The 55,909-nt window shown below is 68.7% G+C and carries 51 protein-coding genes and 2 tRNA genes (1 of these 53 running past the window's edge); 22 read left to right on the top strand and 31 right to left on the bottom strand.

Going from position 1 to position 55,909, the window contains the following annotated elements; translation table 11 throughout:
- Positions 1-128, bottom strand: partial view of a hypothetical protein gene (locus tag FJV46_RS05615; protein ID WP_140995575.1) — the 5' end (the start) only. 799 nt of this gene lie to the left of the window's left edge; the window shows 128 of its 927 coding nt (coding positions 1-128); its start codon is at positions 126-128; its stop codon lies beyond the left edge, outside the window.
- A gap of 130 nt (positions 129-258) precedes the next feature.
- Here FJV46_RS05615 and FJV46_RS05610 point away from each other — a divergent pair, with 130 nt between their 5' ends.
- Positions 259-801: a peptidylprolyl isomerase gene (locus tag FJV46_RS05610; protein ID WP_087029097.1), complete on the top strand. Its 543-nt coding sequence runs from the start codon at positions 259-261 to the stop codon at positions 799-801.
- A 4-nt stretch (positions 802-805) separates the two neighbouring features.
- On the top strand, positions 806-1,678 hold the full coding sequence (locus FJV46_RS05605) for a rhomboid family intramembrane serine protease (protein WP_087029099.1): 873 nt from the start codon (positions 806-808) through the stop codon (positions 1,676-1,678).
- 233 nt (positions 1,679-1,911) lie between these two features.
- Here FJV46_RS05605 and FJV46_RS05600 read toward each other — a convergent pair whose 3' ends face one another.
- On the bottom strand, positions 1,912-2,160 hold the full coding sequence (locus FJV46_RS05600) for a cell division protein CrgA (RefSeq protein ID WP_087029101.1): 249 nt from the start codon (positions 2,158-2,160) through the stop codon (positions 1,912-1,914).
- Positions 2,161-2,480: 320 nt separating this feature from the next.
- Here FJV46_RS05600 and FJV46_RS05595 point away from each other — a divergent pair, with 320 nt between their 5' ends.
- Entirely contained in the window at positions 2,481-3,125 is a 645-nt protein-coding gene (locus FJV46_RS05595; protein ID WP_087029399.1) for an aminodeoxychorismate/anthranilate synthase component II, read from the top strand.
- 30 nt (positions 3,126-3,155) lie between these two features.
- Here FJV46_RS05595 and pknB read toward each other — a convergent pair whose 3' ends face one another.
- From pknB to FJV46_RS05560, 7 genes are read right to left on the bottom strand one after another with little or no spacing between them, the layout of a single operon-like run.
- Positions 3,156-5,135: a Stk1 family PASTA domain-containing Ser/Thr kinase gene (pknB, locus tag FJV46_RS05590; RefSeq protein WP_087029103.1), complete on the bottom strand. Its 1,980-nt coding sequence runs from the start codon at positions 5,133-5,135 to the stop codon at positions 3,156-3,158.
- A 37-nt stretch (positions 5,136-5,172) separates the two neighbouring features.
- Positions 5,173-6,942 (bottom strand): protein kinase domain-containing protein, encoded by a 1,770-nt coding sequence (locus FJV46_RS05585; RefSeq protein ID WP_087029105.1) that lies wholly within the window; start codon positions 6,940-6,942, stop codon positions 5,173-5,175.
- A complete protein-coding gene (locus FJV46_RS05580; RefSeq protein ID WP_087029106.1) occupies positions 6,939-8,381 on the bottom strand; it encodes a peptidoglycan D,D-transpeptidase FtsI family protein in 1,443 nt (480 codons plus the stop codon). Before FJV46_RS05580 ends, FJV46_RS05585 begins: the two co-directional genes overlap by 4 nt.
- Entirely contained in the window at positions 8,378-9,808 is a 1,431-nt protein-coding gene (locus FJV46_RS05575) for an FtsW/RodA/SpoVE family cell cycle protein (RefSeq protein ID WP_087029108.1), read from the bottom strand. Before FJV46_RS05575 ends, FJV46_RS05580 begins: the two co-directional genes overlap by 4 nt.
- Positions 9,801-11,438 (bottom strand): PP2C family protein-serine/threonine phosphatase, encoded by a 1,638-nt coding sequence (locus FJV46_RS05570; RefSeq protein ID WP_087029400.1) that lies wholly within the window; start codon positions 11,436-11,438, stop codon positions 9,801-9,803. The genes FJV46_RS05575 and FJV46_RS05570 overlap by 8 nt, the downstream gene beginning before the upstream one ends.
- A gap of 44 nt (positions 11,439-11,482) precedes the next feature.
- The gene (locus FJV46_RS05565) at positions 11,483-11,971 is read right to left on the bottom strand and encodes an FHA domain-containing protein FhaB/FipA (protein ID WP_087029111.1); all 489 of its coding nucleotides are present in this window, start codon (positions 11,969-11,971) and stop codon (positions 11,483-11,485) included.
- Positions 11,968-12,708, bottom strand: a complete 741-nt coding sequence (locus FJV46_RS05560; protein WP_087029112.1) for an FHA domain-containing protein — start codon at positions 12,706-12,708, stop codon at positions 11,968-11,970. Before FJV46_RS05560 ends, FJV46_RS05565 begins: the two co-directional genes overlap by 4 nt.
- A 316-nt stretch (positions 12,709-13,024) precedes the next feature.
- Between FJV46_RS05560 and FJV46_RS05555 the strand changes: the two genes are divergently transcribed.
- A tRNA-Leu gene (locus tag FJV46_RS05555) sits at positions 13,025-13,107 on the top strand.
- Between the two features lie 132 nt (positions 13,108-13,239).
- Here FJV46_RS05555 and FJV46_RS05550 read toward each other — a convergent pair.
- From FJV46_RS05550 to FJV46_RS05535, 4 genes are all read right to left on the bottom strand, one after another.
- Positions 13,240-16,662, bottom strand: coding sequence for an error-prone DNA polymerase (locus FJV46_RS05550; protein WP_087029114.1), 3,423 nt, complete (start codon positions 16,660-16,662; stop codon positions 13,240-13,242).
- A gap of 110 nt (positions 16,663-16,772) precedes the next feature.
- The gene (locus FJV46_RS05545; RefSeq protein WP_232008536.1) at positions 16,773-18,389 is read right to left on the bottom strand and encodes a DNA polymerase Y family protein; all 1,617 of its coding nucleotides are present in this window, start codon (positions 18,387-18,389) and stop codon (positions 16,773-16,775) included.
- Positions 18,386-19,195: a DnaE2-dependent mutagenesis accessory factor ImuA' gene (gene imuA', locus FJV46_RS05540; RefSeq protein WP_126130537.1), complete on the bottom strand. Its 810-nt coding sequence runs from the start codon at positions 19,193-19,195 to the stop codon at positions 18,386-18,388. Before imuA' ends, FJV46_RS05545 begins: the two co-directional genes overlap by 4 nt.
- Before the next feature lie 350 nt (positions 19,196-19,545).
- Complete coding sequence (locus FJV46_RS05535) at positions 19,546-19,938, bottom strand: DUF5997 family protein (protein ID WP_087029118.1); 393 nt, start codon at positions 19,936-19,938, stop codon at positions 19,546-19,548.
- A 69-nt stretch (positions 19,939-20,007) separates the two neighbouring features.
- Here FJV46_RS05535 and FJV46_RS05530 point away from each other — a divergent pair, with 69 nt between their 5' ends.
- Together FJV46_RS05530 and FJV46_RS05525 are read left to right on the top strand one after the other, a co-directional pair.
- On the top strand, positions 20,008-20,763 hold the full coding sequence (locus tag FJV46_RS05530; protein WP_087029120.1) for a LysR substrate-binding domain-containing protein: 756 nt from the start codon (positions 20,008-20,010) through the stop codon (positions 20,761-20,763).
- Between the two features lie 84 nt (positions 20,764-20,847).
- Positions 20,848-22,524, top strand: coding sequence for an FAD-binding dehydrogenase (locus FJV46_RS05525; protein WP_087029122.1), 1,677 nt, complete (start codon positions 20,848-20,850; stop codon positions 22,522-22,524).
- A gap of 64 nt (positions 22,525-22,588) precedes the next feature.
- On the opposite strand, the gene FJV46_RS05520 is transcribed toward FJV46_RS05525, so the two are convergent.
- Positions 22,589-23,989, bottom strand: a complete 1,401-nt coding sequence (locus FJV46_RS05520; RefSeq protein WP_087029124.1) for a GntP family permease — start codon at positions 23,987-23,989, stop codon at positions 22,589-22,591.
- A gap of 39 nt (positions 23,990-24,028) precedes the next feature.
- Positions 24,029-24,547, bottom strand: a complete 519-nt coding sequence (locus FJV46_RS05515; RefSeq protein ID WP_197715703.1) for a gluconokinase — start codon at positions 24,545-24,547, stop codon at positions 24,029-24,031.
- Between the two features lie 165 nt (positions 24,548-24,712).
- Here FJV46_RS05515 and FJV46_RS05510 point away from each other — a divergent pair, with 165 nt between their 5' ends.
- Positions 24,713-25,432, top strand: a complete 720-nt coding sequence (locus FJV46_RS05510; RefSeq protein WP_087029126.1) for a FadR/GntR family transcriptional regulator — start codon at positions 24,713-24,715, stop codon at positions 25,430-25,432.
- A gap of 87 nt (positions 25,433-25,519) precedes the next feature.
- On the opposite strand, the gene FJV46_RS05505 is transcribed toward FJV46_RS05510, so the two are convergent.
- Positions 25,520-26,254, bottom strand: a complete 735-nt coding sequence (locus FJV46_RS05505) for a GAF and ANTAR domain-containing protein (protein ID WP_087029127.1) — start codon at positions 26,252-26,254, stop codon at positions 25,520-25,522.
- A 252-nt stretch (positions 26,255-26,506) separates the two neighbouring features.
- Complete coding sequence (locus tag FJV46_RS05500; protein WP_087029129.1) at positions 26,507-27,001, bottom strand: Dps family protein; 495 nt, start codon at positions 26,999-27,001, stop codon at positions 26,507-26,509.
- A 207-nt stretch (positions 27,002-27,208) separates the two neighbouring features.
- Here FJV46_RS05500 and FJV46_RS05495 point away from each other — a divergent pair, with 207 nt between their 5' ends.
- Positions 27,209-27,757 carry an SRPBCC family protein gene (locus tag FJV46_RS05495; protein ID WP_087029131.1) on the top strand — a complete coding sequence of 183 codons (549 nt, stop codon included), beginning with the start codon at positions 27,209-27,211 and terminating at the stop codon, positions 27,755-27,757.
- Positions 27,758-27,811: 54 nt separating this feature from the next.
- On the opposite strand, the gene pstS is transcribed toward FJV46_RS05495, so the two are convergent.
- The 5 genes from pstS to FJV46_RS05470 all read right to left on the bottom strand — a co-directional run bounded on the left by pstS (position 27,812) and on the right by FJV46_RS05470 (position 30,982).
- Positions 27,812-28,921: a phosphate ABC transporter substrate-binding protein PstS gene (pstS, locus tag FJV46_RS05490; protein WP_232008537.1), complete on the bottom strand. Its 1,110-nt coding sequence runs from the start codon at positions 28,919-28,921 to the stop codon at positions 27,812-27,814.
- Between the two features lie 63 nt (positions 28,922-28,984).
- On the bottom strand, positions 28,985-29,200 hold the full coding sequence (locus FJV46_RS05485) for a hypothetical protein (protein ID WP_087029135.1): 216 nt from the start codon (positions 29,198-29,200) through the stop codon (positions 28,985-28,987).
- 142 nt (positions 29,201-29,342) lie between these two features.
- Positions 29,343-30,140: an SDR family oxidoreductase gene (locus FJV46_RS05480; RefSeq protein ID WP_087029137.1), complete on the bottom strand. Its 798-nt coding sequence runs from the start codon at positions 30,138-30,140 to the stop codon at positions 29,343-29,345.
- A gap of 105 nt (positions 30,141-30,245) precedes the next feature.
- A complete protein-coding gene (locus FJV46_RS05475) occupies positions 30,246-30,707 on the bottom strand; it encodes an Hsp20/alpha crystallin family protein (protein ID WP_087029139.1) in 462 nt (153 codons plus the stop codon).
- A 201-nt stretch (positions 30,708-30,908) separates the two neighbouring features.
- Positions 30,909-30,982: transfer RNA gene (locus FJV46_RS05470), tRNA-Val, on the bottom strand.
- Positions 30,983-31,153: 171 nt separating this feature from the next.
- On the opposite strand from FJV46_RS05470, the gene FJV46_RS05465 reads away from it, so the two are divergent.
- The 5 genes from FJV46_RS05465 to FJV46_RS05445 all read left to right on the top strand — a co-directional run bounded on the left by FJV46_RS05465 (position 31,154) and on the right by FJV46_RS05445 (position 34,974).
- Positions 31,154-31,405: a DUF2630 family protein gene (locus FJV46_RS05465; protein WP_087029140.1), complete on the top strand. Its 252-nt coding sequence runs from the start codon at positions 31,154-31,156 to the stop codon at positions 31,403-31,405.
- Positions 31,405-32,073: a haloacid dehalogenase type II gene (locus tag FJV46_RS05460; protein WP_087029142.1), complete on the top strand. Its 669-nt coding sequence runs from the start codon at positions 31,405-31,407 to the stop codon at positions 32,071-32,073. Before FJV46_RS05465 ends, FJV46_RS05460 begins: the two co-directional genes overlap by 1 nt.
- Positions 32,074-32,137: 64 nt before the next feature.
- Positions 32,138-32,746: a flavodoxin family protein gene (locus FJV46_RS05455; RefSeq protein ID WP_087029145.1), complete on the top strand. Its 609-nt coding sequence runs from the start codon at positions 32,138-32,140 to the stop codon at positions 32,744-32,746.
- A 202-nt stretch (positions 32,747-32,948) separates the two neighbouring features.
- Complete coding sequence (locus FJV46_RS05450; protein WP_087029405.1) at positions 32,949-34,283, top strand: TrkH family potassium uptake protein; 1,335 nt, start codon at positions 32,949-32,951, stop codon at positions 34,281-34,283.
- A gap of 7 nt (positions 34,284-34,290) precedes the next feature.
- Entirely contained in the window at positions 34,291-34,974 is a 684-nt protein-coding gene (locus FJV46_RS05445; protein ID WP_087029147.1) for a potassium channel family protein, read from the top strand.
- Between the two features lie 15 nt (positions 34,975-34,989).
- Here the strand turns inward: FJV46_RS05445 and FJV46_RS15545 are convergent, their stop codons facing one another.
- Positions 34,990-36,741, bottom strand: coding sequence for an ATP-binding cassette domain-containing protein (locus FJV46_RS15545; protein ID WP_232008538.1), 1,752 nt, complete (start codon positions 36,739-36,741; stop codon positions 34,990-34,992).
- Entirely contained in the window at positions 36,738-37,385 is a 648-nt protein-coding gene (locus tag FJV46_RS05430; protein ID WP_087029151.1) for a TetR/AcrR family transcriptional regulator, read from the bottom strand. The genes FJV46_RS15545 and FJV46_RS05430 overlap by 4 nt, the downstream gene beginning before the upstream one ends.
- Before the next feature lie 143 nt (positions 37,386-37,528).
- Between FJV46_RS05430 and nhaA the strand changes: the two genes are divergently transcribed.
- Positions 37,529-38,947 (top strand): Na+/H+ antiporter NhaA, encoded by a 1,419-nt coding sequence (gene nhaA / locus FJV46_RS05425; RefSeq protein WP_087029153.1) that lies wholly within the window; start codon positions 37,529-37,531, stop codon positions 38,945-38,947.
- 57 nt (positions 38,948-39,004) lie between these two features.
- Here the strand turns inward: nhaA and FJV46_RS05420 are convergent, their stop codons facing one another.
- Both FJV46_RS05420 and ku read right to left on the bottom strand, forming a co-directional pair.
- The gene (locus tag FJV46_RS05420) at positions 39,005-39,259 is read right to left on the bottom strand and encodes a hypothetical protein (RefSeq protein ID WP_087029155.1); all 255 of its coding nucleotides are present in this window, start codon (positions 39,257-39,259) and stop codon (positions 39,005-39,007) included.
- Positions 39,259-40,095 (bottom strand): non-homologous end joining protein Ku, encoded by an 837-nt coding sequence (gene ku / locus FJV46_RS05415; RefSeq protein WP_087029157.1) that lies wholly within the window; start codon positions 40,093-40,095, stop codon positions 39,259-39,261. The genes FJV46_RS05420 and ku overlap by 1 nt, the downstream gene beginning before the upstream one ends.
- Before the next feature lie 69 nt (positions 40,096-40,164).
- Here ku and FJV46_RS05410 point away from each other — a divergent pair, with 69 nt between their 5' ends.
- The 4 genes from FJV46_RS05410 to FJV46_RS05395 all read left to right on the top strand — a co-directional run bounded on the left by FJV46_RS05410 (position 40,165) and on the right by FJV46_RS05395 (position 46,156).
- The gene (locus FJV46_RS05410; protein ID WP_087029159.1) at positions 40,165-40,653 is read left to right on the top strand and encodes an SRPBCC domain-containing protein; all 489 of its coding nucleotides are present in this window, start codon (positions 40,165-40,167) and stop codon (positions 40,651-40,653) included.
- Positions 40,654-40,736: 83 nt separating this feature from the next.
- Positions 40,737-43,229 (top strand): ATP-dependent DNA ligase, encoded by a 2,493-nt coding sequence (locus tag FJV46_RS05405; protein ID WP_087029160.1) that lies wholly within the window; start codon positions 40,737-40,739, stop codon positions 43,227-43,229.
- A gap of 43 nt (positions 43,230-43,272) precedes the next feature.
- The gene (locus tag FJV46_RS05400; RefSeq protein WP_087029162.1) at positions 43,273-45,657 is read left to right on the top strand and encodes a phosphoketolase family protein; all 2,385 of its coding nucleotides are present in this window, start codon (positions 43,273-43,275) and stop codon (positions 45,655-45,657) included.
- Between the two features lie 34 nt (positions 45,658-45,691).
- A complete protein-coding gene (locus tag FJV46_RS05395; protein WP_087029164.1) occupies positions 45,692-46,156 on the top strand; it encodes an SRPBCC family protein in 465 nt (154 codons plus the stop codon).
- 70 nt (positions 46,157-46,226) lie between these two features.
- Here the strand turns inward: FJV46_RS05395 and FJV46_RS05390 are convergent, their stop codons facing one another.
- On the bottom strand, positions 46,227-46,928 hold the full coding sequence (locus FJV46_RS05390) for a FadR/GntR family transcriptional regulator (protein ID WP_087029165.1): 702 nt from the start codon (positions 46,926-46,928) through the stop codon (positions 46,227-46,229).
- 143 nt (positions 46,929-47,071) lie between these two features.
- On the opposite strand from FJV46_RS05390, the gene FJV46_RS05385 reads away from it, so the two are divergent.
- Genes FJV46_RS05385 through FJV46_RS05375 form a run of 3 tightly spaced genes read left to right on the top strand, consistent with a single transcriptional unit; the run spans position 47,072 to position 51,229 of the window.
- Positions 47,072-48,436: an SLC13 family permease gene (locus FJV46_RS05385; RefSeq protein ID WP_087029167.1), complete on the top strand. Its 1,365-nt coding sequence runs from the start codon at positions 47,072-47,074 to the stop codon at positions 48,434-48,436.
- A gap of 43 nt (positions 48,437-48,479) precedes the next feature.
- The gene (locus FJV46_RS05380) at positions 48,480-49,724 is read left to right on the top strand and encodes a CaiB/BaiF CoA transferase family protein (RefSeq protein ID WP_087029169.1); all 1,245 of its coding nucleotides are present in this window, start codon (positions 48,480-48,482) and stop codon (positions 49,722-49,724) included.
- Positions 49,721-51,229, top strand: a complete 1,509-nt coding sequence (locus tag FJV46_RS05375; RefSeq protein WP_087029172.1) for a carboxyl transferase domain-containing protein — start codon at positions 49,721-49,723, stop codon at positions 51,227-51,229. The genes FJV46_RS05380 and FJV46_RS05375 overlap by 4 nt, the downstream gene beginning before the upstream one ends.
- A gap of 11 nt (positions 51,230-51,240) precedes the next feature.
- On the opposite strand, the gene FJV46_RS05370 is transcribed toward FJV46_RS05375, so the two are convergent.
- Positions 51,241-52,350: a GTP pyrophosphokinase gene (locus FJV46_RS05370; protein WP_087029174.1), complete on the bottom strand. Its 1,110-nt coding sequence runs from the start codon at positions 52,348-52,350 to the stop codon at positions 51,241-51,243.
- 152 nt (positions 52,351-52,502) lie between these two features.
- Between FJV46_RS05370 and FJV46_RS05365 the strand changes: the two genes are divergently transcribed.
- The gene (locus FJV46_RS05365; protein WP_087029407.1) at positions 52,503-53,357 is read left to right on the top strand and encodes an alpha/beta hydrolase family protein; all 855 of its coding nucleotides are present in this window, start codon (positions 52,503-52,505) and stop codon (positions 53,355-53,357) included.
- Here FJV46_RS05365 and FJV46_RS05360 read toward each other — a convergent pair.
- Genes FJV46_RS05360 through FJV46_RS05350 form a run of 3 tightly spaced genes read right to left on the bottom strand, consistent with a single transcriptional unit; the run spans position 53,350 to position 55,761 of the window.
- Entirely contained in the window at positions 53,350-54,147 is a 798-nt protein-coding gene (locus FJV46_RS05360; RefSeq protein ID WP_087029176.1) for an isocitrate lyase/PEP mutase family protein, read from the bottom strand. The genes FJV46_RS05365 and FJV46_RS05360 overlap by 8 nt on opposite strands.
- Positions 54,140-54,775: an alpha/beta hydrolase gene (locus FJV46_RS05355; RefSeq protein ID WP_087029177.1), complete on the bottom strand. Its 636-nt coding sequence runs from the start codon at positions 54,773-54,775 to the stop codon at positions 54,140-54,142. The genes FJV46_RS05360 and FJV46_RS05355 overlap by 8 nt, the downstream gene beginning before the upstream one ends.
- Positions 54,772-55,761, bottom strand: coding sequence for a ring-cleaving dioxygenase (locus tag FJV46_RS05350; protein WP_087029179.1), 990 nt, complete (start codon positions 55,759-55,761; stop codon positions 54,772-54,774). Before FJV46_RS05350 ends, FJV46_RS05355 begins: the two co-directional genes overlap by 4 nt.
- Positions 55,762-55,909 lie beyond the last annotated feature (148 nt).

Genomic DNA, 55,909 nt, shown 5'->3' with positions numbered 1-55,909 from the left:
GCGTCGACGTGGGGGGCGGCCCATTCACGCGCTGCCACGACGCCGGCGGCCACGTTCTCCTCGAGCTCGTGGGTGACGCGATCGTTCTTCTTCACAAAAACCTCCAGGGGATGGTTACTCGTTTTCATCAGCCTACGTTGCATGGCCCATGGCGTGCTATCCGGAGCTGTCGTGAGCCCGTTCCGGGGGTGCGTTTCACTGAGCGCGGAATGCTCCTCCCCCAGCTTATTGTCAGCACCCGCGTGGAAGAATGGCGCCATGAGTGCTATTCCGACAGCAAAAGCGACCATCCATACCAACCAGGGCGACATCGAGGTGAACCTCTTCGGGAACCATGCTCCGAAGACAGTGAAGAACTTCGTCGGTCTCGCGACCGGTGAGATCGCCTGGACGCATCCGCAGACGGGCGAGGAGAGCAACGCGCCGCTGTACAGCGGCACGATCTTCCACCGGATCATCAAGGACTTCATGATCCAGGGCGGCGATCCGCTCGGCCAGGGGATCGGCGGGCCTGGCTACAAGTTCGACGACGAGATCAACCCGGACCTCACCTTCAACGAGCCCTACAAGCTGGCCATGGCCAACGCCGGCCTGCAGGGTGGCCGCGGTACCAACGGATCGCAGTTCTTCATCACCTCGGTGCCCACGACCTGGCTCCAGGGCAAGCACACCATCTTCGGTGACGTCACCGACGAGAAGTCCCGCACAGTGGTGGACAACCTCAACGCGATCGCCACCGACATGAGGGACAAGCCCCTCGAGGACGTCGTCATCGAGAGCATCACCGTGGAACAGCTCTAACCGAATGTCCTTCGGAGTTCCCGCACCGGACGCCGGCAGCCAGCAGGCGCCCGTCTGCCCCCGACACCCTGACCGCGTCAGCTACGTGCGCTGTCAGCGGTGCGGGCGGCCGGCGTGTGCCGAGTGCCAGAGGACAGCGGCTGTCGGCTTCCAGTGCGTGGACTGCGTCCGTGAACAGGCCGCCAATGCTCCTGTCCAGCGGACCGCCTTCGGTGGTGTGGCGCGCGGGGGTTCACCCGTCGTCACGTACACCCTCATCGGGATCTGCGCGGTGGTGTTCCTGCTGCAACTCGTCGTTCCCGGTCTGACCAGGGCCTTCTCCTACGCGCCCGTCTACACTGCGGGAGCCGGCGGTATCATCCCGGCAGAGCCCTGGCGCATGGTGACCGCAGCCTTCCTGCATTCGCCGTCGTCGTTCCTGCACATCGCCTTCAACATGTATGCGCTGTACATCCTGGGGAAGGTGCTGGAGCCGGCCATGGGGCGCGCGCGATTCCTGGCGCTCTACCTTGTGTCCGCCGTCGGCGGCTCCGTCGGCGTGTTGTTGCTGAGCAACTTCCAGCAGTCCGTGGTGGGCGCCTCCGGGGCCGTCTTCGGGCTGTTCGGGGCGCTGTTCATCATCCAGCGCAAGCGCGGCGGTGACGTACGGCAGATCGTCGTGCTGGTCGGCATCAACGCGGTGCTCGGTTTCGTGGTGCCGGGTATCGCCTGGCAGGCGCACCTCGGTGGGCTCCTGACGGGCGCTGCCTGTGCCGCAGTGATCGCCTATGCGCCGAGGGGCGCGCGTCAGACGCAGCTCCAGTGGGCCGGACTGGCAGGCGTCGTCGTGCTGCTGGGGCTCCTGACCTTCGTCGGGGTCTCGCTGCTGCCGGTGTGATGCGGATCCACAGGAGGGGCCGGTGCAACTTGAACTGCACCGGCCCCTCCTGCGTTGTCCACAGCACTTATCCACAGCGGGGATAACTTACACACATGTAATTCCACACCTGTGGATAAGGCTGGCCCGGATTTTCGGGCTACTCACCAGATCATCAACATTCTTGTGAACACCTGTGGATAACTTCTTGCACAGGATGTGTACAGCGGATCCGGATGCTCGGGATGACCCGGTCAGCGCCAGCGAGTCGTCATCAGGAAGCCGACGATGGCGATCCCGAAGCCGACGAGGATGTTCCAGGAACCCCACGCAGCCACGGGCAAAGTGGACATCGAGACGTAGAAGGTGATGATCCAGAGCAGACCGATGATCATGAGGCCGAACATGACGTACCTGTACCAGGCCGGGTTGGGCTTCGGCTGCGAGGACCTCGCTGCAGGCGCTGCGGAGTGGGCTCTCTTGCGGGGCTTCGACTCGGGCACGGATTCTCCTCGACGGGGCGCTGCCGCGGATCGGCTGCGCCGGTGGTTGTGCCGGCCGCGCCGGGAGGTCCTGATCCGCAGGCTGCCCTGGGGAGGAACACCACCCGGTGGCCCGCTACTTCCGTCGATTCTAGCCAAGAGGTGTGGGAATCCGGTCCATCACCAACATCCTCACGCGGAGGCGGGCGATGCTCTCACCGGCGCACGGGCGCACGGGCGCACAGGCGCGTATCATTGCTTACCCGGCGATGGATCCCTGCCGCCGCGGGATCCCGCAGTTCTACCCGCTCACCGATTCGACGATTGGTTCCCCGCAGCTCATGGCCGACACCGCCCGCATCCTCGTCGTGGACAACTACGACAGCTTCGTCTACACACTGGTCGGTTACCTGCAGGAGCTGGGAGCCGAGACCACAGTGGTCAGGAACGACGACGTCACCCTTGCCGAGGCGCAGGAGATGGCCGCTTCGCGTGATGGCGTCCTCATCTCGCCGGGCCCGGGCACACCGGCGGAAGCCGGGGTCTGCGTGGACCTCATCTCGTGGTGCGGAACGAATGCCAAGCCCATGCTCGGTGTGTGCCTCGGCCACCAGGCTCTCGCCGAGGCCTACGGAGGGACGGTGACGCACGCACCCGAGCTGATGCACGGCAAGACCAGCCTGGTGGAGCATGACGGCACCAGCGTCTTCGCCGGCCTTCCCTCACCCGTCACGGCTACCCGCTACCACTCGCTGGCTGCTGTCAGCGATGACGTCCCGGCTGAGCTCACCGTCACGGCCCGGACGGCCAGCGGGATCATCATGGGCCTCGAACACCGGACCGCACCCCTGTGCGGCGTGCAGTTCCACCCCGAGTCGGTCCTGACCGAGGGCGGGTACCGGATGCTCGGGAACTGGCTCGAATCTCTCGGGCTGGAAGGCGCTGCCGCGAAGGCCACCGGACTCAGCCCACTCATTGCGCGCTGACGAACGCTCCCCTCGGATCGGTCCCGCGGGTCAGGCCCCGTCCTCGGTGGGGCGAGCGTTCTGTTCGTCACCCGATCCTTCGGTCGGCTGATCGCCGGGGGTGTCGGAGGGGGCATCGGACGGCGTTTCCGGTGCGGGTGCGGGTGCGGGGGCTTTCGCCACCGTGATCGTGATCCGGGTTCCCTGTGCCACCTCGGACCGGGCGGGCTCCGACTGTGCCGTGACGATCCCCGGAGCCACCACGCTGTTCTCCACCTCCTCGATGACGGACGGTAACTGAACCGCGGGGTCGGCGAGCAGGGCCTGCGCCTGGTCGACCGTCAGATCGGTGAGCAACGGGACGGTCACCCTGCCGTTGCTCAGCACGAGGTCCACCGAACTGCCGACGGGTACGGTCTCGCCGGCGCGCGGGTTGGTGGTGATCACCCTCCCACCGGAGACATCGGCGCTGCTCTCCTCCGTGACGTCACCGCCCTTCAACCCGAGCTCCTCGAGGGCGTCGCGGGCAGACGATTCGGTCAGACCGGCAAGGGTGTCCGGCAGGACGACGTTGGCGGGGCCGCGCGACACCGTGATGGTCACCCGCGAATCGGGGGCCACCGAGGCACCCCCGGCCGGGTCAGAGCTGATCACGTTGCCGGCGTCGACCGTCGCGTTGAAGGCTTCGTCCGAGGACGCCGTCAGGCCCGTGTCCTCGATGGCGTCCTCGGCCTCCGCCTCGGACAGACCGACGACCTCGGGGGCCGTCACCGACGCCACTTCGGGTGTCTCCGGCCGGGCGGTGAGGGTGGTCAGCACCACGTAGCCACCCACCAGCACGAGAAGTACCGCCACGCAGAAGACCGTGATCCACCCGGCCCTGGAGGATCCCCTCCGCTGGTCCTGCCGAGGGTCCGTCTCCTCGCGGGGCCCGAGGACATCCGGGCGTCCATCACGGCTCGCGGCATGCTCGGTTCCGGAGCCGGCACGGACGCCGCCGTCGTCAGGTCCGATGGCCGAGACCCGGTCCATCATGCGCGTCTCGGGATCCGGGGAGTGGATGGCCGACCCTGCGGCTGCCCCTGCCACCACGCCTGCCCGTCCGAGCCCTCCTGCGCGGGTGCGGGGTGACGCGACGTCCATCGCTTCGGTGGCAGCACCCGCGGCGTCGGACAGGACGATCCCCCGACCGGCGTCGAGCAGGGCCGACCGGAAGGATGCCGCATCCTGGAAGCGCTCCTCCCGGTCCTTCCGCAGCGCCCGCGCGAGGACGGAATCGAGAGCAGCGGTCACCCGGGGATTCAGGCTGCTCGCAGTCGGTGGCTCCTCCCTGACGTGCTGGTACGCCACCGAGACGGGGCTGTCCCCGACGAACGGAGGCCTACCGGTGAGGAGTTCGAACAGCAGGCAGCCCGCGGAGTACAGGTCGCTGCGCGCGTCCACGGTCTCCCCGCGTGCCTGTTCGGGCGAGAGGTACTGTGCCGTCCCGAGGACGGCCTGCGTCTGCGTCATGGTGGCCTGGGAATCGGCCATGGCACGCGCGATACCGAAATCCATGACCTTCACCGTGTGCTCGGGAGTGATCATCACGTTGGCAGGCTTGATGTCACGGTGGACTATCCCGGCCTTATGGCTGTACTCGAGGGCGCCGAGGACGCCGGCCAGATAGGTGACGCTGTCCTCGGGGGTGAGGTCGCCCGCTTTCACGTGATCGCGGAGGGTGCGCCCCGCGACGTACTCCATGACGATGAAAGGGACGCGGACCTCGTGTTGCGGCCGGTCCGGGATCTCCTCCTCACCCGTGTCGTAGACCGCGACGATGTTCGGGTTGTTGAGCCCGGCAACGGCCTGTGCCTCCCGCCGGAAACGGGACTGGAACAACGGATCCCTCGCGAGGTCCTGGCGCAGCACCTTGATCGCAACCGAGCGGCCCAGCCGCAGGTCGCGGCCGAGGTGCACGTCCGCCATCCCCCCGCGACCGATGAGTTCGAGGACCTCGTACCGGCCGTCGAGGACGCGGTGCCCGGTCATCCCGCCGCGCCCGCCCGCCGATGGACCGCCACGCCGGTCATGGGCTGTCGGTCTCGGCCGGGGTCGAGGCCGGTGGTGCCGACGACGGCGGGGCCTGGGTGGGAGGTGGCCCGGACGAGACCACGTAGTCGACCTGCGTTCCGACGAGCAGGACGGCTCCCGCTCCGGGGTCCAGCCGGATGACCGTGCCGGCAGGCTGTTCGGACTGCTCCGATCCCACGTTCCGCGGCTGCAGGCCGAGCTCCACGAGAATGGTCTCCACCTCCGCGGCGGGACGGCCCTGCAGGCCGCCGGGAAGGGTGACCTCCTCGACTGGTTCGGGTCCGCGTGAGACCGTCAGGGTGATGGTTGCGGGCGGGGTCTGAGCGCCGCTCGGATTGATGTCGAGGACGATCCCTTCGTCCTGCTCCGCAAACTGCCGCTCGACGTTCACTCCGAAACCGAGCGAGATGAGTCGCTGTGTGGCGTCCTGCTCGGAGCGGCCGAGGTACTCGCTCGGGGAGATGATGACGTCGTCGTCCGCCTCGGTGGTGCTCGGTGCGGCGCTGGTCGGTTCGCTGGACGGCGACTCCGAAGGAGTCGGGGACCGGGACGGCTCGGTGCTGGCGGAGGCGCTGGTCTGCACCGGGACGTTGTCCGAGCTGTCCCCGGCCAGGAGTGGCTGCAGGATCAGGAAGGCGATGGCACCCAGCGCGAGCAGGAGCAGCACGATGAGCGGAATCAGCCAGGGGCTCCGGCGATCCTCCTCGCGATACGGCTGGGCGGACTCGGGTGCGTCGAGATCCTCTTCCGACCAGTCCCGCGATGCAGCGATTCCCGAGGCAGCACCTGCCGCCGCGGGCGCGGCCACGGTGGGGAGGGCCGAGGTGGTAGGAGCCGGGACCGCCGTCGTCGCCTGGGTGTCCTGGCGTGGCACGGCGGCCGTGGCCGTGTCCGCGCCGGACGCGAAGGCGAGCATGCCGGGAACAGCCGCCTCGGCGGCTCGGACGTTGCCGGCGCGGATGGCATCGACCGCAGTCGCCAGCGATTCGGCGTCCCGGGGCCTGTCCGAGGGATCCTTGGCGAGCATCGAGCCGATCAGCGCACGAACCGGACGCGGGATGGACTCGGGCAGGGGAGGCGGGGCGTCGTTGACCTGCGCCAAGGCGATCGCGATCTGTGATTCGCCCGAGAAGGGCCGGCGCCCGGCCAGCAGCTCGTACCCGATGACGCCGAGAGCGTAGATGTCGGAGGAACCGGTGGCCGGCTGTCCCGTGGCCTGCTCGGGAGCGAGGTACTGCGCCGTTCCCATGACCTGGCCCGTCGCTGTCAACGGCACCTGGTCGGCCAGGCGTGCGATCCCGAAGTCGGTGATCTTCACCCTGCCGTCCGGCATCACGAGGATGTTGCCCGGCTTCACGTCGCGGTGCACGAGACCCTGGCGGTGTGCGACAGCGAGGGCCGTGGCCGTCTGTCCGACGATGGACAGGGTGCGATCCGGGGAGAGGACCTGCTCCTTCTCGATCACGGCGGACAGCGGCTGTCCGGGGACGAGCTCCATCACGAGGTAGGCCGAACCGCCCTCCTCGCCGTAGTCGAAGACGTTCGCGATGCCCTCGTGGTTCAGCAGCGCCGTATGGCGTGCCTCGGCGCGGAAGCGGTTGAGGAACGCGGGATCACCCGAGTACTCCTCCTTGAGGATCTTGATGGCGACGACTCGGCCCAGGATCCGGTCGCGGGCCTTCCACACCTCTCCCATGCCGCCGATCGCAACACGTTCGGTCAGTTCGAACCTGCCGCCCAGCGTGATGCCTGAAGTGGGCCTCATCTGTTCAACACCGCCTCTATGAGTCTCTTGGCACTGGGTGAGGTCAATTGCTGACCCGTGGGAATGTCCACGTTCTCCATCACGATCGATAGGGCTACCTGCGGATCCTCCGCGGGAGCGAAGCCGGTGAACCAGGCGTTGTCACCGGTCTCGGTCACTTCCGCCGTGCCCGTCTTGCCGGCGACACGCACTCCGGGAATCTGCGCGCCGGCGGCGGTGCCGTTGTCCACCACGTTGACCATCCAGTCGGTGAGCTGGTTGGCCGTCGCCTCGCTCACGGACCGGCGCAGCAGCTCAGGCTGCGGAGCGTCGATCAGCTCGAGGTCCGGCGCACGGACGGACTTGATGAGCTGCGGCTGCATGAGTTCGCCGTCATTGGCGATCGCGGACGCGACCATGGCCATCTGGAGGGGCGTGACGCGGGTGTCGAACTGCCCGACGGCGGACTGGGCCAGCTCCGTCTCGGAGAGGTCGGACGGGAACACGCTCGCGGTGACGTCCGTGGGGATGGACAGCTGCTCGCCGAACCCGAAGCGTGCGGCCTGCTCCTGGATGGCCTCCTCACCGAGATCGATGGCGATCTGAGCGAAGGGAGTGTTGCAGGACTGTTCCAGGGCGAACTCGAGGTCCGCCGTCGCCCTGCTCGCACAGTTGCCGGTGACGTAGTTGGGGAGGGCGTAGTCGATCCCGGGGAATTCCAGTGCCGGCGGATTGGGGATCTCCGATTCGGCGTCGTACTCGCCCGATTCCAGTGCTGCCGCGGCATCCACGAGCTTGAAGACGGAGCCGGGCGAGACGAGCGACTGCGTCGCCGGATTCGTGTAGATGGACAGGCCGGGCTGCTCCGACAGGGCTGCCGCGTTCTCCAGGATGACGCTGGTGTCATGGACGGCGAGCAGGTTCGGGTCGAAGGAGGGCTTCGAGACCATGGCGAGGATGTTGCCCGTTGACGGCTCCATCACCACGATCGATCCGCGCTGTCCGTCCGGGATGAGGTCCCACGCCAGCCGCTGGATCTCCGGATCGATGGTCAGCTCCACCGACGCGCCCTGCGTGCCGACCCCGGAGAACAACTGCACCACGCGGTCGTAGAAGAGCGAACTGCTGGTCCCCGAGAGGATGGCCGACTCCGCGGTCTCGAGCTGCGTGGTTCCCAGCGAGAGGGAGTAGTAGCCCGTGAGGTGCGCATACAGTTCGGGGTCGTTGTAGACGCGCTGGAAGTTGAACTGGTCGTTCGAAGGCACGGATTCGGCGATCGCACGACCGTCGACGAGGATCGCCCCGCGCTGCCTCCCGAAGTCCTGGTAGAGCTGGCGGCTGTTCCAGTCGTTCTCCTTCAGCTCCTGCGCCTGGAAGAACTGCACGTACGTGAGGGAACCGAGGACGAGGGCGAACATGCTGATGGCCACGACCCATGCGCTGCGGATGGCTTGATTCATGGTGTTGCCTCCTGGGCGGGCTTCTTCTTCAGCCGCTTGCCGTTCATGCCGAGGGGCGCCGGGAACGAATCCTTCATCAGCGGGCTGGGCGCCGGCCGGCGGGCGGTCTCGGAGATGAGGAGCAGCAGTCCCACGATCAGCCAGTTGGCCAGGAGGGACGACCCTCCCGCGGACATGAAAGGCGTGGTGAGGCCGGTGAGCGGGATGAGCCGCGTGATTCCCCCGATCACCACGAAGCACTGGAGCGCGATGGTGAAGGAGAGTCCGCAGGCGAGCAGTTTGCCGAAACCGTCCTTGGTGCCGAGGGCGGCACGGATCCCGCGGGAGACCAGGAGCACATAGAGCATCACGATCGCGACGACACCGATCAGGCCCAGCTCCTCCCCGAGCGCCGCGATGATCATGTCGCTGTTGGCGTAGGTGACGAGGTCCGGCCGACCGGCACCGAGGCCGGTTCCGATGAGGCCTCCGTTCGCCAGACCGAACAGGCCCTGCACCACCTGGGCGCTGCCGCCGGGTGCCCGTCCGTACACCTCGGGGGCGAAGGCGTTGATCCAGGAGTCGAAGCGGAGTGCCACGTGGCTGAACAGTTCGAGCGCCACGAACACACCGACGCCGATGAGGGCCAGGCCGATCAGGACCCAGCTGACGCGACTGGTGGCGACATAGATCATGACCATGAACAGGCCGAAGAAGAGGATCGAGGACCCGAGATCCCGCTGGAAGATCAGGACGCCGATACTCACGAGCCATGCCGCGGCCATCGGAGCGAGGTCCCTGAAGCGGGGGAGCTGGAGCGGCCCGATCTTCTTCCCTGCGAGCAGGATGAGGTCGCGGTTGGTCGACAGGTATCCCGCGAAGAAGATGGCGAGGGTGATCTTCGCGATCTCGCCGGGCTGGAAGGTGCCGAACCCCACCGAGATCCAGATCCGGGCCCCGTTGATCTCGAGACCCACCGGGGCGGGCATGAGGGGCAGCAGGAGGAGGATCGCGCTGACGATCAGCGAGATGTAGGTGAAGCGGCGCAGGATGCGGTGGTCGCGGAGCAGGATCAGCAGGACGGCTGCGGACCCGATCGCGACGGCGGTCCAGAGGACCTGCTGCGGCGCGACGGGCGCGAAGTCGGGGTTGACCCGGAGCGCGGAGAGGTCGAGGCGGTGGATCATCGCCAGGCCGATCCCGTTGAGCGCGATGACGATGGGAAGTATCACCGGATCCGCATACTTGGCTCGGAACCGCAGGATCACGTGGATGAACAGCCCCATCACCGCGAGCGTGACGGCCTGCGACCAGAAGTATTCCCCGAAGGGTTCCTCGCGGTCGATCCCTGCGAGATAGTTGGCCCCCACCGCGACGCCCAGGGCCAGGAGAAGCAGGAAGAACTCGACGGTGCGGCGGGACCGCGGCACGGTCAGGACGTCACTCATTTTCTGCACCTCCGCAGTCGGGGGAAAGGGGAGCCGCGACCGCGGACCTCGAGGTGGTGGGCTCGGGTGATGCGTCCGAGGAATTGCTCGGGGCTGCCGATGCCCGGGAGCTCGACGACGCGCTCGAGGATGCTGTCGGCGAGGCGCTCGGCGACCGGCTCGGTGAGGGCGTGGCGCCACCGGATCTGGACCCCGTCGGTTCCACGGACGGCGCGGACGCGGAACCGCTTCTGCCCGTGCCATCGGCCCCGGAGGGCGTGGGGGACGCCGTCGGGGAAGCGGTGACCGGGCGCGTGCCCGGACCGCAGGGCACCGCCCGCAGTTCGCTCCGCAGATCACCCACGATGCGTTCGGCCTCCTCCAGGCTGGCGGCCGGCAGGGTGCTGGCGAGCTGTGAGCGCTGGTACTGCGGCAGGTTGGACACCGGGATGTCCGTGGTCTCGTACAGCTCACTGAGGCTGATGGGGCCGATACGCTGGGGAACCCCCGTGAACACGGCGACCCTGTTGTCCGCCTCGGCGACGTAGTAGCGCGTCTGCGTCCAGGTGTACCCGATCCCCAGGACGGCCACGAGGATCAGCGTCATGAGGGAGAGGAAGGTCGGAACGAGCCAGCGCCGCGCGCGTGCTGCAGGCTCCTCCTCCGTTTCCTCCGCCGTATCGCTCTCCGCCCGGTGGGTGAGGACCATGGCGGCACGGCGCTCCGTGGAGCGCTGCGTCACGATCGGTATCTGCCCGGTCTCGGTGGCGAGGGCAGCCGATCCGACCAGGACGTGAGGTCTGGTCAGGAGGTCCCTGCGGATCACGTCCGCACGGATGGCCGTTCCCGGCAGATCGCCGTTGCGGTCGATCTCGCGCGAAGCCGTGGAAGGATCCTGGGCGATATCACGCTCACCCGCCGCCTGCCGGGCCGGCGGGATCGACACGGGCGGCGCGGCGTCGTCGTCATCCGCTTCGATGACCTCCACGACGGCAATGGTGATGTTGTCGGGGGAACCACCTGCGAGTGTGAGCTCGACGAGCGTATTGACGCAGTCGCGGACGGTCGAAGCCTCGCGGACCACCTGCTCCACCATGCGGTCGTTGAGAACAGCGTTCAACCCGTCCGAGCAGAGGAGCCAGCGTTCTCCGGGTGCGGCCTCGAATGCCTCGAGGTCGAGTTCAGGGCTCGCATCGACGTCACCGAGGACACGCATGAGGACGTTCTTGTGCGGATGCACCTCGGCTTCCTCAGGTCGCAGGCGACCTTCGTCGATGAGGCGCTGGACGAAGGTGTGGTCGGTGGTGATCTGTTCGAAGACGTCGTTCTTGAGCCGGTAGGCGCGGGAATCGCCGATGTGCGCCAACTGCAGGGTCGAGCCTTCGAGCAGGAGGGCCGTGACCGTGGTGCCCATACCGGCCAGTTGCGGATTCGTCGCGACGAGTTCGGAGAGCAGTGAATTGGCGGTCTGGATCTCGTCCGCCAGGTGCGTCCCGGCGGCGCCGTCGTGTCCGTCGTGGTCGAGGTGCACGAGATCCAGCACGGTCGAGGCGGACGCGACGTTGCCGCCCGCATGACCACCCATGCCGTCCGCGACGACGGCCAGGAATCTGCCCGCATACGCGGAATCGTCGTTCTTCGCGCGAACCATGCCCACGTCCGAGCGGGCGGCGAACCTCAGGGCGAGCCGCACGCCTACGGCCTCAATTCGATGACCGTCTTACCGATCCGGATGGGGACGCCGGGCTCGACGGGCAGGGCACGCGTGAGTTGGTTGCCCGCGAGGAAGGTTCCATTGGTCGATCCGAGGTCCTCGATGAACCAGCGGCTGCCCTGGGGGAACAGGCGCGCGTGTCGGCCCGACGCGTAGTCGTCCTCGAGTACGAGGGTGGCCTCCTGGGCACGCCCCAGCAGAATGGGACTGGCCGCGAGATCGAGGGTCGTGCCACTGAGCGGCCCCTCCGTCACCACGAGTCGGCGCGCAGGGGTCCGCACGGGCGCGGGCTCCTCGACCAGATCGGGGTTACGGCGAATCTCCCGCGCAGTGGGCGCACCCACTTTGTTCCGGCGTCCGACCACCAGGTCGCGCCGCAGGGCGCCGACCGTGCTGAGGACGAGGATCCACAGGAGGATCAGGAACCCGAATCGAAGCAGGGTGACAGTGAGTTCTCCGGCCTCGCTCATCGGGGCCCACCCCCGCCGGGCGTCGCGACGAGATGGAAGGTCAGTCGTGAACGACCCATCGTGATGGTCGAGCCGTCCGTGAGCTCCACCTGGCCGTGGACGCGCTGGCCGTTGACGTAGCTGCCGTTGGTGGACCCGAGGTCGACGGCGACCACACGGCCGTCCTGGGCACGGATCTCGAGGTGCCGCCTGGACACGCCCGTGTCATCGATGAGGATGTCCGCCTCGGACGAGCGTCCGAGGATGACCGACCCTGCGTTGATGGTGTACCGACGGCCGTCGATATCGAGCACGGGCTGGTAGCTCGTCGGCTGGCGGCGCGGTGCGGCCGGGGCCTGCGGTCCGGGCGGACGCCCTGAGGCGGCCTGCTTCTCGATCGAGGAATCGATCTCGAAGACTCCGGGTTTCAGGTCGGGATCGTGTTCGAAGGAGACGCGGACCGGGCCCTGCAAGGTGTACTGCTGACTGTTGACGTGGGCGATGACCACGTCGCACAGCTCCTCGGCGAGGGCCGAACCCCACTCCTGGGCGCGATCGAAATCGGAGTCCGAGAGCCGGGCGGTGAAGACGTTGGGTGCGAGGGTGCGTCCCTGGGCCAGGACGAGCGATCGGTTGTCCAGTTCCTTGCGCAGGGCACTGGCGATCTCGAGGGGCTGCACCTGGGAACGGGATCCTGTGGCGAAGGCGCCGCGAACGAGTTTCTCGAGTCCGCGCTCCACATTGTCGAGAATTCCCACCGGTCCACCTCCTCACGTCCACGTTTCCGTCCGAAGCCCGTCAGCGAGTGCTGCGGGGTGCTACCCGGTCCTGTTGACGGCAGGGTCCAGCCGGGCATGTTCTCCCGATACTACTGGGATGCCCCAACAATGATCCCCATCAGCCCCGCCGGGGTGATTACTTTGTCCTAACGATCGCCGTGCCCGGACCGGGCCGGCAGCGGGGCGGATCGGCATGGGAGCGGGCCTGTTTAGGTGATCCGGGCCGGGCTCGGCTATGCTTGTCTCTGCTGTTCACAACACCTGCGCCTGGCGCACGGAGTTGGAATCTCGAATTGCGCGAGTGGCGGAACGGCAGACGCGCTGGCTTCAGGTGCCAGTATCCGAAAGGGTGTGGGGGTTCAAATCCCCCCTCGCGCACACGGCAGTACATCACCAGGAAGGGCCTCCGCTCAGCGGGGGCCCTTCCTGCGTGAGGCGTCGTCCTCCTGCTGCCGCTCCGCGGACCTGCCGGTGGCAGGATTCCGTGCCGGGGCTCCGCCTGCACCCCCGTCAGCGGAAGTCGCGGGATTTGGTGGTCGCCCTGAGCTGCAGCACCTCGATGCGGTCCGCGACGATGTTGACGATCCCCTCGGACGACCGCTCGAGGACGCCGCGCACGATCACACTGCTCGCTTCACGCGCGACCCTGCGATGCCGTTGCCAGACGCCGACCGAGCAGATGACGTTGACCAGGCCCGTCTCGTCCTCGAGGTTCATGAAGGTGATGCCGCTCGCCGTCGCCGGCCGTTGCCGGTGCGTCACGACCCCTGCCACCTCCACCCGCCGTCCCGACTCCGACGTCTTCAGCTCGACCGCCGTCACGGCGCCCCGCCGCTTCAACCGGCTCCTGACATGGCGCACCGGATGGTCGTCCGGCGTGATTCCCGTGGACCAGAGATCGGAGCCGACCTTGTCGATGTCCGAGAGGTCGGGCATCAGCGGTGGCTGGATGTAGACAGCCGTGCCCTTGATCTGTCCCTCGCGCTCGGTGGAGGCAGGCCCGGCGTTCCAGAGGGCTTCGCGGCGGGTCAGGCCCATCGAATCGAAGGCACCCGACGCAGCGAGGGCTTCCAGCTGCCCCGCGTTAGCCCCCGTGCGGCGCGCGAGGTCCGGCATGTCCTCGTAGGGTCCGTTGAGCTCCCTCTCGGCGACGATCTTCTCCGCCAGCTTCACCCCGAGGGTCTCCACGCTCGTGAGCCCCAGTCGCACCGCGTAGTGACCGTCGCGGCGGTGCGGCGTGGAGTCGAAGGGTGTCTCGCGATCGAAGTAGCCGACCGGGGGCTGCTCGTCCTCCGCGCAGCAGTCCATGCCCGTGGTGTTCTCCCGTGGATCCGCAGCCGGCTCGTACCCCTCCAGCGGTTCGAGGTCGGCGTGGACACCCGAGTGGAGGATGTCCGGGCGCAGCACGACGGCTCCGTGCCTCCGCGCATCGGCCACGAGCGTCTGGGGAGAGTAGAAGCCCATGGGCTGTGCACGCAGGAGGGCCGCGAGGAATGCTCCCGGGTAGTGAAGCCGCAGCCACGCGCTCACGTAGACCAGCAGCGCGAAACTGATCGAATGGCTCTCCGCGAAGCCGAAGTTCGCGAACGCATGGATCTTGTTGTAGATGGTGTCCGCCACGGCACCGGTGATCCCGTTGGACTCCATCCCCTCGTACAGCGTGGCCTTGAGCGAGTCGATCCTCTCCTCGCCGCGCTTGGATCCCATGGCCCGGCGCAGCAGATCCGCGTCCGCTCCGGTGCACCCTCCCACCACCATGGCCATCTGCATGAGCTGCTCCTGGAAGAGCGGCACGCCGAGTGTCCTCTCGAGGACGGGTTTGAGGGCGGGGTGGATGTACCGGACCTCTTCCTCGCCCATCTTCCGCTTGATGTACGGATGCACGGCGCCACCCTGGATGGGGCCGGGCCGTACGAGGGCCACCTCGATCACCAGGTCGTAGAACTGGCGCGGCAACAGACGCGGGAGCATCCCCATCTGCGCACGGCTCTCCACCTGGAACACGCCCACCGAGTCGGCGAAACACAGCATGTCGTACACACCCTGTTCCTCCTTGGGGATGGTGTGCAGCTCCCACTTCTCCCCGAAGTGCTGCTCGACGAGATCGAAGTTGTACTGGATCGCGGCGAGGATTCCGAGCCCCAGCAGATCGAACTTCACCAGCCCCATCCAGGCGCAGTCGTCCTTGTCCCACTGCAGGACCGTCCTGCCCTCCATCCGTCCATGTTCGATCGGGCATACTTCTCCCACCGGCCGATCGGTCAGGACCATGCCGCCGGAATGGATACCCATGTGGCGCGGGAACCTGAGGACCTCCTGGGCCAGGCTCACCACCGACTCCGGGATGTCGTGGTCGTCGCTCGAGACGAGACCGCCCCACCGCTCGATCTGCTTGGACCAGGCATCCTGCTGGCCCGGACTGTGCCCCAGCGCCTTCGCCATGTCGCGGACGGCGAACTTGGGCCGGTAGGTGATGACGTTGGCCACCTGTGCGGCATTGAACCGTCCGTACTTCCGATAGACGTACTGGATGACCTCCTCGCGGCGGTCCGAATCGAAATCGACGTCGATGTCCGGCTCCTCGTCACGCATGCTCGAGAGGAACCGTTCGAAGGGGAGCCGGTACTTGATGGAGTCCACGGCCGTGATCTCGAGCAGGTAGCAGACCGCTGAATTGGCCGCTGATCCTCGTCCCTGGCAGAGGATCCCGTTGCGCCGTGCGTAGTGCACGAGGTCGTGGACGATCAGGAAGTACCCGGGGAAGTTCTTGTCCTCGATGACCTCGAGCTCACGCTCGATCCGTTCCCGGACGTCGGTACGGCTCCCGTAGAGCTTGTCGGCCCCCTTCCATACGAGCTCGCGCAGGTAGCTCATCTGCGTGTGACCTTCCGGGAGGTCAATGTTCGGCAGGCCGGGCTTCACGCTGCGAAGCGTGAAGGCGAGATCGGCCGCGATGTCCACGGTGCGTTCCACTGCTCCGGGGTAAGCCCTGAAGCGTCGACCCATCTCGGCGCCGCTCCGCAGATGGGCGGCGCCGGCGGCCGGCAGCCAGCCGTCCATCTGGTCCAGGCTCCGCCGGGCACGGACCGCGGCGAGGGCGGAGGCCAGCCGGTGCTGGCCAGGGGTGGCGTAGTGCACGTTGTTGGTCGCCACGGTGGGGAGCTTCAGCCGTGCGGCCATCGAGGTGAGGGCGTCGTTGTGTGCGGTGTCCAGCGGGTTGCCCTGGTCGGTCAGCTCGACAGCGACCGAGTCCTTCCCGAACAGGTCGACGAGCATGCGGAGTTCGGTCTCGGCTGCGGCTTCCCCGCCGGCGACGAGAGCCGAGCGGACCGTTCCCTTTCGGCATCCGGTGAGGACCATCCACTCACCCGCGGCATGCGCGGCGAGGCTCTCCAGCCGGTAACAGGGTTTCCCCTTCTCTGCGTCGACGGCGAGCTGGGCTTCCGTGATGGCTGTGGAGAGGCGATGGTAGCCGGCGGATCCCCGGGCGAGGACCAGAAGGTGCTGTCCTTCGGGGTCGGCCTCCCCGTTCTGGGGTCTCGACAGATCAAGGGAGAGTTCCGTCCCGTAGAGGGTGGAGAAGCCGGGGTACTTCTCTGCCGCCTCGGCGAAGTGGACGGCCCCGTACAGGCCGTCGTGATCGGTCAGGGCCATCCCCGAGAGTCCCAGCCGCTGTGCCTCCTCGGCGAGGTGCTCAGGGCTCGATGCGCCGTCGAGGAAGCTGAAGTTGGAATGGACGTGCAGTTCCGCGTAGGGCACCACAGGGCCCTCGGGTGCCGAGACCTCCGCAGGAGCCGTGTAGGGCTGGCGTTTCCGGGACCAGGCCGGGCTGTCTCCACCATCGGCGCCGAGGGGTGGCGCTCCCGGCCTGGTGGTGTCCGAGAGGTTCCGCTCGAAGTCCGACCACGGGATGGGTGGGTTGTTCCAGCCCATGGCACACGCACCGCCCTCTCCTGCTTGTCGTCCTGTTTGTCGTCCTGCTGCGCCGCAGCGCTCCTGCTGGGTTCCCTGTTTCCTGTTCCCGCCCCCTGTTCCCGGACCCGTCAGTCGTACCTGGCCTCGATCCACCACCGGTGGTCCTCGATCAGCAGCAGCCAGGCCGATCCGGAGTGGTCCACCAGCTGGAAACGGTTGAGCACCCGGCCGGACGGATCCCACCAGCGCTCGTTGATGGGCCACGGACCCGCCCAGGAGTGCACGGGTTGCGGGGTGCCGTCGCGCTCGGCACTGAAGAAGGCGGGGTCTGCACTCACGAGGCCGCGGGCATCCACATCCACGGTGTTGCCCCGGGAATCGACGACGGCGGCGGCGACGGGCTCGGCGAACACGGTGGCGGGAGCCGGGCCGGGAAGACGCCCGGGCCAGGGCTGGTCCCGGTCCTTCACCGGGGTCTTCGCGGCCTGCTGCGGGGAGACCTCCGCGTCTCCCCAGGGGATGAAGACGCGTCGGTCCGCGAGGAGCCGTCCACCTGCCACGACCGCCGTGAGGACGGCTCCGTGACCCAGCATGCTCTGCACGCGGGCCAGTCCGTGGTGGATGCCCTCGTCCGGTCCGGTGCCCCAGAGTCCGTCCGCGTGGTCACTGAGGTTCTCCACGATCTCGGGCACCACGTGGACGCGCGAGACACCCGAGGTGAGTCCGTGGTCGGAGGCGTTGGTGCCCTGGAGCTGCCAGCGCACGCGGTCCACGACGTCGTCGGCGTCGAACCAGCGCGGATGCTGCCAGCGCCGTTCGGAGGACTCCCCGGATTCGGTGTGCAGCGAGACGTGCAGCGCCGTGCACACGAGTCCGGCCTCACGCAGGGTGTCGACGAATTCCCCGGCCCGGGAGCGGAAGGCGAAAGCGAGCTGGTCGATCCGCGCGAGCGGTGGTTCGAAGTCGACGGCGGCGTCGAGGTGGGGCGGAGGGGTGCGCGCCACGACGTTGCGGTGGTCGAGGCCACTGGCCTGGCGGTGTGCGAGGGCACCTTCGATCCCGAAGCGGTTGCGGACGTCGGAGGCCCTGAGTGCCGCGAAGTCCCCGAGCGAGCGGATCCCGAGGCGTTTGAGCAGCACGGTGAGCTTGGGCTGCTCGAGGATTTCCAGGGGGTAGCTGCCGAGGAACCAGGCCGATTCCCCCGGGGGGATGACGACGAGCTGCGGGACGTCGTCATCCAGCTGGTCCGTGGCCCGGGCCGCCTGCTCGGCGGCGAAGGGGCCGTCGGCGATCCCGATCCGCACGTCGGTCAGGCCGATCGCTGCGAGGGTCTGGAACACGACGCCGGCCGCTGCGGCCTCACTGCCGTAGTACCGCGTGGGTCCCTTGACCCTGATGGCGCAGAGACCGGGGCGGATGACCTGGACACCGGGCATGATGGTCTCCACCGCTGCCGTCACGGGCTCGAAGGTGCGGTCATCGAGGGACGGGTCGTAGGGGAGGCAGACGAGTCCCGTACTGCGGGCCTGTGCCTCCCTGACCCGCAGTCCCCGCTTCACGCCGTCCTGGCGGGCCGCAGGGGAACACGCGAAGACCTCGCCACGGTCCACGAGGGCGAGGGCGGAGTCCGCAGGCAGGGCGTGTTCACGCAGCGCTGCGGTGATGGGCCAGTCGGGACACCAGAACATGAGGGTCCGGGTGGCGGCGGCCGTGCTGGTGGGAAGGGTGGGCAGGGTCGCCGTCACGAGGACCTCACCAGCTGGGGTTCGAAGAGGGCGCTGCTCCCGATGTCGTGTGGTGCGGGAGGCGTGTGCGGGGCGGACAGCGGGGAGCCGTCCGCCGGGACACCCTGCAGATCGGCCAGTCCCACATAGGCATGCCGCAATCGGCCCGAGGGCTGGGTTGCGGTGATCTTCATGCGGCGCGCCCTCAGGTGGCCCGTCCCCGAGCCCAGGCCCTCCCAGGCACTCTCGGCCACCCCGAGCGTGGAGTCGCTCTGCTTCCAGGCACCGAGGGTGATCAGCGCGGCACCACGTTGACGGAGCCGGGCCTTGAGCCGGGCCCACTCGGTGGGGGCGAGGTGCTCCGGGGCGCGGGTCAGGACGATCGAGACGACGTCCACGAGGGCAGCCGTGACAGTGAGCCACTGCGAACCGGGATCCGGGACCAGGATCAGGCGCTCGAGGTTGATCCCCAGACCCTGGGCAGCCTCGACGCTGAAGTCCGGCATGCCGATGACGCTGCACCAGGCGCCTGTTGCAGAGGGGCCGGCGAGCAGCGCCATGGCGAGGGTGGCGGAATTGCGGACGGCGTAGGAGCCGCCGGACTGGATGCCTCCACCGGGCAGGATCCGCGCGAGGGCCGGGACGGTGGGCAGCAGGCGGGAGTCGAGTCTGGCGGCCTGCATGCTGTTGATGCGTGCCTGGAGCCCACGGGTGAGATCTGCTGCGGGAGCTCCCGAACGACCGGCGGGAAACGGGCGTGACGATCCCTCGAGGTCGGGAGAGGGCTCATCCCATTCGAGGGCATGGCCGGCAGCTGGAGGCGTCACTCGTCAATATTCGAATACGTGTTCGATTAAGTCAATCGGCGCGCCTCCGCTGAAATGCGCATCCCTTATGGTAGGCGCGAACCATCACGGAATCCGGTCGGGTCCCGTGGTCCCCGTGAAGGGCAGCAGCGTTCCAGCTGAGGACTCGATGGTAGGAAGGGCCTCTGACGGTTCAGGGGTCGCCGTAGAGCACGTGCCGGGAACAGCATCGGATCAGCACCGGGTCAGTACCGGGTCAGCGCCGGATCACGGCACGTGGGACGGATGCCGTGAGGTCCAGGACAGGCATCAGGGCGCCAACGCGTCAGGCGCTCGGACGCCGGGCGTCAGGAGCGGAAAGGCCAGGGCGATCAGGCGTCGGAGGCCTTGCGGGCGGCGTCGCGTTCCTTCACGCGTGCCGCTTCCGCACGGACGGCAGCCTGCGTGGACCGCTCAGCGACCAGCCAGGCCGGCGGCTCCTGCAGCAGGGCGGTGATCTGCTCGCTCGTCAGGGGATCGGTGAGACCGCCACGGGCGAGTCCGCCGATCGAGATACCGAGTTTCTGTGCGACGACGGGGCGGGGGTGCGGACCGGTGCGCCGCAGCTCGGCGAGCCACTCCGGCGGTGTCTGCTGGAGGTCGTTGAACTCCGCGCGCGTCAGCTCCGTCTCCTGGAAGTCCTGGGGAGCGGCGGGTAGGTAGATTCCCAGCTTCTTGGCCGCGGTGGCGGGCTTCAGGGTCTGGGGCGTCTTCGCGGGAGTCATGCATCCAGCTTAACGGGCGCGGCGCGTCGGCCATGATCGGGCGCTCCGGCCACGCGCTACTGTGATCACGTGCCCACCGACCAGTCCAGAAGCCTCTCCGTCGGCTTCGTCCCGGGCGTCACGCCCGGCAAGTGGGCGGCCCGGTGGCGGGAACGGCAGCCGGGCGTACCCCTCGAACTGCACCAGCGTGACGACGCCCTCACGGCACTGCGGGACGGGACCGACGACGTCGTGTTCGTCCGTCTGCCCGTCGATCGCGACGGCATCCATCTGGTCCCGCTGTACGAGGAGCAGCCCGTCGCCGTGATGTCGCGGGAGGACGAACTGTCCCTGTACGAGGAGATCCCCGACGGGGAACTCGACGGACTGACGCTGCTCGACATCGCCGAGTGCGGGGGGCCCAGGATGGCCGTGGAGGTCGCAGCCTCCGGCGCGGGTGTCGTGATCCTGCCGATGTCCCTCGCCCGCCTCCATGCACGCAGGGATGCGGTGCACCGGCCGGTGGAGGGCTTCACCGCCACGACCATCGGCATTGCGTGGCGTGTGGAGGACGAGTCCGACGACGTCGAGGAGTTCATCGGCATCGTTCGCGGGCGAACAGCACGGAGTTCCCGCCAGCCGTCGCAGCGCGAGGCGCCGAAGAAGTCCTCGGCTCAGAAGGCTGCGGAGAAGAAGGCCGCTGCGAACACGGCGACGGGCAAGGGAATCACCGGGAAGAAGGCTGCGGGTGCGGGCCGGAAGGGCGGGGCCGCGCAGAAGAGTGGCGGAAAACCGTCGCCGAAGAGGCCGTCCGGTCCGGCAGGTTCCCGGGGGAAGCGCCGCTGACACCAGCCCGTCGGTGCGGAGGTGCATGATGGACCTGCACCGGGAGACCGGCACTCGACGAAACGGCACCGGAAGAACGGCACCATGGACGCAGACGTCATCATCATCGGCGCGGGACTCGCCGGACTGGTCGCGAGCAACGAGCTGGTCCGCGCAGGCCGCAGGGTCGCCATCGTGGAGCAGGAGAACGCCAGGAACCTCGGTGGACAGGCGTTCTGGTCCTTCGGCGGCATCTTCCTGGTCGACACCCCCATGCAGCGCCGCCTCGGCGTGAAGGATTCCTTCGACCTCGCCTGGCAGGACTGGCAGGGCTCGGCGGCCTGGGACAGGCTCGACGGCGACCTGCCGGAGGACGAATGGGCCGCCCGGTGGGGCCGTGCATACGTGGAGTTCGCGGCTGGTGAGAAACGCCCGTGGCTGCAGGAGCAGGGTGTGAGGTTCACGCCCCTCGTGGGGTGGGCCGAGCGCGGCAGCGGGACCGCAGCGGGGCACGGCAATTCCGTGCCCCGGTTCCACGTGCCCTGGGGCACCGGTACCGGGATCTCGGAGCCCTTCGCGGACAAGGCCCGGGCCGCGGCAGAGGCGGGGTCGGTCACGTTCCACTTCCGGCACCGGGTGGACGGCCTGATCTTCGACGGCGATGCGGTCGTCGGGGTGCACGGGTCCGTCCTGGCTCCCGATGATGCCGCACGGGGTGTGGCCTCGAACCGAGATCGGGTGGCGGATTTCGAAGGGCGTGCCCAGGCCGTGGTGATCGCGAGCGGCGGGATCGGCGGGAACCATGAGCGGGTGCGTGAGTGGTGGCCCCAACGGCTCGGCACGCCGCCGTCGAGCATGATCACGGGCGTTCCGCAGCACGTGGACGGGAGGATGCTCGATATCGCGGCCGAGGCCGGTGCCCGCCTCGTCAACCGTGACCGCATGTGGCACTACACGGAGGGTGTGCAGAACTGGGACCCGGTCTGGCCCCAGCACGGCATCAGGATCCTCCCCGGCCCGTCCTCGATGTGGTTCGACGCCCTGGGCCGCCGGCTGCCCGTACCCGGGCTGCCGGGGTACGACACCCTCGGGACGCTGAAGCTCCTCCGCACCACGCCCGACATCGCGCAGTACGACCACTCCTGGTTCATCCTGACGCAGAAGATGATCGAGAAGGAGTTCGCCCTGTCCGGATCCGAGCAGAACCCGGACCTGACGGACCGGGACCTGGGACTGCTGGTCCGGAGCCGGCTCGGCAGGGGAGCCCCGCCCCCCGTGGAGGCGTTCAAGCGCAACGGAGCCGACTTCGTGGTGGCGGCGAGCCTCGGCGAACTGGTCGCGGGGATGAACGCCCTGACGGACACGCCGCTGCTGGACGTCGGGACGATCGAACGGCAGATCCGGCAGCGTGACGCGGAGTTGGACAATCCCTACTCGAAGGACACCCAGGTGCTGGGCATCCACAATTCACGCCGGTTCCTCGGCGATCGCCTGACGAGGACGGCGCGTCCCCACAAGATCCTCGACCCCCGGGCCGGACCCCTGATCGCCGTCAGGCTGCACGTCATCACACGGAAGTCCCTCGGAGGTATCCAGACGGACCTCTCCGGGAAGGTGTTCGGCGCCGGGGGCAGGCCGATCCCGGGTCTGTATGCCGCCGGTGAGGCTGCCGGCTTCGGTGGGGGCGGCGCCCACGGCTACAACGCGCTCGAGGGGACGTTCCTCGGCGGATGCATCTTCTCCGGTCGCGCCGTCGGACGCTCGATCGCGGACCTGCTCTAGCCTCACCCGAGCGTCGGAGGGCCCGTTCCGGTGCGGATCGGACCCTCCGACGACGGCGCGCCGGTCAGAGGAGGGACGCCAGCGCGAACACGACCGCGGCGATGGCGAACCCCATGACGCCGATGGTCGTCTCCATGACGGTCCATGTCTTCAGGGTGGTCTTGACGTCCATGTTGAGGAACCGGCCCACGAGCCAGAACCCGGAGTCGTTGACGTGGCTCGCCACCACCGAGCCACCGGCCACCGCGACCACGAGGGCTGCAAGCTGGAGCGCGTTGTAGTCGCCGGCGAGGATCGCGGGTGAGATGAGACCCGACGCCGTGGTCAGGGCCACGGTCGCGGAACCCTGCGCGATCCGCAGGATGGCCGCGATGAGGAACCCGGCGAGGATCAGCGGGATACCGAGGTCGCCGAGCACGTCCGCGAGGGCATCACCGATGCCGCTCGTGCGCAGGACCCCACCGAACATGCCGCCCGCACCGGTGATCAGGATGACCGAGCAGACGGGACCGAGTGCGGCCTCGAGCGTGCTCTCGAGCACTGTCTTGTCGATGCCACGGCGGCGGCCGAGGACGTAGGAGGCCACCAGCAGCGAGATGAGCAGGGCCACCGGGGTCTCACCGAGGGTCCGGAGGACCTGGAACCAGGTCTGGTCGGTGAGCGTCTCGTCGAAGGCGCCCGACCGGGCCGCGGTGTTGAGGCCCGTATTGAGGAAGATCAGCACGAGTGGGAGCAGCAGGATGCCGACGACGGTGCCGAACTTCGGGGGGTTCGCCTCGGCGTGCTCGTCCGCCGTGCCGAGGAGCTCAGGAACGGGGAGCACGAATTTCCTGCCGACCCACAGTCCGTAGAGGTACGAGGTGACGTACCAGGTGGGGATCGCTGCGATGAGGCCCACCAGGATGACGACGCCGACATTGGCGTTGAAGAACTCCGACGCCGCGACCGGGCCGGGGTGCGGGGGGACGAAGATGTGCATGACGGAGAACGCGCCGGCAGCCGGCAGGCCGTAGCGCAGCACACCGCCGCCGAGTCGGCGTGCGACGGAGAAGACGATGGGCAGCATGACCACGAGCCCGGCATCGAAGAAGATGGGGAAGCCGAAGATCAGCGAGGCGACACCGAGGGCCAGGGGTGCACGGTTCTCGCCGAAGACCCTGATGAGGTAGTCGGCCAGCACTTTCGCGCCGCCGCTGGTCTCGACGAGACGGCCGAGCATCGCACCGAGTCCGACGAGGAGGGCGACGGCCCCGAGGGTCGAGCCGAAGCTCCCCACCAGCACTGTCACGATCTGGGACGTGGGGATGCCGGTCGCGAACGCCGTCGCCAGGCTCACGAGGATGAGCGAGACGAAGGCGTGCAGGCGGAGCTTGATGATGAGGAACAGCAGGACGAGGATCGCTGCTGCCGCGATCAGCAGGAGCGGCCCGGCGGTGAGGCTCTGGGTCCATCCTTCTATAGGCATGTTTTCTCCGTTGAAAGGGGTTGGGAAGGGAGGAGAGGGCTAGCCTGCGCGCAGGCCGAGCTGGTCGATCACGCGGGACACGACGTCGTGCGGGGTTCCGGTGTTCTCGATCATGACGCCCTGCTCGTCCGGGCCGAGCGGCTCGAGCGTGCTGATCTGCGAGGGCAGCAGCGATTCCGGCATGAAGTGCCCACTGCGTGTCTTCATGCGTTCGAGGATGAGGTCGGTGTCACCGAGCAGGTGGACGAAGTCCACCCGACCTTCGGCCTGGGTGAGGACGTCGCGGTACGAGCGCCGCAGCGCCGAGCACGTGACGACGGTGCTGCGACCGGCCTGCGCCTGCTCGGTCAGCCAGGTGCGCATGGACTCCAGCCACGGCCAGCGGTCCTCGTCGGTCAGCGCGGTCCCGGCGGTCATCTTCTCGATGTTCGCCGGCGGGTGGAAGTCGTCCGCTTCGGCGAACACCCACCCCAGGGTCTCGGTGAGCTGCGTGGCAATGGTGGTCTTGCCGGATCCGGAGATACCCATCACGACCACGTGACGCGAACCTGTATCCATGCTGACTCCTTCGTCGGTACCTGGGGGAAGACACTCGCGATCGAAGCAAAGGTAACACCACTTGGCCCGTAAAGGTAATACCTTTACCGATGCAGTCGGGCGGCCCTACAGTAAGGGCACCGGTGGATCCATCGGTGGATCGATCGGCGGGCACCGAGGAGGGTGATGGCGGCGGAACCGGTTCCCCCAGGCGCCGAGACGGAGACCGCCGCGGTGTTCCATACCCGCATGCTCACCGCCCTCGGACAGGACATCATCGACGGCGTGCTGCCCGAGGGGACCCGGCTCACCATCGAGGGGCTGCAGGAGCAGTTCGGTGTTTCGCGCACGGTGGTGCGGGACTGCATGCGGGTCCTGGAGTCACTCCGGCTGATCGTGCCGAAGCGTCGCGTGGGGCTGGTCGTCCAGGGCCCCGGGCGCTGGAACGTCTACGACGCCCGCGTCATCCGATGGCGGCTCAACGGGCCCGGGCGCGCAGACCAGTTCCACTCGCTCACCCAGCTCCGGCGCGCCGTCGAACCCGTGGCCGCCGCACTCGCCGCCACCCATGCATCACCGGCCCAGCGCGCCCGTATCCTGGAGCTCGGTCATGAGCTGCGACGGCTGGGTGAGGGTGGGAAGCTCGGGGAGTTCCTCGAGGTGGACATCGAATTCCACACCCTCGTCCTGGAGGCGAGCGGCAACGAGATGTTCGTCGCCCTCCGTGGCGTGATCGCGGAGGTCCTCTCGGGCAGGACTCATCAGGGACTCATGCCCCACAACCCGAGGGAACACGCACTGCTCACCCACGAGCAGGTCGCGACGTCGATCAGCGAAGCGGATCCCCAGCGGGCCGAGGCTGCCATGGCCTCCCTCCTGGCCGAGGTCAGCAGCGCGATCAGCTGACCTCCGGCGAGGAGCGAGGCACGGTGACGCGCGCGGCCAGGATGGCGACAGCGGGTTCCCCTGTACTCCTCTGACCGGGGCGACGCCCTACGGGTCGAAGTGCGTCTCCGGCTCCACCTGGCCGATCGACGCCACGACCGACGCGGCGATGTCACGGACCTTCGTGTTGCGGCTGCTGGAGACCGACTTCAGGATGGTGAAGGCCTCCGCCTGCGTGCATCGGTTCTGGGCCATGATGATGCCGATCGCGATGTCGATGGCGGTCCGCGATTCCATGGCCGATCTGAGGTCCGACACGGAGTCGCTGCGCTGGGTGAGACGCACCGAGAGCATCAGGGCCTGGGAGGTCTGCGCCACGAAGGCCTCGGCTGCGGAGATGTCCTCGGGGGTGAACCCGCCCGGCTCCGCCGAGTACACGTTGAGTGCTGCACGGGCGCCGGACTGGAGGGCGAAGGGCACGGCCAGGATGGAACCCACACCGTGCTCGGCGGCGCGGGCGAGATACCGCCCCCAGCGTTCGTCCTGCCGCGCATCGGCCACGTGCACGGTGCGCTGTTCCTCGCAGGCCGTGATGCACGGGCCTTCGGCGAAGGCGGCCTGGAGTTCGTCGAGGACCCTGGCGCGCTCGTTGCTGCTGGCCACCGTGCTCGCGTGCTTGTTCCGCAGCAGGGTGATGCCGCAGAGAGTGTCCTGCGGCCCTGCGAAGAGCTGGGAGGCGGCGAAGCGGGAGAATCCCGTGAGGAACTCCTCGACGTCATCCGTCTCGAGGAGGAGGCCCTGGAGGTAGTCCACCGTGGTCGGTGCAGAAACCTTGTCGGCCATAGCTACGGATCCTGATTCGTTCAGCCACCGGGCGGGCGTGAACCGCGCCGTCCGGGATGTCCGGATGCGTTCCGGAACCGATACGCCACCCGATGGTGGGTGTGATCGGCCTTCTGCTAGACCATGGGTCAGCCTACCCAATGCGCGAGGCGCGCAGGTCCTCCGTGTTCGGTCACGGCGGCCCGGGGTACGCGATCGGGGAGGGACGCGCCTCGCGGCACCTCCCTCCCCGAGCGGTCGTCGGTTGAGCGATCAGACCGTGGCGTTCTCCGTGCCGGCGGGAGTGACGACCTCGGCGGTCGGCTCCATGTTCTCGGCGTCGACCATCCACGCGTACTGCTCGAGCTTGGCGATGAAGCCGTGCAGGAGGTCCGCGGTCGTGGGATCCTCCTCGTCGATCTGGTCGTGTACGTCGCGCATGGTCTTCACCGAGGCGTTGAGCATGCGGACCACGAGGCCCACGGTGTCCTTGGTGGAGACGAGGCCTGCCGGGAAGGGATCGATCTTGGTGCCCTCGGCAACGGCGACACTGCGCCCGTCCGGGACGGCGTGCAGTGCGCGCATGCGCTCCGCCATCTCGTCCGCGAAGGCGCGTGCGTCGTCGATGATCTCGTCCAGCTGCAGGTGGAGATCGCGGAAGTTCTTGCCGACCACATTCCAGTGGGCCTGCTTGCCCTGCAGGTGCAGTTCGATGAGATCGACCAGGACGGCCTGCATGTTGTCTGTGAGGGTGGGTGAAGCCTTCATGAATCCTCCAGTGCTAGAGAAATTTCCTCCGCCCGGCGGCGCGCGAAGCCGCTGTTCAACGCCGGGAGGACTCCTTTCACCCTAGACCTGCGCGTTGGCCAAATCCAACCGATCTGCCTACGCTAAGGGAACTTACGGTTTTGCCGCGCGATCACCGGTGGAGGGTGGTACGGGCGGCGCCGGAGTCTCTACGAAGGAGGAACCGTCATGGCGTCAGTGCAGGAATCTATCGACGTAGCAGTACCGGTCAGCACCGCCTACAACCAGTGGACGCAGTTCGAGAGCTTCCCCCAGTTCATGGGGGGCGTGGACTCCATCACGCAGACCTCGGACACCCATACCCACTGGGTCACGAGCATCGGCGGCACCAGGCGCGAGTTCGACGCCGAGATCACCGAGCAGCACCCCGACGAGCGTGTCGCGTGGAAGAGCACCGACGGCGAATCCCACGCCGGCGTGGTGACCTTCCACCGTCTCGACGAGAACACCACGCGGCTCATGGTGCAGATCGACTGGCATCCCGAGACCTTCACGGAGAAGGTCGGGGCCGTGGTGAACGCCGACACCGTCCAGGTGAAGGGCGACCTCAAGCGCTTCAAGGCCTTCATCGAGAAGAGCGGGGGCGAGAGCGGTGCATGGCGCGGAGACGTCGAGGCTCCCCCCACGGGTGGCACGTCCGAGGCGACGCCCGCCAACGACACACTGCCGGACACCTCGACGAACGACCCGGATTCGGGCGGACCCCGCGCCTCCTGACGCGCGTATCGCTGGACGAGGCGGATCCCATCGGGGTCCGCCTCCTGCGTCCGGTCAGGGGATGTCGCCCACCTCGATGGACGCGATGGCCTCCGTGGCCTGCCGCGACAGGTCGGCGGAGATCGGCGAGCTCTTCGCGGCCTCGGCGGCCTGCGCCTGACCTTCGGGGCTGACCGCGTAGGTACCGAAGGCCTGCACGACGGCGGCCGTGGCCTCGTTCTCGTAGCGCGAGCAGTACACGTGGTAGGAGACGAGGACCAGCGGATACACGCCGGCCTCATCGGTGGTCCGGTCGAGGTCCAGCGCCAGATCGTAGTCCTCACGTCCGGGGACACGCGAGGCGAGATCGACGGCGGCTGCGGCGGCATCCGCGCTGACCGGCACGTACTCTTCACCGACCTGGAGGGCCGCCCGGCCCAGGGATCCACCGACGGCCGAATCGTCGGCGTAGGTCACGGCACCGACCGTGCTCGCGGCCGTACTGACCACACCTGCGTTTCCTTTGGCGTTCTCGTTCCGGAGTCCGGAGGGCCAGGTGCCGTCGGCCTCCTCCGTCCAGATCCCCGGTACCACAGCATGAAGATAATCCGTGAAGTTCTCGGTGGTCCCCGAGTCGTCGGACCGGCTGATCGCCGCGATGGGCAGGGAGGGGAGGTCGACGTCGTTCTGGGCCGCGATCGCGGGGTCGTCCCACCGGGTGATCTCGCCCCGGAAGATCCGCGCGACGGTGGCCGCATCGAGGTTCAGCTGGGAGATGCCGGGCAGATTGAACGCGATGCTGATGGGGGACACGTACGCGGGGATGTCGAAGGCTCCACCGGGGCCGCACGCCTCCGAGGAGAGGGCGAGTTCCTCCTCGTCTAGGTAGGCGTCGGAGCCCGCGAAGCTCACGGCACCCGCGAGCAGCGCCCCCCGGCCGGCTCCCGAACCGTCGGGAGAGTACTGGACCTGCGCCTTCGGGTAGAGGGCGCCGAATCCTGAGCGCCAAGCGTCCATGGCCGGCCCCTGCGCCGAGGATCCGGACCCGGTGATCGCTCCCTGCAGGCTGGTGTCCCCGCGCTCGGCCGCCGCTTCCTGCTCGGCGCCCAGCGGATAGTCGGACCCGCATGCGGTCAGGCCGACGACGGCGGCGAGGGACAGGGAGAGGACGACCGGGGCTTTCACCCGAGCTACGTTACAGGTGGCCTGCGGGTGAATTCGACGTGGACAGGGGATGAACGGGGGGTGTCAGCCGCGGTGCAGGCGGAAGCCGTCGGCGTGATGCACGAGCCGCCGACCGCCGCCGTCGTACAACTGGATCCACAGGACCGAGGCGTCCTCGGTCCGCATGTCGAGGATGCCGCAGAGCTGCGTCCCGGCCGGGTGCCTGAGGGTGATGGGCTCGCCGCGCACGACGCCGGACCAGTCCTGCACATCGGGTTCGCCGGAGGGGTAGGTGTCCATGGGGGCCTTTCGGGGCGTCGGGACTCCCACGCTAGCCAGGGTCCCTGAACGCCGGATGAACGCGGTCTGAAGGGTCTTCGTCGTCGACGCGGGCAACGCCGCGAAAGGATCCAGAGAGGTACCGCGCCGGCCGGAAGGACAGTCAGAGGGTGCGCCAGTCCCCGCTCGTGAGGTGGGACCCGGCCTGCGGACCCATGAGGAGCATCCCGCCGTCCACCACGAAGGAGGCGCCGTTGACGTAGCTCGATGCGCCGGATGCGAGGAAGGCGACGACGGCGGCGACCTCCTCGGGGGCCCCGGGCCGGCCGACCGGGATGCCGGGCCGGTCCATGCTGCCGGGATCCTGGTCCTCGGAGTCGTTCATCGGGGTGTTGATCTCCCCGGGGAGGACCGCGTTGGCGGTGATGCCACGATCGGCGAGTTCCAGTGCGAGGGTCCTGATGAGACCGCCCAGACCGTGCTTGGAGGCGTCGTACGCGGCGGAGCCGACGCGGGGCTGCTCCTGGTGCACGCTGGTGACCGCGATGATGCGTCCGCCCCGCCCGCCGTCGATCATGTGCGCGGCCGCGCGCTGGAGGCAGACGAAGGCGCCATCGAGGTTGGCGCCCATCGTGCCGCGCCAGGTGTCCCAGTCGGTCTCCATGAACATGGTGCCGCCGTTGACGCCCGCGTTGTTGACGAACACGTCGAGGCCGCCGAGTTCCCGGGCCAACTGGTCCACGACGTCCCCGCACGCAGGAGCGTCCGTGGTGTCCAGCCGGGCGACGGCCGCCTGCACGCCCTTCTCCCGGACCAGGCGGGCGGTCTCCTCGGCGCCCTCCTGATCGGAGTGCCAGGTGACGCCGACGTTGCAGCCTGCTGCAGCGAGGGCGATGGCCGTGGCGCGGCCGATCCCGGAGTCGGAGCCGGTGACGATTGCTGAGGTCGGTGTGAAGTCCATATTCCATCCTCTGCATCCCGGTACCCGCCACGCAAGGGAAAACCCCGGAACGGCAGAACCCCCGGATGGACGTCCGGGGGTTCTGGAGCCGCTGTGCGGAACCGGCTACGCCTCGACGGCTTCCCGGTGCCCGGTCGGGGCATCGACCGCGGTCGCCTCCACCGAGGTGGCCGACTCTCCCGTCATGATCTCGATCTTGCGGGGCTTCGCGCGCTCGCTGACAGGGATGGTCACGCTGAGCACGCCGTTCTCGTAGCGGGCTGCGATGCCTTCGGTGTCGATGCCCTGCCCGAGGTTCAGCTGGCGGAGGAACGAGCCGCTCTCTCGCTCGCGGGTCAACCACTTGACGCCTTCGGCCCCCCGCAGGGTGCGCTCGGCGCGGATGGTGAGCAGCTGACCGTCGACGTCGATATCCACCGACCCCGGATCGATTCCGGGAAGATCCGCGGAGAGGACGTAGTGGTCCTTCTCGCGGTACAGGTCCATCGGCATGAGACGGAGCCCGGGTCGGTTCTCCAGCAGGGCGCCGGCGACGCGGTCCAGCTCGCGGAAGGGATCGAATTTCATAGCCACTGGAAACAACTCCTTCGCTCGTACCACCAGGGGTGGTGTCGTTCTTAGTTGAGCGCCCTCCGCTCAACTAAGAAAAATGTTAGCACTCTGTCCTGTCGAGTGCTAACTTTTTTCGACGTCCCGGACGTCGGTCCCACCGGTACGCAGAAGGCCCGCACCGACGTGTCGATGCGGGCCTTCTGCTGTACTTCACGGTGCCTGCGCGGGGCCTCGATCCCCGGGCCTTCCGCGTGTGAAGCGGATGCTCTACCAGACTGAGCTACACAGGCATTTGGTTCTTGAACAGCTTAGGGCATCACGGCGTCGCACCAAACTCGCACGGCGCGGGCGTGCGGTGGGCTCCGCAACCGCTGGCCATCGACCCGCGGGCTCAGTAGCCTGAAACAAAGCCTGCTGATGAATGCTTCCGGTGGGCCGGATCACGACGAAGGGACTGCACCATGGACAACCAGGACATCCTCCAGCGCATCCAGACTCTCGTGCAGGAGGAACACGACCTGCGCGAGCAGCCCCAGGACGCGGGCGACGGCGAAGCTCACCAGTCCCATGCTGCTCGACTCCGCAAGGTCGAGGAAGACCTCGATCAGTGCTGGGATCTCCTGCGGCAGCGCCGGGCGAAGGCCGACGCGGGCGAGAATCCGGCCGATGCCGACGCCCGGCCGATCAGCCAGGTGGAAGGGTACCGCCAGTAATGGCGAAGCCCCTGGTCCTGTTCGACGTCAATGAGACGCTCTCCGACATGGGCCGCATGTCCCAGCACTTCGAGGAGATCGGCGCGCCCCCGCAGCTCGCGGCGCTCTGGTTCGCCTCCCTGCTCCGCGACGGGTTCGCCCTGACGGCCGTGGGACGGAATCCCGCGTTCCGCGAGGTTGCCGAGGGAGCGCTGCGGGCCGTCCTCTCCGGCCAGATGCTCAACCGCGGCGTCGACGACGCGCTGGCACACGTGATGACGGCCCTGCAGGAGCTGCCCGTCCACGCCGACGTGCAGGACGGCGTGGACGCGCTGTCGCGCGCCGGCTTCGAGCTGGCCGCGCTGACCAACGGCGCGCGCTCCACAGCCGAGGGCCTGCTGGAGCGTGCGGGCCTGCGCGATGCCTTCGCGGCCGTCCTCTCCGTGGAGGATGCTCCCCGCTGGAAGCCCGCCCCGGAAGCCTATGCCTCGGCGCTGTCCGCGCTGGGGAGGGAGGCGGGGGACGTCGTGCTCGTCGCCGTTCACCCCTGGGACATCGACGGCGCCGCCCGCGCCGGGCTGCGGACGGCGTGGCTCAACCGCGAAGGAACGCCCTACCCGGGTGCCATGACGCCGGCCGATCACGACGTCGCGTCGATCGCGGACCTGGCGCGCGTCCTGTCCGGCTGAACCACCCGTCATCGGTCGGGCACCGCCGGCCGGGCCTCCCAACCTCGACCATCGAAGGAGCATCATGACCGATCTCACCGCTTTCGCCCTCGTCTGCAGCCTCACCCCGTCACCCGAGCCCTCGAGCTCCGAGCTGATGGCGCAGCACATCCTCGACCAGTTCGCCGAGCGTGGCATCAGCACGTCGAGCGCCCGGATGGTGGACCACAACGTGGCTCCCGGAGTGCAGACGGACATGGGGGGTGGCGACGAGTGGCCCGCTCTCCGCGACAGGATCCTCGAGGCGGACATCTTCGTCCTCTCCACGCCCATCTGGGTGGGGCACCCTTCCAGCCTCGCGCAGCGTCTGATGGAGAGGCTCGACGCCGATATCGCGGAGACGGATGAGGAGGGGCGACCCATCATGGCGGGCAAGGTGGCCGTCGTCGCCGTGGTCGGCAACGAGGACGGAGCCCACAAGACCATCGCCGACATGATGCAGGGCCTCAACGACGTCGGCTTCTCCCTGCCGGCACAGGGATCCACCTACTGGGTCGGGGAAGCGATGCATGCCGTCGACTTCAAGGACCTGGATCAGGTGCCGGACGCCGTCGCCACCACGACGGCGGGAGTCGTGCGCAACGCAGCCCACCTCGCGACCCTCCTGCGCCGGGAGAACTTCCCGGTCGAATGACCACCCGTATCAAGGATGCGTAAAGACGCCCGGTGGCGGCCCCCGCGTCGGGTTGACTGGGCCACTGGTGCGGATGGCCCGCGCCGGTCCGGCAACCGTGAGGGCAGGCGTTCCCGTGAGGTCGAGTACAGCAGTCCTTCGGGGGCCGGGACGGGCGGGCAGTGCACGCAGACCCGTGTCCCTCCGGCCGATCGCCCGGTGGATGAGCCGCCTCAGCCCGCGCCACCCGGCGCAGGTCATCGTGCTCGGCTTCGCCGCGGCCATCCTCGTCGGCACGGCCCTCCTCCTGCTCCCGACGTCCAAGGCGGGCCCGGGGAGCGCCACGGTGCTCGAAGCCCTGTTCACCGCGACGTCGGCCGTCTGCGTGACGGGGCTGATCGTCGTGGACACGCCCGTCTACTGGACCGGGGGAGGGCAGGTCGTGATCCTCGGCCTGATCCAGGTGGGCGGCTTCGGCATCATGTCCTTCGCGTCCCTGCTCGGGGTGCTCCTCGCGCGGCGCATGGGGCTGCGGTCCCGGATCTCGGCGGCGGCGGAGACCAAGAGCGTGGGATTCGGCGATGTCCGGAAGGTCCTGCTCGGTGTCCTGCGCATCACCCTGGTGGTCGAATCCGTCACGGCCCTGGTGCTCGCGGCCCGGTTCTCCCTCGGCTACCGCCACGGCTTCTGGCAGGCCCTGTGGCTCGGCGTGTTCCATGCCGTGTCGGCCTTCAACAATGCTGGGTTCGCCCTGTTCAGCGACAGCCTCATCGGGTACGCCACCGACCCGTGGATCTGCCTGCCGGTCTGCGCTGCCGTGATCATCGGCGGTCTCGGCTTCCCCGTCCTCTTCGAACTCCGGCGCCATTTCCACTACCCGGCGAGGTGGCACATGACCACCAAGCTGGTGCTGAGCGGCACCGCGGTGCTCCTGCTGATCGGCACGGTCTTCATCACCGCCGTCGAGTGGTCGAACCCCGAGACTCTGGGGGCACTGCGCCCCGACGAGCGGATCCTGGCGGGCTTCTTCCAGTCCACCATGACGCGCACCGCGGGCTTCAACAGCGTCGACTTCGCCCAGCTCAACCCGGTCACGCTGCTCGCCATGGACGTGCTGATGTTCATCGGCGGGGGGCCTGCCGGAACAGCGGGCGGGTTGAAGATCACCACGTTCGGCGTGCTGTTCTTCATCCTCTACACCGAGATCAGCGGGGGGACGGCGGTCAACGTCTTCGGCAAGCGCCTGCCCCGTTCGGTCCACCGCCAGGCCATCTCGATCGTGCTGCTCGCCGTGGGCCTGGTCATCACCGCCACCATGATCCTCATGCTCATCACCGACTTCGGCCTCGACCGCGTGCTGTTCGAGGTCGTCTCCGCCTTCGCGACGGTGGGTCTCTCCACGGGAATCACGGCGGGCATCCCGCCTGCCGGCCAGGTGGTGCTGATCCTCGTCATGTTCGCGGGTCGCCTCGGTCCCGTCACCCTCGCGTCCGCGCTGGCACTGCGCTCCAGGCCCCTCTATTACGAGTACCCCAAGGAAAGGCCACTCATTGGCTAGGCAACGCATGTTCTCCTCCCGGCCCATCGAGGCCATCGCCGCCGCGGACTCCGTCGCCGTCATCGGTCTCGGCCGGTTCGGAGGCGCCCTGGCACTCGAGCTCGAACAGGCGGGCACGGAGGTCCTCGGCATCGACGACGACGAGGACACCGTGCAGTCCTTCAACGGACGGCTCACGCACGTGGTGAGAGCGGACACCACCAAGGAGGAGGCGCTCCGTCAGCTCTCGCTGCCGGAGTTCGACCGCGTGGTGGTCGGTATCGGCTCGGATCTCGAGGGGAGCATCCTGACGACGTCGATCCTCCTCCGTTTCCAGCGGCCCACCATCTGGGCGAAGGCCGTCAGCGAGCCGCACGCGCAGATCCTCTCCCAGCTCGGGGTGGAGCGCGTCATCAGGCCGGAGCACGACATGGGCAGGCGCGTGGCCCACCTGGTGCGCGGCACCATGCTCGACTACGTGGAGTTCGAGGACAATTTCGCGATGGTCAAGACGCGTCCGCCGCGGGAGTACTGGGACCGCGAGCTGGGAACCACGGGGCTGCGCGCGAAGTACGGCGTCACGGTGGTCGCAGTCAAGCGCCGGGGCGGCGCGTGGGACTACACGACGGCGCAGACCACGCTGTACGACGACGACGAGATCATCGTGGCCGGGCCCACGGGCAAGGCGGAGCTGTTCAGCTCCCTGGTCTGAGGCCGGGGGAGCGTCTCACCGGCCGATGTCCCGGCGCGTGATGCCGAGGACGGACGTGATCACCAGGAGACCACAGAGGCCGACGATGCACGCCAGGCCGCCGGCCAGGCCCTGCGCCACCCCTGCGGCCAGCGGTGCCGGACCGAAGGCCCAGTCGTAGGGCGAGAGACCCTTCAGCCATCGGGTGGCCTCCGCCTGGTTGCCGAGGGCATTGAACGCGTATCCGAGGACGGCCACCCCCGCTCCTGCGGCCAGGGACAGCGAACGGGAGCCGGTCAGGGCGCCCGTCGTGAGCGCGGCGAATCCGCCGAGGAGAACCAGAAGGTACAGGGCCACCGTCCCGGCGACCGCGCCCTCCGTGGTCAGGCCGAGCTGTGACGGACCGTTGAGGGCCAGCACCGCCACGAACAGAACCGCGCACACGAGGCCCAGCCGGACGGCCAGCGTGAGGCATGCCTCCAGCGCCACCTGCGTCCTCGTCACCCCGTGTGCCAGGGTCAGTTCAAGCGTGCCGCTCTCCTCCTCCCCGCCGATCAGGGCGGCGCCCCACCCCACGGCCGCGATGGTGAGCAGGACGAAGCCGATGAGGCCGAACAGCGTGGACTGCGCGTACCCCGCGCCCGTCGAGATGGCGTCGAAACCGAACGCGGAGACGAGCTCGGGCGGCAGGGAAGAGATCACGGCGTCCAGCTCCCCCGTCGCTCCCATCGACGGGTAGATGGGGAGGTAGAGCAGGCTCGCAGCCACGAGTCCGGCGGACCAGCCGGTCACGCCCCGCCACGACCGCCCGAGGGCGTGGCGTGTGAGGGGAAGAGTGTCAGTCGCCATGATCGGCTCCCGTCCGTCCTGGGTCGCCGTACAACTCGAGGACGGTCTGCTCGAGGTCGGGTTCCTCGATGACGACGTCGGCGAGGGCGAGGCCGGGAAGGACGGCCAGGAGGGGCACGGGAGAGCCGGAGAGGCGTCCCTCGACCACGAATCCGGGCCCGCGCCGGGGGCGGCAGGCGCGGGAGAGCTTGCAGGGCCGGGAGCGAAGCCGGCACGCGCGAGCTCGTCCTGCTGGTCGCTCGTCAGTGCCTCCCGCAGGACCAGCCGAACGGTGCGCAGCGCCGCCTCGCGCAGGTCCGCGAGGCGGGCGGACCTGACCAGCCGTCCCTCCCTGAGGACGGCGACCTGGTCGGCGCACTGCTGCACCTCGGAGATCACGTGGGATGACAGGAACACCGCCTGACCCGCGGCCTTCGCCTCCCGCACCAGTGCGAGGAACTCGCGCTGGACCAACGGGTCGAGCCCGGAGGTGGGCTCGTCGAGGACGAGGAGCTCCGGCTTGTGCATGAGAGCCTGGACGAGGCCGATCTTCTGCTTGTTGCCCTTGGACAGGGTGCCGATCCGGCGTGACGGGTCCAGCCCGAGGCGTTCGACGAGTTCCGCGCGGAAGGTGGCGTCGACCGGTCCGGAGATGTGGCCGAAATGCTGCAGGAACTCGGATCCCGTGACGCGGCCGTCGAGCTTCAACTCGCCGGGGAGGTAGCCGATGCGTCTCCTCAGCTCGGGGCGCGCCCGCCAGGGATCGGTGCCCAGGACCGAGCTGGTACCACTCGTGGGTTTGATGAGTCCGAGGATCAGCCGCATGGTGGTGGTCTTGCCGGCTCCGTTCGTGCCGATCACGCCGACCACGTCGGCAGGCCGGACGGAGAGCGAGACCGCATCGAGGGCGCTGACCGTGCCGTAGGTCTTGGTGAGCTCACGGAGCACCAGGGCGGTCATGGCGATCCCTCCGTCGGTCGGAGTGCCGCTCGGGTGGCCGTGAGCATCGTGTCGTCGCTGTAGAGGCCGTGGGTGTACAGCTCGAGCAGCGGCAGCGCCATCCGTCCCACCGTCGGAGGATCCAGCTCCTGCACTCCGAGGCTTCGTGCCACGTGCGCCCCGAGAACCACGTTCGCCAGCCCCTGCGCGGTGAGCACGACGGCGAGGACCTCCGGGTCGTCGAAGGATCGCATGGTCCCGTCCGCCGCCCCGTCCTCGATCGTATGGCGCGTGAGAGCCACCAACCGGTCGAAGAGGTGCTCGGCGACGGGTCCGCCGTCGGTGAGCATGCGGCCCAGATAGGCGAACAGCACCCGGTTCTCGCTCAGATTCCCCATGGCGTCGCGTATCCCGCGACGGGCGGCGGCGGTATCGGCCAGGTGGGGGAGGTCCGAGCCCGTGATGTGGTCCAGCAGGTGGTCGTCGCAGGCCGACCGCAGCGCCTCCTTCGACCCGAAGTGGTGGATGACGAGGGCCGCGGACACCCCGGCGTCCGCTGCGATGGCCCGGATGCTCGTTCCTGAGTATCCCGTGGCGGCGAAGCGGGACAGCGCTGCATCCCGGATGCGGGCCACCGCCGTGAGATCCTCCTGTACTGAACGCATGGACAGTATACTAAACGCACGTTCAGTGCTTGCCAAGGGGAGGGTAATGCGCCCGAGCAGGCGCAGGTTGCTACGCTTGAGGAAATGGTGAGCCGGGAAGTCTGGTCGGCGCTCCCATCGACCTGCCCGACCAAAGGACCTCCATGAGCTCGCACCAAGCCCCTTCGGCACCAGGACCGGCCTCGTCCGGCTCCAGCCTGTTCTCCCGCAGCAGCTACCCGGAGCACCTGCGCATCACGAGCATCCTGCGCAAGGAGACGGTGGGCGGCGGGCTCCTCCTGCTCGCCACGGTCATCGCCCTGATCCTCGCGAACACCGCTGCCGCCGACACGTACTTCGCCATCCGCGACTTCTCATTCGGCTACGAGCCGTGGCACCTGGAGCTCAGCGTCGGGGCGTGGGCGGCCGATGGGTTGCTCGCGATCTTCTTCTTCCTCGCCGGGCTGGAGCTCAAGCGAGAATTCGTCGCGGGCGACCTCCGCAAGTTCGACCGCGCCATCGTGCCCATCTCGGCGGCCGTGGGCGGCGTCGTCGTACCCGCCCTCGTCTATGTGGCCATCACCGTCAGTGCCGGCCCGGAGGCACTGCGCGGCTGGGCCATCCCGACCGCCACGGACATCGCCTTCGCCGTGGCCGTCCTCGCCGTCGTCGGATCCCACCTCCCGAGCGCCCTGCGGATCTTCCTGCTGACGCTCGCCGTCGTCGACGACCTCCTGGCCATCAGCATCATCGCGTTCTTCTACTCCGATGACATCGAGGTGTCCCCGCTCCTGTTCGCGATCATCCCGCTCGCGCTGTACGCGTTCCTCGCCCAGCGCTTCCCGGTGTTCTTCCAGCGCCGCGCGTGGGCTCCCTGGATCATCCTGCTGCCCATCGGCTTCGCGGTCTGGGCGCTCGTCCACGCCTCGGGCGTCCACGCCACGGTCGCCGGCGTCCTGCTCGGCTTCGCGATCCCCGTCCTGCCCAAGAGCGTGACCCCGAAGGACGTCGACGACCCGGCGAAGCCCGCGGACACCGAGCCGGCGGAGGAGGCCGGGAAGATGCACGACCTGCATCCCGACGGCCTGGCCGACACGCTCGAGCACTCGATCCGCCCCCTGTCGGCGGGGTTCGCCGTCCCCGTCTTCGCTTTCTTCTCCGCAGGCGTCGCCATCGGCGGTCTCGAGGGGCTGGTCACGGCCGTGACGGACCCGATCGCCGTCGGCATCATGGTGGCACTGGTGATCGGCAAACCCGTCGGGATCCTCCTCGCCACGTTCGCCGTGACGAAGACGACGAGAGCGAGCCTCGACCCCGACCTGGCGTGGATCGACGTCCTTGGCGTGGCACTGCTTGCCGGCGTCGGGTTCACGGTCTCGCTGCTCATCAGCGAACTCGGCTTCGGTCAGGGCTCACCGGAGGACGATCACGCCAAGGTGGCCATCCTCGCGGGCTCCCTCATCGCCGCCGTCGCTGCGGCCATCCTCCTGCGCTCGCGCAACAAGCGGTACCGGGAGATCGAGGAGCAGGACGCGATCGACGCCGATCACGACGGCATCCCGGACGTCTACGAGGGGCGCTGAACCGGCAGGAAACGGTCGAGGGCGGTAGGGCCCGGGTCGGTCGAGCCCGGGCGGGGATCAGCCGGAGGTGCGGCGCCACAACCAGGACAGCGTCATGACACCGGCGCTGCGGCGGAACCCGCTCTGCCCGGCCCTGACCTCCAGTGCGGCCCAGACCGCGAGGCACACGGAACTCGCGAGGCGGAGCCGTCGGCGGTTCTTCTCCTCGAGGGCCATGAAGGACGCGGCGCCGAGGAGGGCCCACCCCACGATCGGCGCGTTCGGCTTCTGGGCGATCGTCTGGCGTCCGAAATCGTCGGTGAAGAATCCCATCACGCGCCCTTCTTCCCGGAGGTGCCGGCGGCCTTCTTGGCATCGGCCTTCTTCTCGCGGTTCTTCTCGACGCTGCGGCGCAGGGCCTCCATGAGGTCGAGGACGTTGTCGCCGTCCTCCTCCTCGCTCCTGCCGAACGTCTCCTCGGTGTCGAGGGTGTCACCCTTCTCGATCTTGGCGTCGATCAGCGTCCGCAGCTGTGCCTGGTACTCGTCGGTGAAGTTCTCGGGGTCGAAGTCGGTGGAGAAGGAGTCGACGAGGGCTGCGGACATCTCCTTCTCCTTGGCCGAGATGCGCACCTTCTCCTCGAGGGCGGGGAAGGAGGCCTCGCGCACCTCGTCGTCCCACAGGAGGGTCTGCAGCATCAGGACGTCACCGCGCACCCGCAGGGCGGCGAGGCGGCTCTTCTGCCGGAGGGAGAACTGGACGATCGCCGTGCGGTCCGTCTCCTGGAGGGTGCGCCGCAACAGGACGTAGGCCTTGGTGGAGGCGCTGTCTGGCTCCAGGTAGTAGGCGCGGTCCAGCATGATCGGGTCTATCTGCTCGCTGGGCACGAACTCGACCACCTCGATCTCGCGGCTGCGCTCGACGGGCAGGGACGCGATGTCCTCGTCGGTCAGCACCACGGTGTGCTCGCCGTCGTCGAAGGCCTTGTCGATGTGTTTGAAGTCCACCACTTCGCCGCACACCTCGCAGCGGCGCTGGTAGCGGATGCGCCCGCCGTCCCTGTCGTGCACCTGGTGCAGGGAGATGTCGTGGTCCTCCGTGGCGCTGTGCACCTTCACCGGCACGTTCACCAGGCCGAACGCGACCGCTCCCTTCCAGATGGCTCTCATGGTCCAAGTGAACACCAAGCAGGCTTACCCTGCCAGAGCGCTGCCCGCGCGCCCCTCTAGACTTGTGGGGTGACCGAGACCGTAGAGCCCATCGTCAGCAAGACCACCACGGACGACGGCGGGACGGTGCTGCGACTGGAGTTCCAGTTCGCGTTCCCCCCGACAGTGCTGTGGAAGCACCTGACGGACGAGGGCAAGCTGAAGTACTGGTTCCCCTGCGAGATGGAGTTCGAGCCGCGGAAGGACGAGGAGATCCTCTTCCGGTACGCGGACCAGAAGCCGCTGCGCGGGACGGTGCTCGAGGCGGAGCGCCCCTCGGTGCTCGCCTACACCTGGGAGCGGGACACGCTGCGCTGGGAGCTGACGCGTACGGGCGACAACGGGGCGCAGCTCGTGCTCCTGCTGACTCCCGGCAGCCCCCGCCATGCCGCGACCATGGCCGCCGGCTGGCACCTGACCATCGCCGGGCTCGACGACTTCCTGAACAAGCGCAACCTCGGACAGAACCCCGCCCTGTGGGACACCTATGTGGAGCGGTACCGCGCGCAGTTCGACTAGCGGGTAGGTGTCCCGGCGTCCTCCCCGCCCGGCGGCGCCGATTGGTAGTGGAAACCCGTGGGCATCCGGTCAAGACTGGGGGCATGCCTCCTCCCCGTCCTGCACGGCAGCAGACCGTCACCGTGGAAGGACGCACGCTCCGGCTCTCCAACCTCGACAAGGTGCTCTATCCCGCCACGGGAACCACCAAGGCCGATGTCCTCGCGTACTACGCGGCGGTCGCGCCCCAGCTCATCCGTCATGCAGGCCACCGGCCCGTCACCCGGAAGCGCTGGGTGCACGGCGTCGGGACGCCCGAGGAACCGGGCCAGGTGTTCTTCCAGAAGAACATCGACGACAACGCTCCTGCCTGGGTGGCCCGCAATGCCATCCAGCACAAGGACCACGTGAACGTCTACCCGATGGTGGACGACCTCGCGACCCTGACGTGGCTGGGGCAGATCGCCGCGATCGAGATCCACGTGCCGCAGTGGCGCTTCGGGCCGGACGGCGGCAAGGGCGACCCCGACCGCCTGGTGCTCGACCTCGACCCGGGGCCGGGAGCAGAGCTTGCCGAATGCGCTGAGGTGGCGCTCCTGGCCCGGCCGATCCTGCAGGACATGGGGCTCGAGCCGTTCCCCGTCACGAGCGGCTCCAAGGGGATCCACCTGTACTGCGCGCTCGACGGACGGCAGACCTCCGACCAGGTGTCCGCCGTCGCCCACGAGCTGGCACGGGCCCTCGAGGCGGACCACCCGGACCTCGCGGTCAGCGACATGAAGAAGGCCCTGCGCTCGGGCAAGGTCCTCGTGGACTGGAGCCAGAACAACGCGAACAAGACCACGGTGAGCCCCTACTCGCTGCGCGGACGGTTCGAGCCGACGGTCGCTGCACCGCGAACGTGGGAGGAGCTCGCGGAGCAGGGTCTCGCCCACCTCGATTTCCGCGAGGTGATGCAGCGCGTCGAGAGTCTCGGCGACATCCTGGCGGACGCCACCGCGCCCCTGCCCGCCACGATCAGTGGGGCGACGAGGCCCGAGGACCGGCTGTCCACCTACCGCTCCATGCGGGACGCCGCGAAGACGCCCGAGCCCGTGCCCGAGGCCGTGGGGCCGGCGGGAGGGAACAGCTTCGTCATCCAGGAGCACCATGCGCGGCGCCTGCACTACGACTTCCGGCTCGAACGCGACGGCGTCCTCGTCTCCTGGGCCATCCCGAAGGGGCCGCCCCTGACGCCGAGCCGGAACCATCTCGCCGTGCAGACCGAGGACCACCCGCTCGACTACGGATCCTTCGAGGGAACTATTCCGAAGGGGGAATACGGCGGTGGAGAGGTGTCCATCTGGGATGCGGGCACCTACGAGCTGGAGAAGTGGCGTGACGGCAAGGAGGTCATCTGCACGCTGCACGGGAGGCCGGATGGCGGACTGGCGCGCGGCGGGACGGGTATCCGACGCTATGCGCTGATCCACACCGGTGGCGGGGCGAGCGGCAAGAGCAACTGGCTGATCCACCTCATGAAGGAGCAGCCGGCGGAGGCGCGGAACGCCACGGCCGACGGCGGGTCGGGCCCCGAGGAGGTCGGGACGGTGGAGGAGCCCGAGGCGCCGACCGCCGCCGGAGGTACTCCAGCCAGGCCGGTCCGCCCGATGCTCGCGACGCTCGGATCGCAGCAGGCGATCCCCGACCCGGACCAGTGGGCGTACGAGATGAAATGGGACGGCGTCCGGTGCATCGCCGTCGTCGAGAACGGACAGGTCACGCTGCTGAGCCGGAACGGCATCGACACCACGTCCACCTACCCCGAGCTCGGCGACCTCGGTGATCTGCTGAGTGCGGAACGCGCTGTGCTCGACGGCGAGATCGTGGCGCTGAACGCGAAGGGCCGCCCCGACTTCGGCCTCCTCCAGAAGCGGATGAAACTCACGCACAGCGCCGAGATCGAGGGTGCGCGGCGCAAAACGCCCGTGCGGCTGATGCTCTTCGACCTGCTGGAACTCGACGGCAACGATCTCACGGGCCTGCAGTACTGCCAGCGGCGGGAACTGCTGGAGAAGGCCGTCGACGAGGCGGAGGACGGTCACGTGCAGGTTCCCCCGGCGCTGGACGCGACGCTCGACGAGGCGGTCGAGGCCAGCCGGCAGCTCGGCCTCGAGGGCATCATGGCCAAGCGCCTGACGAGTGACTACCAGCCGGGTGCGCGGTCGTCGTCGTGGGTGAAGATCAAGCACCTGCACACCCAGGAGGTCGTGGTGGTGGGCTGGCGGCCGGGCAAGGGCAGTCGTGCGTCGAAGGTCGGGTCCCTCCTCGTCGCCGTGCCCGACGGCGTCGACCTGCGGTACGTGGGCCGCGTCGGGTCCGGGCTGACCGAGCGGGACCTCGCGGAGGTCGGTGCCCGTCTGAAGAAGCTCGCACGGAAGACCGCCCCGCTGGACGATGTGCCCGGCGCGGATGCGTCCGACGCCCAGTGGGTGCGGCCGTCGCTGGTCGGCGAGGTGCAGTACAGCGAGCACACGGGCACCGGCAGACTGCGGCACCCCGTGTGGCGCGGCTGGCGGCCGGACAAGACGCCGTCGGACGTCGTCGTGGAGCTGTGACGGAGATGACGGAATCAGGACATGGACAACCAGGGAGGCAAACATGAAGGATCGTGATTTCGGCGGGCTGGACGCCTGGTGGCGGGCCGCCAACTACATCTCGGTGGGCCAGATCTACCTGCGGGACAACGCCCTGCTCACGCGGCCGCTCGCGGGTGAGGACGTCAAGGCACGCCTGCTCGGTCACTGGGGAACCACGCCGGGTCTGAACTTCGTCTATGCGCACCTCAACAGGGTGATCGCCGAGCGCCGGCAGGAGATGCTGTTCATCACCGGACCCGGCCACGGAGGACCCGCCAACGTCGCGAACGCCTGGCTCGAGGGCACCTACTCCGAGGTGTACAGCAACATCGGCACCGACGGCGCAGGCCTGAACGCCCTCTTCAAACAGTTCAGCTACCCCGGCGGCATCCCCTCGCACGCTGCGCCGGAGACTCCCGGCTCCATCCATGAGGGTGGCGAGCTCGGGTACAGCCTGGCGCACGCCTACGGCGCCGTGTTCGACAACCCTTCGCTGATCGCCGCGGCAGTGGTGGGCGACGGCGAGGCGGAGACGGGCCCCCTCGCGACGAGCTGGCACTCGAGCAGCTTCGTGGACCCTGCGGTGGACGGCGCCGTCCTCCCGATCCTGCACCTGAACGGGTACAAGATCGCCAACCCGACGGTCCTCGCCCGCATGCCGGAGGAGCAGCTGCGGCAGCTGATGTACGGCTACGGGTACGATCCACACTTCGTCACGGTCTCCGACCCTCGGGCCACCGAGGCGGCCCACCGCGATTTCGCCGCGGTCCTGGACGCGTGCATCGACGAGATCCATGCCATCCAGGAGCGCGCACGCACCTCACCCGCGGGAGCGGACGCCGCTGCGGCCCGCTGGCCGATGATCGTGCTGCGCTCGCCGAAGGGCTGGACCGGTCCGGCGGAGGTGGACGGCAAGCCCGTGGAGGGGACATGGCGGGCCCACCAGGTGCCGCTCTCGGAGATCCACGACAACGAGGAGCACCTGCACCAGCTCGAGGAATGGCTGCGCTCCTACGACCCGGGCACCCTGTTCACCGAGGCAGGGGAACTCAGACCGGAGATCGCAGCCCTGGCCCCCGAGGGCGACCTGCGGATGAGTGCGACGCCCTACGCGAACGGCGGACGCCTGCTCCGGGACCTCGTGCTGCCCTCCTACGCCGAGCACGCGGTCGAGGTCAGTTCTCCCGGCGCGGAGAAGGTGAGCCCCATGACCACCGTGGGTGGGTACCTGCGGGACGTGATGGAACGCAACCCGCACAACTTCCGCCTGTTCGGACCCGACGAGACGTCGTCGAACCGGTTGTCCGCGGTCTACGAGGTGACGGACAAGGTGTGGCAGCCGCGGATCGAGGACGTCGACGAGCACCTCGCACGCTCCGGACGCGTGATGGAGGTGCTCAGCGAGCACCTGTGCCAGGGCTGGCTGGAGGGGTACCTCCTCACCGGGCGGCACGGCGTCTTCACCTGCTACGAGGCCTTCGTGCACATCGTCGACTCGATGTTCAACCAGTTCGCGAAGTGGCTGAAGATCCACAGGACGATGCCCTGGCGGCAGCCCATCGCGTCCTTCACCTACATGCTCTCGAGCCACGTCTGGCAGCAGGACCACAACGGCTTCTCGCACCAGGACCCGGGGTTCATCGACCACGTGGTGAACAAGAAGGCGGATGTCATCCGGGTCTATCTGCCGCCGGACGCGAACACCATGCTCGCGGTCACCGAGCACTGCCTGCAGGCACGGGACACCGTCAACGTGATCGTGACCGGCAAGCAGCCCGCGCCCACCTGGTTCGGCCCGGACGAGGCGCGCCTGCACGTCACCCGTGGCATCGGAGTGCTCGGTTTCGCGGGCACGGAGGAGCCCGGGGTGGAGCCCGACGTCGTGCTCGGCTGCGCAGGCGACGTCCCGACCCTCGAGGCGATCGCTGCGGCGGGACTGCTGACGGCGGGGATCCCGGGGCTGAAGATCCGCGTGGTCAACGTGGTGGACCTCATGCGACTGCAGGACTCCACCGAGCACCCGCACGGCCTGTCCGCACGGGAGTTCGACACGCTCTTCACCACATCCAAGCCCGTGATCTTCGCCTACCACGGCTACCCGTGGCTCATCCATCGGCTCACGTACCGGCGGAACAACCACGGGAACCTGCACGTTCGGGGCTATAAGGAGGAAGGCACGACGACGACCCCGTTCGACATGGCGATGCTGAACCAGATAGACCGGTTCCAGCTGGCCATGGACGTGATCGACCGCGTGCCGACCCTCGGAGCGACCGAGGCGCGGTTCCGGCAGGACCTGCAGGATCAGCGGCGTCGCGCGTGGCAGTACACACGCGACGCCGGCGAGGACCTCGAGGCCATCACCGGCTGGACGCTCGACGAATCTTCGCCGGACGACGCGAAGTAAAACCCGTCGCCCACAACGAGAAGGAGAACGCCGAATGACCGACACGAACATTTCCGCAACCCGGACCATCGACGCACCCGCCGGTGCGATCTTCACCATCCTGTCGAATCCCGCCCACCACGCGGCCCTGGACGGCTCGGGGATGGTGCAGTCGGACAGCAAGTCCGACCGCATCACCGCCACGGGACAGGTCTTCACCATGAACATGACCTGGGAGAAGATGGGCGGCGACTACCAGACGGACAACCACGTGATCGGCTACGACGAGAACAAGCTGATCGCCTGGCGAACGGCCCCGGCGGGCGAGGAGCCCCCGGGCTGGGAATGGGTGTGGCGCTTCGAATCGGCCGGACCGGACTCCACGGACGTCTCCGTCACCTACGACTGGTCCGCCGTGACGGACAAGGCGATCCTCAAGCAGCTGAGTTTCCCCGAGGTGTCCCAGGACGCCCTGGACTCGACGCTCGCGAATCTCGCGGCGCAGGTGTCCGAGGCCTGATCCCTCCTCCGCGTCGCCTCAGGTTCCACTGAGCGACGGCGGCCGGTCCCCTTCGGGGGGCCGGCCGTTGCTATTTCAGGAGTGCGACATCGGAGACGAGTTCGATGTGCTGCTGCATCGCGTCTCCGGCCGCTGCTGCGTCCTGTGACCGGATGGCGTCGGCGATACCCCGATGCGAGGCGAGCGACTGCTCGGGCCGGCCCGGCTGCGCCAGGGATTCGAGGCGGGTCTCCAGCACCATCTCGCCGATGAAGGCCATGAGCTGGGCCATGACGGGGGAGTGGGCCGCGGCGGTGACGGCCTGGTGGAAGAGTTCGTCGCCGTGCGCGCCGCGGTCGCCGTCGTCGATCTCCGCCTGCATGGCGGTCAGGGCGGCGTCGATGGCGGCCAGATCCTCGTCGGTGCGGCGCTCGGCCGCAAGCGCGGCGAGCCGCACCTCGAGGGTGCTGCGCGCCTCGACGATGTCCGGCAGCCTGCTCCGGTGTTCGCGGAGTCCCTTGATGACGCTGGCAACGCTCGCGCGGTGGCGGAGGACCGCACCGGTGCCGTGCTGCACGTCGATGACGCCGAGCACCTCGAGGGCCACGAGTGCCTGTGCCAGGGTGGCCCGGGAGACACCGAGCCGTTCCGCGAGATCCCGTTCAGCCGGCAGGAGGTCCCCGGGCTGCAGCTTCGCCGATTCGATGTAGCCGAGGAGCTGTTCCACGAGCTGCTCGTACAGCCGCGGGCGGGCGAGGCGCCCCAGTGGTTGCGGGCTGGCGGCGTCGCTCATGCTGGCTCTCCCCGGGATAGTGGTGCAACCATGCTACCGACCGATGATTGACAAGGACACCCACTCTCCTACAGGCTAGGCCAGTGCTCCTGTGCTGCAGGTCACAGTTCAAATCCCCGTCCGTCGCCCGCTGGAGGATAACGATGTCCGCTCCGCTCCTATCGATCATCATCCTCGCGGCGATGTTCCTGATAGCCACCCTGCTGCCCATCAACATGGGAGCGCTCGCCTTCGTGGGCGCGTTCCTCCTCGGGGCGGTGTTCCTCGGCATGGAGACCGACGAAATCATCGCCGAGTTCCCCGGCGGGCTCTTCCTGACCCTCGTCGGGGTGACCTACCTGTTCGCCATCGCGCAGAACAACGGCACCATCGACCTGCTGGTGAACGGCGCCGTGAAACTCGTCCGCAACCGCGTGGCGCTCATCCCCTGGGTCATGTTCTTCATCACGGCCGTCATCACCGCCGTCGGTGCTCTCGGCCCGGCCGCCGTCGCCATCATGGCCCCCGTGGCCCTGGGCTTCGCCGCCCGCCACAAGATCTCCCCGCTCCTCATGGGCATGATGGTGGTGCACGGGGCCCAGGCCGGCGGCTTCTCGCCCATCGCGGTCTACGGCGTCATCGTGAACCGGATCGTCGGCGATTCCGGCTTCGAGTCGAGTCCGCTGGCGTTGTTCCTCGCCAGCTTCATCTTCAACCTCCTGATCGCCGTCGTGCTCTTCGTGGTCCTCGGGGGACGTTCGCTCCTCTCCTCGCGCATCGGCGGATTCGTCGAGGAGGCAGCCGAGGCCCGCTTCAATGCGAGCCCCGGCATGCGCCGCGCCGACGTCGCGTACAAGGGAACCGGCAGCGGCACCTACGGTCCGCGCGACCCTGCAGGTGACGGCACCGTCGCCACCAAGACGCGCGAGGACCGCATCTCGCAGCCGGCCACCATCATCGGCCTCATCTCGCTCGCCGTCATCGCCCTCGGGTTCAGCGTCGACGTCGGGTTCGTCGCCATCACGGTCGCCGTGATCCTCGCCCTCATCTCCCCGAAGGCGCAGAGCGGAGCGGTCAACAAGATCGCCTGGTCCACCGTGCTGCTCATCTGCGGCATGCTGACGTTCGTCGGTGTCCTGCAGGCCGCCGGGACCATCGAATACGTGTCCGACGGCGTCGCCAGCCTCGGCGCCCCACTGCTCGCGGCTCTGCTCATCTGCTACATCGGCGCGGTCGTGTCCGCCTTCGCGTCCTCGACGGCCATCCTCGCGGCGCTGATCCCGCTGGCCATCCCGTTCCTCGAAACAGGTGCCGTGAGTGCCGTCGGCGTGGTCGCCGCCCTCGCCGTGTCCTCGACCGTCGTCGACGTCTCCCCGTTCTCGACGAACGGGGCACTGGTCCTCGCGAACGCACCCGAGGGCACCGACAAGGAGCGCTTCTACAAGCAGATCCTCGGCTACGGAGGCATCGTGGTGGTCGCCGGGCCGCTCATCGCCTGGCTCGTCCTCGTGGTGCCCGGGTGGCTCTGAGCCATTGCCCCGCCACCGCACGATCCCTGATCCGGAGGTTCCCATGAGCACCGATCCATCCACCCACGCCGCCGCGACCACCCCGGGTGGTGGCCCTCTCGCCGGGCGTCTCGTCGTCGATCTCAGCAGGGCACTGGCCGGTCCGCACGCGGGCATGATGCTCGGCGACCTCGGCGCCCGTGTCATCAAGGTGGAGACGCCGAGCACCGGGGACGACACCCGCGGGTGGGGCCCGCCCTTCGTGGGGCCGGAGGACGACCGCCAGGCCACCTACTTCCTGTCCTGCAACCGGAACAAGGAGTCCATCGCCCTCGATCTCAAGAGCGACGACGGCCGGTCCGTGCTCACGGAACTCCTGCGCCGGGCGGACGTGGTGATCGAGAACTTCCGCACGGGCGTCCTCGACCGGCTGGGTTTCTCCACCGACGCCATGCTCGAGCTGAACCCCGGCCTGGTGATCCTCTCCATCACGGGGTTCGGCCACGACGGACCCGAGGCACTGCGGAGCGGGTACGACCAGATCGTGCAGGGCGAGGCCGGCCTCATGTCGCTGACCGGACCGGATCCGGAGAACCCGCAACGCGTCGGGGTTCCCATCGCGGATCTGCTGTCCGGCATGTACGGGGCGTACGGTGCCGTCGCCGCGCTCCTGGAACGCGAGCGGACAGGCCGCGGCCAGGTGGTGCGCACGTCGCTGCTCGCCTCCGTCATCGGGGTCCACGCGTTCCAGGGCACCCGGACCACCGTCGCCGGCGAGGTGCCCCGGGCACAGGGGAACCACCACCCCTCCATCGCGCCGTACGGATTGTTCAGCTGCCGCGGCGGCAAGGTGCAGATCAGCGTGGGCAGCGAGAAGCTGTGGGCCGCGTTCACCACGGCCTTCGGGCTCGACGCCGGCCGGGCGGAGTTCGCGACGAATGCCGATCGGGTGGGTCATCGGGACCTCCTGATCGGGGTCATCGAGGATGCGTTCTCCGCCTACGAGGCGGAGGCCCTGCTCAAGAAGCTCAACGAGGCCGGGATCCCCGCGGGCAAGGTGCGGACACTGGACGAGGTGTACGCGTGGGACCAGGTGCGCTCCCAGGGGCTCCTGACCTCGGTGCACCACCCCGTCCTGGGTGATATCGATCTGCCCGGGCCGCCGCTGCGCTTCTTCGACGGGGATGCCGAGACGACCCGCACGCAGCACGCCGCGCCACCCCTGCTCGACGGCGACGGCGAGGCCATCCGCAGCTGGCTGGCGGAGGCCGCGGAGGCCTCGGATGCCTCGGAGGGAGATGGAGGATGAGCGCCGACACGCGGGTGCAGCACCTCACAGCACGTGAGCTGATCGCTTCCGTGCTCGACGCCGGGTCCTTCTCCTCCTGGGACAGCCCGGCGCCGGTGCCCGACCCGCGCACCCATCCCGCCTACGCGGAGGTGGTGCGGCGCGCGCGCGAGAAGAGCGGCGCCGACGAGTCCGTGCTCACGGGGGAGGGGCGTATCCACGGGCGGCGGGTCGCCGTCATCGTGTCCGAGTTCACCTTCCTCGCCGGGTCCATCGGCAGTGCAGCCGCGCACCGCATCACGGCTGCCGTGCAGCGCGCGACGGCGGAGGGCCTGCCGCTCCTGGCAGGACCGGCCTCCGGAGGCACCCGGATGCAGGAGGGGACCCCGGCGTTCCTCTCGATGGTGGACATCACCGGCGCCGTCCGTGCCCACCGCCAGGCGGGCCTGCCCTATCTCGTCTATCTGCGCCACCCCACCACGGGCGGCGTCATGGCCTCCTGGGGATCCCTGGGGCACGTCACCGTCGCCGAGCCCGGGGCGCTGCTCGGCTTCCTCGGTCCGCGCGTGTACGAGGCGCTGTACGGGGAAGCGTTCCCGCCGGGGGTGCAGACCGCCGAGAACCTCTTCGACAAGGGACTGATCGACGCCGTCGTGCCGCCCGAGCACCTCGCGGGGATCATCGACAAGGCGCTGGCCGTGCTGCTGGCCGGTAGCCCGGAGCCTCCAGCAGCGCCGTCCACGGTGTCGGTGCTTCCCGGCACGCAGACGGCGTGGGAGTCCATCATCATCTCCCGGAACCGCAGGCGGCCGGATCTCCGCCGCCTGCTCGCGCATGGTGCCCGGGACGTCCTGCCACTGAACGGTACGGGCCAGGGCGAGAAGGACCCGGGGCTCCTGCTGGCGCTCGCGCGCTTCGGCGCCCAGCCGTGCATCGTGCTCGGGCACCAGCGGCCCCGTCAGGCGGGTGAGTCCGCGATGGGACCGGCGTCGCTCCGGGAGGCACGCCGCGGCATGAAGCTCGCCGAGGAACTCGGACTGCCCCTGCTCACGGTCATCGACACGGCCGGGGCCGATCTCTCCCCGGACGCGGAGGAGGGCGGGCTCGCCGGGGAGATCGCCCGCTCGCTGCACGATCTCATCGGCCTGGCCTCGCCGTCGGTCTCCGTGCTCCTCGGGCAGGGCGCCGGCGGTGGGGCGCTCGCGCTGCTTCCCGCGGACAGCACGATCGCCGCGCAGCACGCCTGGCTCTCGCCGCTGCCGCCGGAGGGCGCCAGCGCGATCGTGCACCGGACGGTGGACCGGGCTCCCGAGATGGCGGAGGCGCAGGGCGTGAAGGTCGCCGCTCTCGTGGGCAGGGGCGTCGTCGACCACGTGGTGGACGAGCGGCCGGACGCCGCCGACGAGGGCCGGGCCTTCTGCGAGCGGATGGCCGTCGCGATCGAGTACGAGCTGGCCAGGGTCCGGCGGCTGCCGGCGGAGGATCGGCTGCGGCGGCGGGCCGGGAAGTACCAGGCGGGGGGCTGACCGAGCAGACCTCAGGTATCCGGGTGTTGCGCCCGGTAGACCTCCATCTGGCGGTGCCGGCGCTGGAGGCTGTCGCGGCGCGACGTGCTCTCGGCATCCTTCGGCTCGGCGGTCAGCTCGATGTGGCGCTCGCCGTAGTGCCACAGCAGCATGTCGTCCAGCAGGCGGTCGGGGCCCGGAGAGTACCGGTGGTCGAGGGCCCTCCGGACCGTGGTGATGGTGTCCGCCTGCAGCAGCGACACGAGCTCGAGCGTGGTCCTGAGACCGTGAGCGGCGAGGAGCTCGGCAGCCCACCCCCAGTTGTCGTCGGACTTCCGGTCGACGTGGGGGAGCAGCGTCTGCCAGACGTCCCGGATCCGGTTGGGGGTGAGGGGTGCGCTGCCCTCACCGTCCTCGTCCCAGAAGCCGGTGACGGTCTCATAGCGCTCGTGCAGTTCGGCGAAGGCGGACTCGACGGTCTCCAGCATGGCCGCCGTGCCGGTGAACTGGCGGTCGAAGTAGGGGCTCCACGCCTTCGGGTTCGACGCCTTGAAGCGGATGTCGTGTTCTATCTCGGACCAGGCGTGCGCCAGCACCGTGCGGATCTGCACCTCGAAGAGGTAGCTTCCTGCGGCCCTGGTCTCCGGATCGACGGCCTGCTGGAAGGCCCGGACCACGTCATGGTGGATGGTCCGCATGATCAGGTGACGGCTGGAGTAGCCGTACGTGCCGGATTCGATGGATCCGATGTCCTTCTCCCGGTCCCCCCGGCAGTCGAATTCCTGGCGCTGGCGCTTGAGCAGGTTCGCGGCGAGATCCACCTCGTGCGGAAGCGTGGTGATGATGCGGACGCCCACGAGGTCCGTCAGGTTGCGCATGGGATCCGGGAACACGAGCAGCGGCGGCGCGCCCTCCTCGGGCGACGGCAGGGTACGCGATGCCTTGTCGCGGAAGGAATCGATCGTCTTGGTCCGCGCCGTGACGAACAGCGGATTCAGGTCGGTGCCCTCGAAGATACCGGCGATGCTGTCCCGCATCGCGGCCGTCACCCTGTCGAGGGCGGGCCGGACGCGCTCGAACTCGCGCACATGCGCCTCGACCCCGGGCCGCAGCCGCTCGTCGAGATCATCCCAAGCGCCCATGCACCATGCCTTTCCGAGGGGAGTCTTCATCGTAGCCAACCCGGGCGACGGTTACGCTGTGGCCTGTGCATGCGCTGAATCCCGGGGGCCGTCGTACCGCCCTCGCCCTCCTGGCCGCCGCAGCGGTGGGACTCCTTGCGGTTCTCGGTCGCCTGGCCAGGCCGCAGAAGCCGGCCGCCCTCCCGCAGCGCTACGCCTACGGTGACCATCCGAGCCAGTTCGCCGATCTTCATCTGCCCCCGGAGGGCGCGGCGGTGGACGGTGTGGTCGTCATCGTCCACGGCGGGTACTGGCGCTCCACCTACGGTGCCGAACTGGGTACACCGCTGGCGCGGGATCTCGTATCGCGTGGCTACGCCTGCTGGAACCTCGAGTACCGCCGTGCCGGGGGCGGCGGCGGGTGGCCCGCCACGTTCGACGACGTCGCGGCGGGGATCGACCACCTCGCGGTCGCTGCCGCGGAGCACGGGCTGGACCTGACGCGGACGACGGCGCTCGGTCACTCGGCCGGCGGTCACCTCGCGGTGTGGGCTGCGGGTCGGGAGGGACTCCCTGCGGGCTCGCCCGGAGCCGGGGTGCCGGCTGTCCCGCTCACCGCCGTCGTCAGCCAGGCAGGGGTCCTCGATCTCGCGGCGGCCCGAGACCTCGGCCTCAGTGACGGCGCCGTCGAGAATCTGCTGGGAGCGCCGGAGGATGCCGTGCGGTACCGGCTCGCGGACCCCATGACCGCCGTCCCGCTGGGTGTTCCCGTCTACGCGGTGCACGGGAAGAAGGACGTCACGGTGCCTCTGGCGCAATCGGAGGCCTACGTGCGGGCGGCGACGGAAGCGGGTGCGACGGCGGAGCTCGTCGTGGTCCCGGGGGATCACTTCGCGGTCATCACGCCGGGCACGAAGGCCTGGGTGGCCGTCGTCGCGCACCTCGAGCGGACCCGCGCCGGCCGTGACGGGTCCCGGCCGACCCCCGAGGAGGCCGGCCGGGTCCCGCGTGGAGGGCGTCCTAGTTGAGGGGCAGCGTACCCTCGGGCAGCTGTCCGTCGGCGAGGAGTTCGCGGGCCGAGGCGGCGAGGGCGGTCAGGGCGACACGCTGGGTCCACGGTCCGTAGGAGATCCGGGCGACGCCGAGCTCCTGCAGGCGTGACGGGGCGAGGCTGCCCGGCACGTTGATGACGCTGAGGCGCTGCGGCCCGAACGCCTCGACGAGCGTGGTGACGGCGTGCTCGTCGAGCAGACCGGGCACGAAGACGTTCGTGGCACCGATGGCGAGGTAGGCCTTGCCGCGCTCGACGGCGTCGGCCAGCACCTCCGCGGGGTCGCGGTCACCGGCTTTCACGAAGGCGTCCGTGCGGGCGTTGAGGACGAAGTCGATGCCTTCTGCCTGGCCGGCCTTGAGGGCCGCCTCCATCTGTGCCACGGCGTCGGACAGAGGACGCATCTGGTCCTCGATGTTGGCACCCACGATGCCCACGCCGATCGCCCGGCGGACGGTGTCCTCGGGATCGCCGTACCCGGACTCGAGATCGGCGGACACGGGCAGGGTGGTGGAGGCGGCGATCCGGCCGACCGCCGCGATCATCTCCGCGACCGGGATGTTCTCGCCGTCCTCGTAGCCGAGCGAGGCCGCGATCGAGTGGCTCGCCGTCGCGAGTGCCGTGGTGCCGGGGACGTCGGCGATGGTCTTCGCGCTGATGACGTCCCAGACGTTGATCACCTGCAGGATCCCGGGTGCGGAGTGGAGTTCCGCCAGCGTGGTGGCTTTGGCCCTGAGGCCGCTCAGCTCGGTGGGTGCGTCAGTCATGGGAAACCTTCCGGGTGTGCGAGGCGATCCAGGCGGCTGCGCCGTCGGCCTCGGTGGGGTGGATACCGTGTCCGCCCTCGCGGACGTTCCGGCTTACTTCGGTGCCGCGGCTCTCGAGGATCGATCCGAGCCGCACCACGCTGTCGAAGGGGGCCATGGCGTCGGCCTTCCCGTTGAAGAGCGCCACCGAGGATCCGGTCAGGTCCGCGTCGACCGCGCGCCCCTCGAGCGGATACATCCCCGAGAACGCGACGACCTCGGTCAGGGTTCGCGGGTGGAGCAGGGCGGTGGCGAGTGCGATGTTCGCCCCGTTGGAGAATCCGACGGCGATGAGTGCGCGGTTCGTGATGCCGTACTGGTCCCGCGCCCACTCGATGAACTCCTCGAGTTCCCCGGCGCGCCGGACGACGTCGTCGATGTCGAAGACCCCCTCGCGCAGGCGCCGGAACCAGCGGTTCATGCCGTGCTCCTGCACGGGCCCGCGCGGTGCGAGGTACCCGGAGCCGGGCGAGAGGCGCTCGACGAGGGGCAGGAGATCCTGTTCGGTTCCGCCGGTGCCGTGCAGGAGCAGCAGCACGGGGGTGCCCGCCGCTCCCTCCCGGAACAGGTGGGGCCAGGTTCCGGTCATCGGTTCTCCTGCTGGAAGAAGGCCTGCACGGCAGGATTGTTCTCCCCGGGCAGGTCGATCTTCGCGACAGCGTGCGAGATGGCGTCACGATTGGGCTCCAGCCATGGCGGGAGCTTCAGCGAGCGGCCCAGTTCCAGGAGGGGTTCGTCGATGTCGAAGCCCGGGGTGTCCGTCGCGATCTCCAGCAGCGTTCCACCGGGCTCGCGGAAGTAGATGGAGGTGAAGTACTGGCGGTCGAGGATGGCCGTCACGCCGTAGCCGCGGTCGGCCAGTTCCTGCCGCCACACCTCCTGCGTCGCCTGGTCGGGCACGCGGAAGGCGATGTGGTGCACGGTGCCCCCGGCCACCAGCCCGCGCTCGCCACGGGCGTCGGTGACGACGTCGACGACGCTGCCGGGCTCGCCGTCGTGCGTGCTGAGGCGGTATCGGCCGTCCTTCTCGGCGAGGATGTTCATGCCGAGATCCTGCGTGAGGGTCTCGAGCGTGCGCGTGGGGTCCTGCACCGTCAGGACCGACGAGTGCTGGCCGCGGACGGCGTACTGGGCCGGGACGGACCTGGAGCCCCAGGGGTCACGCGGGTCCGAGATCGAGGAGGCCACGAGGTCGATCTGGAGGCCGTCCGGGTCGCGCAGTGAGAGGCGCTCTTCCTCGGACGAGGCGCGGGAGATCGTGGACTCGACACCGATGGCCTTGAAGTGCTCCTGCCACCAGCCGAGGGTGCCCTGCGGGACGGAGAAGGCCGTGGTGGTGGACTGCCCGCTGCCCACGCGTCCGCTGCGGATGCCCTGCCAGGGGAAGAACGTCAGGAGTGAACCGGGGCGCCCGGATTCGTCGCCGTAGTACAGGTGGTAGGTGCCGGGATCGTCGAAGTTCACGGTCTTCTTGACGAGGCGCAGGCCCAGTCCCCTGATGTAGAAGTCGATGTTCTTCTGCGGGTCACCGGCAATGGCGGTGACGTGGTGGAGACCTTCGGTTCGTGCGGTCACGCTGTCCTCCTTGGCTGGGACCGACCCTCCCGGGCCGGTATGTCCATGCAAACGCATGTACCTGCCGCTTTGTTCCCGGTTCCTTCCCTCCCCCAGCAGGGCTCGTTAGCCAGCCTGCTGAGCGTCGTCCATGCGCGGCCACCTGTGT

The sequence above is a fragment of the Arthrobacter agilis genome, from assembly GCF_006494655.1.
Lineage (GTDB): Bacteria > Actinomycetota > Actinomycetes > Actinomycetales > Micrococcaceae > Arthrobacter_D > Arthrobacter_D agilis.
The sequence above is the reverse complement of the archived record's forward strand: the minus strand, read 5'-3'. Positions and strand labels throughout refer to the sequence as shown.

What these genes read in the sequence shown, in the direction of transcription:
- nhaA (WP_087029153.1), top strand. Translation starts at nt 37,529, where the DNA reads ATGAGCTCGCACCAAGCCCCTTCGGCACCAGGACCGGCCTCGTCCGGC.
- FJV46_RS05520 (WP_087029124.1), bottom strand. Translation starts at nt 23,989, where the DNA reads ATGCCTATAGAAGGATGGACCCAGAGCCTCACCGCCGGGCCGCTCCTG.
- FJV46_RS05460 (WP_087029142.1), top strand. Translation starts at nt 31,405, where the DNA reads ATGGCGAAGCCCCTGGTCCTGTTCGACGTCAATGAGACGCTCTCCGAC.
- FJV46_RS05395 (WP_087029164.1), top strand. Translation starts at nt 45,692, where the DNA reads ATGACCGACACGAACATTTCCGCAACCCGGACCATCGACGCACCCGCC.
- pknB (WP_087029103.1), bottom strand. Translation starts at nt 5,135, where the DNA reads ATGACCGGGCACCGCGTCCTCGACGGCCGGTACGAGGTCCTCGAACTC.
- FJV46_RS05380 (WP_087029169.1), top strand. Translation starts at nt 48,480, where the DNA reads ATGAGCACCGATCCATCCACCCACGCCGCCGCGACCACCCCGGGTGGT.
- FJV46_RS05510 (WP_087029126.1), top strand. Translation starts at nt 24,713, where the DNA reads ATGGCGGCGGAACCGGTTCCCCCAGGCGCCGAGACGGAGACCGCCGCG.
- ku (WP_087029157.1), bottom strand. Translation starts at nt 40,095, where the DNA reads ATGAGAGCCATCTGGAAGGGAGCGGTCGCGTTCGGCCTGGTGAACGTG.
- FJV46_RS05525 (WP_087029122.1), top strand. Translation starts at nt 20,848, where the DNA reads ATGGACGCAGACGTCATCATCATCGGCGCGGGACTCGCCGGACTGGTC.
- FJV46_RS05405 (WP_087029160.1), top strand. Translation starts at nt 40,737, where the DNA reads ATGCCTCCTCCCCGTCCTGCACGGCAGCAGACCGTCACCGTGGAAGGA.
- FJV46_RS05550 (WP_087029114.1), bottom strand. Translation starts at nt 16,662, where the DNA reads ATGGGCTGGAACAACCCACCCATCCCGTGGTCGGACTTCGAGCGGAAC.
- FJV46_RS05360 (WP_087029176.1), bottom strand. Translation starts at nt 54,147, where the DNA reads ATGACTGACGCACCCACCGAGCTGAGCGGCCTCAGGGCCAAAGCCACC.
- FJV46_RS05565 (WP_087029111.1), bottom strand. Translation starts at nt 11,971, where the DNA reads ATGAGCGAGGCCGGAGAACTCACTGTCACCCTGCTTCGATTCGGGTTC.
- FJV46_RS05605 (WP_087029099.1), top strand. Translation starts at nt 806, where the DNA reads ATGTCCTTCGGAGTTCCCGCACCGGACGCCGGCAGCCAGCAGGCGCCC.
- FJV46_RS05475 (WP_087029139.1), bottom strand. Translation starts at nt 30,707, where the DNA reads ATGAAATTCGATCCCTTCCGCGAGCTGGACCGCGTCGCCGGCGCCCTG.
- FJV46_RS05465 (WP_087029140.1), top strand. Translation starts at nt 31,154, where the DNA reads ATGGACAACCAGGACATCCTCCAGCGCATCCAGACTCTCGTGCAGGAG.
- FJV46_RS05535 (WP_087029118.1), bottom strand. Translation starts at nt 19,938, where the DNA reads ATGACTCCCGCGAAGACGCCCCAGACCCTGAAGCCCGCCACCGCGGCC.
- FJV46_RS05445 (WP_087029147.1), top strand. Translation starts at nt 34,291, where the DNA reads ATGTTCTCCTCCCGGCCCATCGAGGCCATCGCCGCCGCGGACTCCGTC.
- FJV46_RS05455 (WP_087029145.1), top strand. Translation starts at nt 32,138, where the DNA reads ATGACCGATCTCACCGCTTTCGCCCTCGTCTGCAGCCTCACCCCGTCA.
- FJV46_RS05390 (WP_087029165.1), bottom strand. Translation starts at nt 46,928, where the DNA reads ATGAGCGACGCCGCCAGCCCGCAACCACTGGGGCGCCTCGCCCGCCCG.
- FJV46_RS05450 (WP_087029405.1), top strand. Translation starts at nt 32,949, where the DNA reads ATGAGCCGCCTCAGCCCGCGCCACCCGGCGCAGGTCATCGTGCTCGGC.
- FJV46_RS05480 (WP_087029137.1), bottom strand. Translation starts at nt 30,140, where the DNA reads ATGGACTTCACACCGACCTCAGCAATCGTCACCGGCTCCGACTCCGGG.
- FJV46_RS05575 (WP_087029108.1), bottom strand. Translation starts at nt 9,808, where the DNA reads ATGAGTGACGTCCTGACCGTGCCGCGGTCCCGCCGCACCGTCGAGTTC.
- FJV46_RS05580 (WP_087029106.1), bottom strand. Translation starts at nt 8,381, where the DNA reads ATGAATCAAGCCATCCGCAGCGCATGGGTCGTGGCCATCAGCATGTTC.
- FJV46_RS05485 (WP_087029135.1), bottom strand. Translation starts at nt 29,200, where the DNA reads ATGGACACCTACCCCTCCGGCGAACCCGATGTGCAGGACTGGTCCGGC.
- FJV46_RS05505 (WP_087029127.1), bottom strand. Translation starts at nt 26,254, where the DNA reads ATGGCCGACAAGGTTTCTGCACCGACCACGGTGGACTACCTCCAGGGC.
- FJV46_RS05495 (WP_087029131.1), top strand. Translation starts at nt 27,209, where the DNA reads ATGGCGTCAGTGCAGGAATCTATCGACGTAGCAGTACCGGTCAGCACC.
- FJV46_RS05595 (WP_087029399.1), top strand. Translation starts at nt 2,481, where the DNA reads ATGGCCGACACCGCCCGCATCCTCGTCGTGGACAACTACGACAGCTTC.
- FJV46_RS05385 (WP_087029167.1), top strand. Translation starts at nt 47,072, where the DNA reads ATGTCCGCTCCGCTCCTATCGATCATCATCCTCGCGGCGATGTTCCTG.
- FJV46_RS05420 (WP_087029155.1), bottom strand. Translation starts at nt 39,259, where the DNA reads ATGGGATTCTTCACCGACGATTTCGGACGCCAGACGATCGCCCAGAAG.
- FJV46_RS05610 (WP_087029097.1), top strand. Translation starts at nt 259, where the DNA reads ATGAGTGCTATTCCGACAGCAAAAGCGACCATCCATACCAACCAGGGC.
- FJV46_RS05370 (WP_087029174.1), bottom strand. Translation starts at nt 52,350, where the DNA reads ATGGGCGCTTGGGATGATCTCGACGAGCGGCTGCGGCCCGGGGTCGAG.
- FJV46_RS05400 (WP_087029162.1), top strand. Translation starts at nt 43,273, where the DNA reads ATGAAGGATCGTGATTTCGGCGGGCTGGACGCCTGGTGGCGGGCCGCC.
- FJV46_RS05585 (WP_087029105.1), bottom strand. Translation starts at nt 6,942, where the DNA reads ATGAGGCCCACTTCAGGCATCACGCTGGGCGGCAGGTTCGAACTGACC.
- FJV46_RS05515 (WP_197715703.1), bottom strand. Translation starts at nt 24,547, where the DNA reads ATGGATACAGGTTCGCGTCACGTGGTCGTGATGGGTATCTCCGGATCC.
- FJV46_RS05570 (WP_087029400.1), bottom strand. Translation starts at nt 11,438, where the DNA reads ATGGTTCGCGCGAAGAACGACGATTCCGCGTATGCGGGCAGATTCCTG.
- FJV46_RS15545 (WP_232008538.1), bottom strand. Translation starts at nt 36,741, where the DNA reads ATGACCGCCCTGGTGCTCCGTGAGCTCACCAAGACCTACGGCACGGTC.
- FJV46_RS05375 (WP_087029172.1), top strand. Translation starts at nt 49,721, where the DNA reads ATGAGCGCCGACACGCGGGTGCAGCACCTCACAGCACGTGAGCTGATC.
- FJV46_RS05430 (WP_087029151.1), bottom strand. Translation starts at nt 37,385, where the DNA reads ATGCGTTCAGTACAGGAGGATCTCACGGCGGTGGCCCGCATCCGGGAT.
- FJV46_RS05500 (WP_087029129.1), bottom strand. Translation starts at nt 27,001, where the DNA reads ATGAAGGCTTCACCCACCCTCACAGACAACATGCAGGCCGTCCTGGTC.
- FJV46_RS05355 (WP_087029177.1), bottom strand. Translation starts at nt 54,775, where the DNA reads ATGACCGGAACCTGGCCCCACCTGTTCCGGGAGGGAGCGGCGGGCACC.